The 55,934-nt window shown below is 72.4% G+C and carries 55 protein-coding genes and 1 pseudogene (1 of these 56 running past the window's edge); 29 read left to right on the top strand and 27 right to left on the bottom strand.

The genetic code is table 11. The features are described 5' to 3' along the window. Positions 1–146 carry the 5' end (the start) of a VOC family protein gene (locus AB0K82_RS32465; RefSeq protein ID WP_364404390.1) on the bottom strand. 259 nt of this gene lie to the left of the window's left edge, so only the first 146 of its 405 coding nucleotides appear in the window; its start codon is at positions 144–146; the stop codon falls past the left edge of the window. 62 nt (positions 147–208) lie between these two features. Here AB0K82_RS32465 and AB0K82_RS32460 point away from each other — a divergent pair, with 62 nt between their 5' ends. Continuing rightward, a complete protein-coding gene (locus AB0K82_RS32460; RefSeq protein WP_364404388.1) occupies positions 209–652 on the top strand; it encodes a MarR family winged helix-turn-helix transcriptional regulator in 444 nt (147 codons plus the stop codon). Here the strand turns inward: AB0K82_RS32460 and AB0K82_RS32455 are convergent. The 3 genes and pseudogenes from AB0K82_RS32455 to AB0K82_RS32445 all read right to left on the bottom strand — a co-directional run bounded on the left by AB0K82_RS32455 (position 649) and on the right by AB0K82_RS32445 (position 2,541). Continuing rightward, positions 649–1,137 carry a zinc-binding dehydrogenase gene (locus AB0K82_RS32455; RefSeq protein WP_364404419.1) on the bottom strand — a complete coding sequence of 163 codons (489 nt, stop codon included), beginning with the start codon at positions 1,135–1,137 and terminating at the stop codon, positions 649–651. The genes AB0K82_RS32460 and AB0K82_RS32455 overlap by 4 nt on opposite strands. A gap of 211 nt (positions 1,138–1,348) precedes the next feature. After that, positions 1,349–1,540 (bottom strand): annotated as a pseudogene (locus tag AB0K82_RS32450) (alcohol dehydrogenase catalytic domain-containing protein); the annotation flags it as partial. A gap of 200 nt (positions 1,541–1,740) precedes the next feature. Further along, positions 1,741–2,541, bottom strand: a complete 801-nt coding sequence (locus AB0K82_RS32445) for a methyltransferase domain-containing protein (RefSeq protein ID WP_364404386.1) — start codon at positions 2,539–2,541, stop codon at positions 1,741–1,743. Positions 2,542–2,632: 91 nt separating this feature from the next. Here AB0K82_RS32445 and AB0K82_RS32440 point away from each other — a divergent pair, with 91 nt between their 5' ends. Together AB0K82_RS32440 and AB0K82_RS32435 are read left to right on the top strand one after the other, a co-directional pair. Then, positions 2,633–2,950 (top strand): metalloregulator ArsR/SmtB family transcription factor, encoded by a 318-nt coding sequence (locus AB0K82_RS32440; protein WP_252781336.1) that lies wholly within the window; start codon positions 2,633–2,635, stop codon positions 2,948–2,950. Further along, entirely contained in the window at positions 2,947–3,876 is a 930-nt protein-coding gene (locus tag AB0K82_RS32435; RefSeq protein ID WP_364404384.1) for an SRPBCC family protein, read from the top strand. Before AB0K82_RS32440 ends, AB0K82_RS32435 begins: the two co-directional genes overlap by 4 nt. Here the strand turns inward: AB0K82_RS32435 and AB0K82_RS32430 are convergent. Beyond that, on the bottom strand, positions 3,849–4,496 hold the full coding sequence (locus AB0K82_RS32430; RefSeq protein ID WP_364404382.1) for a spermidine synthase: 648 nt from the start codon (positions 4,494–4,496) through the stop codon (positions 3,849–3,851). The genes AB0K82_RS32435 and AB0K82_RS32430 overlap by 28 nt on opposite strands. A gap of 107 nt (positions 4,497–4,603) precedes the next feature. Here AB0K82_RS32430 and AB0K82_RS32425 point away from each other — a divergent pair, with 107 nt between their 5' ends. Continuing rightward, complete coding sequence (locus tag AB0K82_RS32425) at positions 4,604–4,837, top strand: CsbD family protein (RefSeq protein ID WP_364404380.1); 234 nt, start codon at positions 4,604–4,606, stop codon at positions 4,835–4,837. A gap of 119 nt (positions 4,838–4,956) precedes the next feature. Here AB0K82_RS32425 and AB0K82_RS32420 read toward each other — a convergent pair whose 3' ends face one another. From AB0K82_RS32420 to AB0K82_RS32410, 3 genes are all read right to left on the bottom strand, one after another. Then, positions 4,957–5,454, bottom strand: a complete 498-nt coding sequence (locus tag AB0K82_RS32420; RefSeq protein ID WP_364404378.1) for a nucleoside deaminase — start codon at positions 5,452–5,454, stop codon at positions 4,957–4,959. A 138-nt stretch (positions 5,455–5,592) separates the two neighbouring features. Continuing rightward, positions 5,593–6,063, bottom strand: coding sequence for a cyanase (gene cynS / locus AB0K82_RS32415; protein WP_364404376.1), 471 nt, complete (start codon positions 6,061–6,063; stop codon positions 5,593–5,595). Between the two features lie 118 nt (positions 6,064–6,181). Further along, entirely contained in the window at positions 6,182–6,769 is a 588-nt protein-coding gene (locus AB0K82_RS32410) for a carbonic anhydrase (RefSeq protein ID WP_364404374.1), read from the bottom strand. A gap of 123 nt (positions 6,770–6,892) precedes the next feature. Here AB0K82_RS32410 and cynR point away from each other — a divergent pair, with 123 nt between their 5' ends. Continuing rightward, the gene (gene cynR, locus AB0K82_RS32405) at positions 6,893–7,801 is read left to right on the top strand and encodes a transcriptional regulator CynR (RefSeq protein WP_364404373.1); all 909 of its coding nucleotides are present in this window, start codon (positions 6,893–6,895) and stop codon (positions 7,799–7,801) included. A gap of 249 nt (positions 7,802–8,050) precedes the next feature. Here cynR and AB0K82_RS32400 read toward each other — a convergent pair whose 3' ends face one another. From AB0K82_RS32400 to AB0K82_RS32385, 4 genes are all read right to left on the bottom strand, one after another. Continuing rightward, positions 8,051–8,629, bottom strand: a complete 579-nt coding sequence (locus tag AB0K82_RS32400; RefSeq protein ID WP_364404371.1) for a TetR/AcrR family transcriptional regulator — start codon at positions 8,627–8,629, stop codon at positions 8,051–8,053. Positions 8,630–8,640: 11 nt separating this feature from the next. Then, positions 8,641–9,021, bottom strand: a complete 381-nt coding sequence (locus AB0K82_RS32395) for a hypothetical protein (RefSeq protein ID WP_364404370.1) — start codon at positions 9,019–9,021, stop codon at positions 8,641–8,643. Between the two features lie 58 nt (positions 9,022–9,079). Next, positions 9,080–11,158 carry a hypothetical protein gene (locus AB0K82_RS32390; RefSeq protein WP_364404368.1) on the bottom strand — a complete coding sequence of 693 codons (2,079 nt, stop codon included), beginning with the start codon at positions 11,156–11,158 and terminating at the stop codon, positions 9,080–9,082. 382 nt (positions 11,159–11,540) lie between these two features. Further along, positions 11,541–12,134, bottom strand: coding sequence for an Hsp20/alpha crystallin family protein (locus AB0K82_RS32385; protein WP_364404366.1), 594 nt, complete (start codon positions 12,132–12,134; stop codon positions 11,541–11,543). A 321-nt stretch (positions 12,135–12,455) separates the two neighbouring features. On the opposite strand from AB0K82_RS32385, the gene AB0K82_RS32380 reads away from it, so the two are divergent. The 12 genes from AB0K82_RS32380 (at position 12,456) to AB0K82_RS32325 (ending at position 22,527) form a co-directional block, all read left to right on the top strand. Beyond that, the gene (locus AB0K82_RS32380) at positions 12,456–13,145 is read left to right on the top strand and encodes a hypothetical protein (protein ID WP_364404364.1); all 690 of its coding nucleotides are present in this window, start codon (positions 12,456–12,458) and stop codon (positions 13,143–13,145) included. A gap of 6 nt (positions 13,146–13,151) precedes the next feature. Continuing rightward, positions 13,152–14,405 carry an SRPBCC family protein gene (locus AB0K82_RS32375; RefSeq protein WP_364404363.1) on the top strand — a complete coding sequence of 418 codons (1,254 nt, stop codon included), beginning with the start codon at positions 13,152–13,154 and terminating at the stop codon, positions 14,403–14,405. Positions 14,406–14,430: 25 nt separating this feature from the next. Further along, positions 14,431–14,829: a gas vesicle protein GvpJ gene (gene gvpJ / locus AB0K82_RS32370; protein WP_364404361.1), complete on the top strand. Its 399-nt coding sequence runs from the start codon at positions 14,431–14,433 to the stop codon at positions 14,827–14,829. 1 nt (position 14,830) lies between these two features. After that, positions 14,831–15,622 carry a GvpL/GvpF family gas vesicle protein gene (locus AB0K82_RS32365; protein WP_364404359.1) on the top strand — a complete coding sequence of 264 codons (792 nt, stop codon included), beginning with the start codon at positions 14,831–14,833 and terminating at the stop codon, positions 15,620–15,622. A gap of 3 nt (positions 15,623–15,625) precedes the next feature. Then, positions 15,626–15,868, top strand: a complete 243-nt coding sequence (locus tag AB0K82_RS32360; protein WP_364404357.1) for a gas vesicle protein GvpG — start codon at positions 15,626–15,628, stop codon at positions 15,866–15,868. A 34-nt stretch (positions 15,869–15,902) separates the two neighbouring features. Continuing rightward, positions 15,903–16,313, top strand: a complete 411-nt coding sequence (gene gvpO, locus AB0K82_RS32355) for a gas vesicle protein GvpO (RefSeq protein ID WP_364404356.1) — start codon at positions 15,903–15,905, stop codon at positions 16,311–16,313. Between the two features lie 132 nt (positions 16,314–16,445). Then, positions 16,446–16,868 carry a gas vesicle protein gene (locus AB0K82_RS32350; RefSeq protein ID WP_364404354.1) on the top strand — a complete coding sequence of 141 codons (423 nt, stop codon included), beginning with the start codon at positions 16,446–16,448 and terminating at the stop codon, positions 16,866–16,868. After that, the gene (locus tag AB0K82_RS32345; RefSeq protein WP_364404352.1) at positions 16,861–17,652 is read left to right on the top strand and encodes a GvpL/GvpF family gas vesicle protein; all 792 of its coding nucleotides are present in this window, start codon (positions 16,861–16,863) and stop codon (positions 17,650–17,652) included. Before AB0K82_RS32350 ends, AB0K82_RS32345 begins: the two co-directional genes overlap by 8 nt. Next, entirely contained in the window at positions 17,649–17,897 is a 249-nt protein-coding gene (locus tag AB0K82_RS32340) for a gas vesicle protein (RefSeq protein ID WP_364404350.1), read from the top strand. The genes AB0K82_RS32345 and AB0K82_RS32340 overlap by 4 nt, the downstream gene beginning before the upstream one ends. Next, entirely contained in the window at positions 17,894–18,247 is a 354-nt protein-coding gene (locus AB0K82_RS32335; RefSeq protein ID WP_364404348.1) for a gas vesicle protein K, read from the top strand. Before AB0K82_RS32340 ends, AB0K82_RS32335 begins: the two co-directional genes overlap by 4 nt. A 143-nt stretch (positions 18,248–18,390) precedes the next feature. Beyond that, positions 18,391–20,973 carry a tetratricopeptide repeat protein gene (locus AB0K82_RS32330; protein WP_364404346.1) on the top strand — a complete coding sequence of 861 codons (2,583 nt, stop codon included), beginning with the start codon at positions 18,391–18,393 and terminating at the stop codon, positions 20,971–20,973. Between the two features lie 633 nt (positions 20,974–21,606). Continuing rightward, complete coding sequence (locus AB0K82_RS32325; protein WP_364404344.1) at positions 21,607–22,527, top strand: undecaprenyl-diphosphate phosphatase; 921 nt, start codon at positions 21,607–21,609, stop codon at positions 22,525–22,527. Here the strand turns inward: AB0K82_RS32325 and AB0K82_RS32320 are convergent. Next, positions 22,476–23,516, bottom strand: a complete 1,041-nt coding sequence (locus AB0K82_RS32320; RefSeq protein WP_364404342.1) for a M56 family metallopeptidase — start codon at positions 23,514–23,516, stop codon at positions 22,476–22,478. The genes AB0K82_RS32325 and AB0K82_RS32320 overlap by 52 nt on opposite strands. Positions 23,517–23,624: 108 nt before the next feature. Between AB0K82_RS32320 and AB0K82_RS32315 the strand changes: the two genes are divergently transcribed. The 3 genes from AB0K82_RS32315 (at position 23,625) to AB0K82_RS32305 (ending at position 25,843) form a co-directional block, all read left to right on the top strand. Then, positions 23,625–23,996 carry a BlaI/MecI/CopY family transcriptional regulator gene (locus AB0K82_RS32315; protein WP_364404417.1) on the top strand — a complete coding sequence of 124 codons (372 nt, stop codon included), beginning with the start codon at positions 23,625–23,627 and terminating at the stop codon, positions 23,994–23,996. Positions 23,997–24,054: 58 nt separating this feature from the next. After that, entirely contained in the window at positions 24,055–24,942 is an 888-nt protein-coding gene (locus AB0K82_RS32310) for an alkaline phosphatase family protein (protein ID WP_364404340.1), read from the top strand. 115 nt (positions 24,943–25,057) lie between these two features. Beyond that, on the top strand, positions 25,058–25,843 hold the full coding sequence (locus AB0K82_RS32305) for a M14 family zinc carboxypeptidase (RefSeq protein WP_364404339.1): 786 nt from the start codon (positions 25,058–25,060) through the stop codon (positions 25,841–25,843). Between the two features lie 57 nt (positions 25,844–25,900). On the opposite strand, the gene AB0K82_RS32300 is transcribed toward AB0K82_RS32305, so the two are convergent. From AB0K82_RS32300 to AB0K82_RS32270, 7 genes are all read right to left on the bottom strand, one after another. After that, positions 25,901–27,070, bottom strand: coding sequence for a glycosyltransferase family 4 protein (locus AB0K82_RS32300; protein ID WP_364404337.1), 1,170 nt, complete (start codon positions 27,068–27,070; stop codon positions 25,901–25,903). A gap of 169 nt (positions 27,071–27,239) precedes the next feature. Further along, a complete protein-coding gene (locus AB0K82_RS32295) occupies positions 27,240–27,998 on the bottom strand; it encodes a hypothetical protein (RefSeq protein ID WP_364404335.1) in 759 nt (252 codons plus the stop codon). A gap of 106 nt (positions 27,999–28,104) precedes the next feature. Next, positions 28,105–28,764, bottom strand: a complete 660-nt coding sequence (locus AB0K82_RS32290) for a response regulator transcription factor (protein WP_364404333.1) — start codon at positions 28,762–28,764, stop codon at positions 28,105–28,107. Next, a complete protein-coding gene (locus AB0K82_RS32285) occupies positions 28,761–29,984 on the bottom strand; it encodes a histidine kinase (protein WP_364404331.1) in 1,224 nt (407 codons plus the stop codon). Before AB0K82_RS32285 ends, AB0K82_RS32290 begins: the two co-directional genes overlap by 4 nt. Before the next feature lie 6 nt (positions 29,985–29,990). Then, positions 29,991–30,809 (bottom strand): ABC transporter permease subunit, encoded by an 819-nt coding sequence (locus AB0K82_RS32280; RefSeq protein WP_364404329.1) that lies wholly within the window; start codon positions 30,807–30,809, stop codon positions 29,991–29,993. Continuing rightward, positions 30,806–31,735, bottom strand: coding sequence for an ABC transporter ATP-binding protein (locus AB0K82_RS32275; RefSeq protein WP_364404327.1), 930 nt, complete (start codon positions 31,733–31,735; stop codon positions 30,806–30,808). The genes AB0K82_RS32280 and AB0K82_RS32275 overlap by 4 nt, the downstream gene beginning before the upstream one ends. Before the next feature lie 328 nt (positions 31,736–32,063). Further along, positions 32,064–32,231, bottom strand: coding sequence for a hypothetical protein (locus AB0K82_RS32270; RefSeq protein ID WP_364404325.1), 168 nt, complete (start codon positions 32,229–32,231; stop codon positions 32,064–32,066). Between the two features lie 223 nt (positions 32,232–32,454). On the opposite strand from AB0K82_RS32270, the gene AB0K82_RS32265 reads away from it, so the two are divergent. The 4 genes from AB0K82_RS32265 to AB0K82_RS32250 all read left to right on the top strand — a co-directional run bounded on the left by AB0K82_RS32265 (position 32,455) and on the right by AB0K82_RS32250 (position 36,750). After that, positions 32,455–33,558, top strand: coding sequence for a YncE family protein (locus AB0K82_RS32265; RefSeq protein WP_364404323.1), 1,104 nt, complete (start codon positions 32,455–32,457; stop codon positions 33,556–33,558). 109 nt (positions 33,559–33,667) lie between these two features. Beyond that, a complete protein-coding gene (locus AB0K82_RS32260; protein WP_364404321.1) occupies positions 33,668–34,612 on the top strand; it encodes a DUF523 and DUF1722 domain-containing protein in 945 nt (314 codons plus the stop codon). A 100-nt stretch (positions 34,613–34,712) separates the two neighbouring features. Next, positions 34,713–36,197, top strand: coding sequence for an MFS transporter (locus AB0K82_RS32255; RefSeq protein WP_364404319.1), 1,485 nt, complete (start codon positions 34,713–34,715; stop codon positions 36,195–36,197). A gap of 64 nt (positions 36,198–36,261) precedes the next feature. After that, positions 36,262–36,750, top strand: coding sequence for a MarR family transcriptional regulator (locus AB0K82_RS32250; protein ID WP_364404317.1), 489 nt, complete (start codon positions 36,262–36,264; stop codon positions 36,748–36,750). Positions 36,751–36,757: 7 nt separating this feature from the next. Here the strand turns inward: AB0K82_RS32250 and AB0K82_RS32245 are convergent, their stop codons facing one another. Together AB0K82_RS32245 and AB0K82_RS32240 are read right to left on the bottom strand one after the other, a co-directional pair. Beyond that, complete coding sequence (locus AB0K82_RS32245; RefSeq protein ID WP_364404315.1) at positions 36,758–37,822, bottom strand: ABC transporter permease; 1,065 nt, start codon at positions 37,820–37,822, stop codon at positions 36,758–36,760. 146 nt (positions 37,823–37,968) lie between these two features. Beyond that, the gene (locus AB0K82_RS32240) at positions 37,969–39,636 is read right to left on the bottom strand and encodes a phosphodiester glycosidase family protein (protein ID WP_364404313.1); all 1,668 of its coding nucleotides are present in this window, start codon (positions 39,634–39,636) and stop codon (positions 37,969–37,971) included. Between the two features lie 330 nt (positions 39,637–39,966). Between AB0K82_RS32240 and AB0K82_RS32235 the strand changes: the two genes are divergently transcribed. Beyond that, positions 39,967–42,777, top strand: a complete 2,811-nt coding sequence (locus AB0K82_RS32235) for an FAD-binding and (Fe-S)-binding domain-containing protein (protein WP_364404311.1) — start codon at positions 39,967–39,969, stop codon at positions 42,775–42,777. A 238-nt stretch (positions 42,778–43,015) separates the two neighbouring features. Further along, positions 43,016–44,620, top strand: a complete 1,605-nt coding sequence (locus AB0K82_RS32230; protein ID WP_364404309.1) for an FAD-dependent oxidoreductase — start codon at positions 43,016–43,018, stop codon at positions 44,618–44,620. 45 nt (positions 44,621–44,665) lie between these two features. Here AB0K82_RS32230 and AB0K82_RS32225 read toward each other — a convergent pair whose 3' ends face one another. From AB0K82_RS32225 to AB0K82_RS32215, 3 genes are all read right to left on the bottom strand, one after another. Continuing rightward, on the bottom strand, positions 44,666–45,775 hold the full coding sequence (locus AB0K82_RS32225) for a sulfite oxidase (protein WP_364404308.1): 1,110 nt from the start codon (positions 45,773–45,775) through the stop codon (positions 44,666–44,668). Between the two features lie 132 nt (positions 45,776–45,907). Beyond that, positions 45,908–47,455, bottom strand: a complete 1,548-nt coding sequence (locus tag AB0K82_RS32220) for a hypothetical protein (RefSeq protein WP_364404306.1) — start codon at positions 47,453–47,455, stop codon at positions 45,908–45,910. Positions 47,456–47,729: 274 nt separating this feature from the next. Next, on the bottom strand, positions 47,730–47,900 hold the full coding sequence (locus AB0K82_RS32215) for a hypothetical protein (RefSeq protein ID WP_364404304.1): 171 nt from the start codon (positions 47,898–47,900) through the stop codon (positions 47,730–47,732). Between the two features lie 176 nt (positions 47,901–48,076). Between AB0K82_RS32215 and AB0K82_RS32210 the strand changes: the two genes are divergently transcribed. From AB0K82_RS32210 to AB0K82_RS32200, 3 genes are all read left to right on the top strand, one after another. After that, on the top strand, positions 48,077–50,473 hold the full coding sequence (locus tag AB0K82_RS32210) for an MFS transporter (protein WP_364404302.1): 2,397 nt from the start codon (positions 48,077–48,079) through the stop codon (positions 50,471–50,473). Then, positions 50,470–51,297, top strand: coding sequence for a YceI family protein (locus AB0K82_RS32205; protein ID WP_364404300.1), 828 nt, complete (start codon positions 50,470–50,472; stop codon positions 51,295–51,297). Before AB0K82_RS32210 ends, AB0K82_RS32205 begins: the two co-directional genes overlap by 4 nt. Positions 51,298–51,424: 127 nt before the next feature. Beyond that, positions 51,425–52,393, top strand: coding sequence for a cytochrome c oxidase assembly protein (locus AB0K82_RS32200; protein ID WP_364404299.1), 969 nt, complete (start codon positions 51,425–51,427; stop codon positions 52,391–52,393). A 121-nt stretch (positions 52,394–52,514) separates the two neighbouring features. On the opposite strand, the gene AB0K82_RS32195 is transcribed toward AB0K82_RS32200, so the two are convergent. Together AB0K82_RS32195 and AB0K82_RS32190 are read right to left on the bottom strand one after the other, a co-directional pair. Beyond that, a complete protein-coding gene (locus tag AB0K82_RS32195) occupies positions 52,515–54,086 on the bottom strand; it encodes an NAD(P)/FAD-dependent oxidoreductase (protein ID WP_364404297.1) in 1,572 nt (523 codons plus the stop codon). Positions 54,087–54,158: 72 nt separating this feature from the next. Further along, positions 54,159–55,934: amino acid permease (locus AB0K82_RS32190; RefSeq protein ID WP_364404295.1), on the bottom strand; the 1,776-nt coding region annotated here is incomplete at its 5' end.

The raw sequence follows: 55,934 nt of genomic DNA, 5'->3' as shown, positions 1-55,934 counted from the left end.
TCGTTCCCGACGTCCCAGCTCGCGTACGGCCCGGCCGCGTCGCCTCGGGCCAGCGTGGCGCCGGTCAGCTCGGGCAGCACCGCGTCATAGAACCCGAAGCACTCGGCGAACCGGCCGACCAGCAGGCGGGGATACAGCACGTCCACGACGACCTCCCGAATAGTAGGTGAAGACCCATCATTGGCGTGCACCCTACACTTGGCGGATCATGGAGGAGACACCGCCCAGCCTGCTGGCGCTGACCCCCTACCTGCTGTCGCGGGTGGGGAAGACGGCGCGCGGCCGGATCGCCGAACGCCTCACGGCCCGCGAGATGCGTCTCTGGCACATGACCGTCCTGGCCGCACTGGCCGACTTCGGTCCGCACGCGCAGCGCGACCTCGCCGCCCGCCTGAGAATCGATCCGAGCGACGTGGTGAAGGTCCTCGACGAGCTGGCCGCCGCGGGCCGGGTCGAGCGGGCGCGCGACCCGGCCGACCGGCGCCGCGTGACCGTGACGATCACCGCCGCCGGCCGCATGGCCCTCTCGGAGCTGACCACCGACGCGTCGGCCGTTCAAGAAGAGGTCCTGGCCCCCCTCGACGAAGGCGAGCGCGCCGTGCTGCACTCGCTACTGCGCCGGATCTTCACCCATCTGCACAAGGGAACCTAGGGGGCGATGACGGTGGCGCCCGCGGCGGGCGCGGTGTCCATCGCCGCCAGCGCGGCCGGCGCGTCGGCCAGGCCGATCGTCCGGGTGACGAGCAGGTCCGGCCGCAGCGCGCCGGACGCGACCATGGCCACCATCGGGCCGTAGGCGTGCGCGGCCATCCCGTGACTGCCGAGGACCTCCAGCTCCAGCGCGATGACCCGGTGCATCGGCACGACGGCGGGCCCGGCGGCCGGGGGCAGCAGGCCCACCTGGACGTGACGTCCGCGGCGGCGCAGGCTCTCGACCGACGCCGCGCAGGTCGCCGGGCTGCCGAGCGCGTCCAGGGACACGTGCGCGCCGCCGCCGGTGATCTCGCGGACGGTCTCGGCCACCCTGTCCGGGCCCTCCACGCAGGCGGCGGCGCCGAAGCGGCGGGCCAGTTCCAGGGCGCCGGGGGAGACGTCGACCGCGACCACCCGGGCCCCGCACGCCGCGGCGATCATCACCGCGGACAACCCGACAGCCGTGCACCGCCACCCACGCGCCCGGTCCCACGCGCCCCTGCGCCGTGACGGCCCGGAAGGCGGTCGCGAACCGGCAGCCCAGCGCGGCCGCCGTCGCGTACGGCAACTCCTCGGGCAGGGCCACGAGGTTGACGTCGGCGTTGTCGATCGCGACGTACTCCGCGAACGATCCCCAGTGGCTGAAGCCGGGCTGCGTCTGCCGCTCGCAGACCTGCTGGTCGCCGGCCGCGCACGCCGCGCACCGGCCGCACGCGCACACGAACGGCACCGTCACCCGGTCGCCGGCCCGCCATCCGGTGACGTCCGGGCCGGTCGCGGCGACGACTCCGGCCAGCTCGTGCCCGGGTACGTGCGGAAAGTGCGTGATGTCGGGGTCGTGGCCCATCCATCCGTGCCAGTCGCTGCGGCACAGCCCGGTGGCCTCGACCCGGATCACCGCCCCGGCGCGCGGCGGTTCCGGATCGGGCACCTCTCGTACCTCCGGAATCAGCCCGAACCCGTCGTACGCCACCGCCCGCACCGGCACGCCCCTTCCTCGACTCCCGGCTCACCGTATAGCGGCGCCCGACCGGGCGGGAACGCGTGTCAGCGCGTGCCGTGGGCCAGGAGCGCGTGGGCGGGTACGCGCACGCGCCCGCTCCGCACCGCGTGCGGCTTCAGAATCCCGTCATAGGCCTCTTTGACCCGCGCGATCGTCGCGGCGTCCTGCCGGGCGAGGACGACGCCGTTCGAGCCGACTCGCGCCATCGCCCCGGTTCGCCACCATTCCTCCGGTTCGAACTCGAAGTCCCAGGTCAGCTCCTGCACCGCGACGTCGCGGAACACCCGGCCCACCAGATCGCCGAACGCGTCCGGCCGGCCGTACTCCAGGAACGGGCTGAGCGGCACGTCGTCCGGCCACGGCACGCCCACCTGGTCCATCGCGTCGCGGACCAGCGCGAGCACGCCGCTGCCGGGCATCGTCCAGCACGTCAACGCGACCCGGCCGCCCTGCCGGAGCACGCGGCGCAGCTCCCGCAGGGCGGTCTCGGGCTCGCCGACGTGGTTGATGACGAAGTTGCCCGTGATCGCGTCGAACGCCGCGTCCTCGTGCGGTAGGACGGGCAGCACCGCGACCCGCACGTCCGCCTCGGGCGCGTTGCGCGCCGCGGTCCGTGCCATCTGCGGATCGGCGTCCACGGCCGCGACGATCGCGCCCCTGCGCAGCGCGCCGGCCGCGACGATCCCTGGGCCCGTGCCCAGGTCGAGCACGCGGCGGTCCGCGCGCACCCCGGCCGCGTCCAGCAGTGGCTCGACCGCATGGGCCGTCAGCCGGGCGAAGCCCTGCTCGTACGCGTCGGCTCGGCCGGCCCACAGCTCACGTTCGTACGCGTCGAATTCGGTCACGAGCGGCAGCGTACGGGTCCCGGCCGCCCCGGATGGGCCGACGCTGCTGTATTCCTTGACAGGAATATAGCTGTGCCGTTATGTTCCCTGGGTGAGCACGACCTTCGACGTACTGGCCGAACCCGCCCGCCGCCGCATCCTGGACCTGCTGCTCGAGCGTCCCCGTCTGGTCGGGGAGCTGACCGAGGCCCTCGGCCTCACCCAGCCCGGCACTTCCAAACATCTGAGGGTCCTGCGTGAGGCGGGTCTCGTCAGGGCCCGCCCCGAGGCGCAGCGCAGGTGGTACGAGCTGCGCCCCGAGCCGCTGGCCGAGGTGGACGCGTGGCTGGCGCCCTACCGGCGGCTGTGGTCCGACTCGCTCGACGCACTGGAACGCCACCTGGACACGATGGAGACCGACGACACATGAACCCGACCATGCAGACCGCGGACGGCCGCAGCGTCCTCCGGTTCGAACGCCGCCTCAGGCATCCGGTGGAGAAGGTCTGGCGCGCCCTGACCGCCCCGGCCCATCTCGCGCACTGGTTCCCCTCCGAGGTCGAGGAGATCGACCTGCGCCCCGGTGGGAAGATCCGCTTCAAGCAGGAGTTCCAGGAGCTCCCGCTGGGCTCCGGGGAGATCACCGAGCTCGATCCGCCGCACGTGCTGGCCTTCACCTGGTACGAGGATCCGCTCCGCTGGGAACTGCACCCCGACGGCGAGGGCTGCCTCCTCGTCTTCACCCACACGTTCACCGACCGGCCGATGGCCGGCAGCTTCGCCGCCGGCTGGGACGCCTGCCTGGCCTCGCTGGACTCGGCCCTGGCCGGCGCTCCCACACCGCCGGTTCCGGAGGACTACGCCGCGCGGCACGACGGGTACGCCGAGGCGTTCGGCCTGGACGAAGGCGACCTGATCGAGGACGCCGGGGGCTGGACCATCCGGTTCGAGCGGAACGTCCCGCACCCCATCGAGAAGGTCTGGCCGGCGCTCGCCGGTTCCGGGGCCGCCACCGGCGGCACCCCGCCGCCCGGGGCCACCGTCGATCCCGTCGCGCCGGGTGAGGTGACCGAGGTCGACGCGCCAGGGCTGCTGGAGTACGTCTGGCCGTCCGGCGACGACGCCCTCGGGCGCGTGCGATGGAAGCTGACCGGCGGCCACCCGGCGGGCACCCGCGTGGTGCTCACCCACACCGGACCGGCGGAGGAGCGCGGCCGGTGCGCCGCCGCCCTGGCCGCCTGGCACCTGCGGCTGCGGTCGCTGACCGACCGGCTGCGCGACGCGGAGCGCCCCGGCTCCGGTGAGGACGCCGGAGAGCTGGAACGCCGCTACGCCGCCCGGGTCGCGGCCAGGTAGACGACGTCGGGTTCGCCGCGCGCGACCTCGACCGGATGCGCCGACACGTCGGCGAACCGCTCCCGCAGCCGATCCGCGAACGCGGTGACGGCGGCGGCGCTCCACACCGCGAGGACGCCGCCGGGGCGCAGCCGGCCCGCCAGCAGGTCCAGCCCCTCGGGACCGTACAGCGCGGCGTTGCCCTGACTGACCGTCCACTCCGGGCCGTTGTCGATGTCCAGGCAGATCGCGTCGTACGGCTCGCCGGGCGCGCGCAGCCAGTCCAGGAGATCGGCGCGCTCGACGCGTACGCGCGGGTCGTCGAGAGCGCCCTCGGAGTACGGCCGGAGCGGGCCGGCGTGCCAGCCGATCACCGCCTGCTCCCGCTCGATGACGGTCACCTGCCGGGTGTACGGCGAGCGTACGGCCTCGGCGAGGGAGAAACCCACGCCCAGCCCGCCGATCAGCAGATCGGCCGGGCGGGCGAGGCGGTCGAGGGCCGCCCTGACCAGGAGGCGCTCCGACGCGCCGGCCCGGGTGTCCATCAGGAACACGCCGTTGCTGATGATCTCGAAGTGCTCGCCGTCGCCGCGTAGGACCAGCTCGCCGTGCGGGCCGATCCGCCGATCGTGGACCTCCATGAGCCGCCAGCCTACTCTTCAAGATCGCCGATCGGTGGCGTGAGTGACCGGTGACGGAGAGCCGTACGCCGAGGTCGAAGAACCGAATAGGTCGTCAACGAAGGGGAATGACCAGCCCGTACAGCTTCGTACGGAAGGGGGAGCCGATGGGTCTCCTGGACAAGCTGAAGAACAAGCTGGAGAAGGCGAAGGGTCGCGGCAAGGAGGCGGCGGGCCGAGGGGCCGGCGATCCGTACCTGGAGTCCGAAGGACGCAGGGACCGCATGAAGGGCGGCGCCAAGCAGGTCGGCGAGCAGGTCAAGGACGCCGCGAAGGAGGCCCGTCGCACCTTCAAGCGGTAAGGGGCCGGGAAGTAGGAAGGTTGCCGCCCGCCGTGCGGGCGGCAACCTTGTTGAACGAGTTGCGCGCCGGTCGAAAGGCGCCGTCGCGGGTGGAGCGTCGTTCGGGCCCGATCACCTGGTCACGCGGTGGGGGCGCCCGCGACGCGGCGCTCGCCGCCGTTGCGCTCCTGCCAGAACCGGTACACCTCGACGGCCTCCTCGCGTGCCTCGTAGCGCATCGGCATCCGGCGCTCCTGCCAGGGCTTGGCGATCTCGTCGTAGAAGGTGTTCAGCTCGAAGTACTTACGGTCGTCGACGTAGTGGGGCTCGTAGGCGTCGCGGGTGGTGAGGAAGACGACCTCGTCCGGGGAGCAGTAGTACAGCGCTCCCAGGCACATCGGGCAGGGGTGGGCGAGCACGTAGATGGTGGAGCCGGTCAGGTGCTCGGTGCCGAGCTTGGTGCAGGCGTCGCGGATGGCGAGGATTTCCGCGTGGGCGGTGGGGTCGCCGGTCTGGGCGACCTTGTTGGGGCTCTCGGCCAGGATCTCGCCGTCCTTGACGATGACGGTCGCGAACGGGCGGCCGCCCTCGGCGACGTTCTGGCGGGCGATGTCGATGGTGCGCTGGACGAAGTCCACGGAGGTCCTCCGGAGGTTGGCTGGGCAGGCCGCCGGCAGGCGGCCTGGCGGGGTTCGGGGAACGGGTGGGACGGGCCGGAAGGCGGTTTCCGGCCCCCCGTCGCCACCCGTCTGTGCCGCCGTTTCGGTGTCGGATCGTCAGAAGGGCTTGGTCGGCAGGTACTTGCCGTTCAGGGTGATGACGGCGCGCTCGCCGCCCTCGGGGTCGGCGACCTTCTTCACGTCGAGCTTGAAGTTGATCGCGGAGATGATGCCGTCGCCGAACTGCTCGTGGATCAGGGCCTTGAGGGTCGTGCCGTAGACCTGGAGCATCTCGTAGAAGCGGTAGATCGTCGGGTCGGTCGGGATCCGGTCCGGGATCGAACCGCGGGTCGGGATGGTCTGCAGCAGCATCGCCGCGTCCTCATCCAGGCCCAGCAGCTCGGTCACGGCCTTGGCGGACTTCTCCGGCAGCGGGTGCTGGCCGAGAACGGCGGCGGTGGTGAAGGCCACCGACAGACCGGCGGCGTCGGCGATCTGCTGCCAGGAGAGGTCCTTACGGGTCTTGGCCTCCACGGCGGCGGCGGCCAGGGCCTCGCGAGCGGTCGGGTCGAACTGTGCGTGCACCATGATCAGTACGTCCTTCTCTCAGGTGGGCCACTTCACGAGCAGGAGATGCGTGCGGAGTGGCGAGCGGATACGGGGTCCCCGGCAGGCTGTCGCGGGCGGGAGACCGAAGCCGGGAGGGTCAGGCCGCGAGCACGGGGCCGGCGGCGGTCAGGTTCTCGACGCGGCCGGTGGGGATGTCGTAGACCCAGCCGTGCAGGGCGACCTTCCCCTCCGCCAGGGTGCGGGCGACCGAGGGGTGGGTGACCAGGTTCGCCAGCTGGGCGAGCACGTTGTTCCGCACCAGGACGGGGACGTCACCGCCGGCGGTGGTGCGGGACCGGGAGGCGTCCGCGTGCCGCAGCCAGGCGGCGACCGCCGGGGCACCGCTGAGGTCGTGGCCCTCGGCGAGTACGGTCATCGCGCCGCACGCCGAGTGGCCGCAGACGACGATGTCCCGCACCCCCAGTGCGGCGACGGCGTACTCGATGCTCGCCGCCACCCCGTCGGCTTCGGGGCTGTAGGCGGGCACCAGGTTGCCGGCGGTGCGGATGACGAACAGATCACCCGGCTCGGCGCCGGTGATCAGCTCGGGGACGACGCGGGCGTCGGAGCAGCTGACGAACAGCGTGTGCGGCGTGTGATGTGTGGCCAGATGGGCGAAGAGCTCCGCCTTGGCCGGGAAGACGTCCCTCTGGAAACGGGCGACGCCCTCGGCGAGGTCCTGCACGGGTCACTCCCTTCGGGTGATCGGCCCCTACGGGCTGACGAAATCCACTATGCATGACCTGTGCTTATAGCGTCCAAGAGCTGTTGGCCATAGAAGCTATTGCCCATATCTATAGTTGTTCCCATGGCTGTTCTCGAACTACGCCACCTGCGCTATCTGCTCGCCGTGGCCGAACACGGAAACTTCACCCGCGCCGCCGAGGAGCTGCACATCTCGCAGCCCACACTCTCCCAGCAGATCAAGCAGCTGGAGCGGACCCTGGGCGTACAGCTGCTGGACCGCACCGGCCGCACGGTACGGCTCACCGACGCCGGTGCCGTCTACACCGACCACGCCCGGCGCGCACTGCGCGACCTGGCCGCCGCCGAACGCGCCGTCCACGACGTCCAGGACCTCTCCCGCGGCCACCTGCGCCTGGGCGTCACCCCCACCTTCACCGCCTATCTGATCGGCCCGCTCACCGCCGAGCTCCGCACCCGCCACCCCGGAGTCAGCCTCACCCTGGCGGAGATGACCCAGAACCGCATCGAAGCCGCCCTGCTCGCCGACGACCTCGACCTCGGCATCGCCTTCGCCGGCCCCCACCTGCCCGGCGTAACCGCCACCGCGCTGTTCACCGAGACCCTCAGCCTCGTCACCGGAAACCCCCGCGCCCAGACGATGCCCAGACCGCTACCGGTCCGCGCCCTCGAGGACGAGCAACTCGCCCTGCTCAGCGGCGACTTCGCCACCCGCAGCCACATCGACGCCTACTTCGCCCGTTACCGGGCCGCCCCTCGCATCGCGGTCGAGGCCAACTCCATCCAGGCCCTTACCGAGATCGTCCAGCGCATCCCGCTGGCCACCGTCCTGCCCGACGCCATCACCCACGACCATCCCCACCTCACCCCCGTCCCCCTCGACCCGCCTCTGCCCACCCGCACCGTGACCCTCCTGCACCGCGAGGGCGCCTACCGCAGCGCCGCCACCCGCGCCTTCACCGAGCTCACCCGCGACCTCGTCCGCACCCGCGGCTACACCCCGCCCGTGTGAACCGCGGGCACGGGGCAGTTGGTCATATCCGGCCGAAAATTCCCCCTTGTCACAGGTGCACGACCTCTTCGAGCTCGGGCAGACCCGCTTTCCCAGCAGGGCGTCTCGACCAGCCTGAAGACAAGCGAGCCATACTGGTAATTTAGGAAGCGGTGCGGGCACGGCCGCCGCGTACGCCGGTGCTGTGGTCGGACGAACTGCGGCACTGCGCCAAGCGGTAGGGAACCAGCCGACCGGAGGACTCCCGGCTCACGCGGATCGGGTGCTGAGGTCGAAGAGGACGACCAGCTCGTCCGCGCACCGGTCGGGGTCGAGGCCGGCCGAGAGCAGCGGCGCCACGCTGTCGATCGAGGCGCGCAGCGCCGTCGCCATGACCTGTGGATCGAAGGGGCGGAACGCCCCGGTGCGCTGCCCGTGGCCGAACAGGTCCGCCAGCCGACGCACGGAGTCGATGTGGTGCCGTTCCCAGTCGCCCAGACCGCCGCCCAGGAGGATCTGCTGCAGCGCCCGCACCTGCGGCGAATGGCCGGCGATGAACGCCACGTTCGCCCGGATGACGGCGGTGAGCAGCTCACGGGCGCCGGTCGCGGCGTCGAGGGCGGGCCGCATGTAGCTCTCGGCGTCGGCGACGACCTGGTCGGCGACGGCCGCGAACAACGCGTCCTTGCTGGAGAAGTGGTAGGTGATCAGCCGCTTGCTGCTGAGCCCGGCCACCTGGCAGATCGCCTCGAACGTGGTCGCCTGGTAGCCGCGCTCCGCCAGCAGGGCGATCGCCGTACGGATGATCTGCTCCTTGCGGGCCGCGGTCGCCGCCTGACGGGTGGTCATGGCCCTCAAACCTAGTGGTCGGCCCCGGCGTAGGCGCGGCGGACGGCCTTGCGGCTCACCAGAACCGCGACGACGGCCAGCAGGAGACCCACGACCGCCTGCTCGACCTTCATCCAGGCCGGGAAGCCGTCGTGCGGAAGCGCGACGATGACCACGATCGCCACCGGGGCGACGGTGGACATCAGCCGCATGCGCCGATAGGCGGCACGACTGCCGTGGTGGCTGCGCCTGGCCAGCGCGATGAGCAGGACGGCGATCACGACGACGATGGTGCCGCGGATCCACACGGCGGCGCTGCCGCCGATGATTGCCGCGACGCCGAGGGTGGTGATCGAGATGACCAGGACGGTGACGAAGAGGGCGCGGATCGACTCGTACAACTTCTTATCCATATGGATAATCTTATCCGCGCGGATAAGAAGTTGTCGATGGTTCCGTGTCCGCCGGACGTCAGAGCCTGACCCCCGCGGGCACCTGGTTCCGGAACTCCGGGTTCAGGCGGATCGCCGTGCGCAGATGCTCCCGGCCCAGGCCGCTCTCACCTCGCCCCACCAGCAACAGGCCGAGGTTGAGGTGAGCCGCCGCGTTGCGCGGCTCGACTCGCAGATCCCTCTCGTAGAAGGAGATCGCTTTCGCCGGTCTGGTCGCGGTCAGCAGCACGCCCAGGTTGTAGAGCGCACTGCCGAACCGTGGATCGATGGCCAGGGTCTTCAGGTACTCGAGCTCCGCCTCGGTGGATCTCCCGCTCCCCTGGAGGATCACGCCCTTGTTGTAGTGCGGGACCGCGTCGCGGGGGGCGATGCGGGCCGCCGCCGTGTAGTCGATCAGGGCGCCCTCCGTGTCGCCGCCCTCCTGGGCGGAGCGTCCCGCGCCGACCAGTCGATCCGCGGCGTCGCGGGGGAGGCGTCTCGGATCGAGTTCCGCCGTCTTCTGGAAGAGGCAGGCGCCGGGCGCCGTGTACACCAGCGTGTAGTGCGCCCACAGGTAAGAGGACACCTGCGGGGTCCAGGGCACGAAGCTGCTCCGCGGTGACACCAGGTACAGGTAGTCGGCCTGGCGCATGGCGGCCTCCCACTCCCGGACCAGCCGTGGCTCGAACGGGCCCGCATAGGGCGGCGGGTGCGCCGGGTCGGCCGCGAGCCATTGCCCGTAGACGTCCACCGTCGCTGGACAACGTCGGTTCGTGGTGAGGCGGTCGGCCTCGATCAGGGCGGTGGCGCCGTCGAACACCACACAGGCGCCTCTCCGGATGTAGGAGGCGAGATCTCGCCCGGAGTCGACATAGGAGGCCGTGTAGTTCCGTGCGTAACCGATCCGCGCCAGGGCGGCGGCATAGGCGACGACCAGGAGAGTCGTCATCGCGGTTCGTCGCAGGAGTTTCACGTTGCGTTCCGTTCCGAAGCGGCTGATCGTCACCGCGCGCGCGAATCTGCCGACGACCACGCCGAGGAGCAGCGCGAGAAAGACACCGGGAAAGTAGCCGTAGCCGTTGAAGAACTGCCGCGGAACGCACAGCCCGGCCACCGTCGCGAGCGCGGCGGCGAGGACGAACCAGTCCAGTGCGACGCGGTCGCCGGCCAGGGCGTAACTGACGACGACCGCCGTCATCAGCGCCGCCAGCACGCCGGTGGCCACGACGGATGCCGCGGTCAACCCGGGTACGCCGCCAAGGCCGGTCATCCACGCGAACCGGTCCGTGACCGCCATGGACGCCCATCCCGAGGTGCCCCGGCTGAGCTGTACGAAGAACACGTCATGGAGGAATCGTCCCGGGGCCAGGGCGAAGAACGGGGCGACGGGCACCGCCGCCCCCGCCGTCATGCCGCCTACCAGCCACCGGAGCGGCCCGCGTCGCCCGTCCCTCAGGTGGAAGACCAGGTAGACGGCCAGGACGGCCGCGATCGGCAGCACCGCCCAGATCTTCACCGCACAGGCGAAGCCGAGCGCCAGGCCACCGGCGAACGTCCGGCGGCGACTCGACGTCAGGGTGCCGGTCCCGCCGAACAGGGCGAGTGCGCCGAGGAGGCAGAACACGAGGTGATAGGCCTCGAGTTCGACGGTGTTGGCGGCATCGAAGGCCAGCGGAGAACACGCCAGCGCCACGCCCGTCGTCATCATCGCGACCCGCCCGCGATGCCGTACGAGCAGCGTGCCGAGCACGGCGACTCCCACCGCCATCATGGCCGTCAGCACGCGGGCGATCGCCATGGCCACCGGCTCGCCGACCAGGTCGGCCAAGGCCGCGGCGGGCGCCAACATCAGCGGCAGACCCGGCGGATGCAGCAAGGTGAAGTCTCGATAGGGAAGTTCTCCGCCGGCCAGCCGCAACGCCGCGCCGAAATAGACGCCGTCGTTGTAGGAGTTGAGCTGGTGCACTCCGACCAGGGCGTGCGGCCGGGAGAACTCCCAGACGAGCAACGCGGACGCGAGGAGCCCCACACCACCGACCACCGCCCGGCGCCCCCACGACGGCGGTACGCGGATGGCGGGCATCCCCGTTCCGGACCGCGACAGACCTTCGATCTTCATGCCCACCAGGGTCCGGCACCCCTCGCCACGTGCCCGGCTCGACAGCCGGGCACATGGCAACCGGGAGCCGCTCCGCACCGAATCTTGACCTTGCCGGTCCCGCCGACGCGAACCCTCGGGTCTTCGACGGCTAACGGCCGGGACGCTGCACGGGCCGAGAATAGGCAGGTCTCGGGCCGGTCGCGGCCGCGTCGTCGCGGCGGGCACGGCCACCCCGATGCGGGTGCGCTTGAGCCGCCGGCGGGCCGGGTTCGCGGCGCACGTTTGCCGGGGCCGGCGGATCCGCTCGGACGGCGACGGTTCCTGCGGCAGAACTCACCGCGAGACCGCCGCGGCCATGGCCCGCGGCCTGCCGTTCCTTCGACACTACGCCCGGCGCTCCTCAGCGCTCGGGCCGGATCCCCTCACTCGGTATGCCCGCGGAGGGCGGCGTTCCTCCCCCCGGCATCCCGGTCGCCTGTCCTTCGGCGGGCATGCCGGTGGTCTCCGTGCCGCCGGCCGGCATTTCCGCGGGGCGTCCGCCCGTGATCGGGATGTGGTGCCCGTGGGCTCGCCGCGCCTTCGGGATGCGCAGGGTCAGCACCCCCTCTTCCAGGTTCGCCTCGACGTTGTCGGCGTCGACGTCGGATGGGAGCGAGGCGTGGTAGTGGAACCGCCCGACCCGTACGCGCAGCGCGTTCGATCCCTCGGTCTCCTCCCTGACCTCTCCGTTCACGCAGAGTTCGCGGTCACGGATGCCGACGTCGATCTCGTCCGGCATGATGCCCGGCAACTCGAGCCGGGCGACGTAGCCCTCGTCGGTCTCGTCGATCTCCGCCACCGGTACCCACGGACGCTCGGCCTCGGCCTCCACCGGCGCGTGGATGAGCCCGGTCATCCGGTTGAGCAGTTCCTGAACGTCCGCGAAGGGATCCCGGTGCAGCAGCCCGGCCGGCTCCATCCCGTGCAGCCGGCCGCCCCTGGCTCGCCGTCTCATCGGCATAGTCATGACAATCCCCGTATTTGTCAGCATGGGCGCCTTCGTCGGCGTCCACGGTCCGGTTCCGTTGGCGCGGTGACCCCCCGATCACCGCAAACCGCCTTACTTTGCGCCGTACCCGTCGTTATCCGGGCCACACGCAGGCGGGTTTTGCGGACGACACGGAGGGTAAGGCGATCGGTACAGACCTACGTATTGATCGTTTTTACGCTGGATGTCGGCGATATCGGCAGTAGGGGCGGCCGAGGTCGACGATCGGTCAGGGCGGATGGGGGCACGGCACCCGCTCCGACTGCGGGCGCTAAGGGGGACACGATCATGAAGGACGGACTGCGGATCGCCCTCGCCGTCGGCGCGGGTTACCTGATGGGCCGCAGGCGCAAGATGAGGCTCGCGTTGACGCTCGCCGCGGCCGGAGCCTCGGGACGCATCGCTAAGAACCCGGCGAGCCTGGTCAAGCAGGGCACCAAACTCCTGAACACCTCTCCCGAGGTGAAGAACCTGACCGACACCGTTCGCGGCCGCCTCGTCGAGGTCGGCAAGGCGGCGGCCGTCACCGCCGCCAGCAGCCAGATCGACGCGCTCAGCGACCGTCTTCAGCGGCGGACCGAGTCTCTTCTCCGGCCGCCTACGCCCGGTGCCGCCCGGAAGCCGGAGGAGCCCGCGGAGGAGCGGGGCGGCTACGAGGAAGAGGAGGACGAGCGCTACGAAGAGGAGCGCGAGGAACGGCCGAGGCGCCGGCCCGCCGCGCTGCGCAGACCGTCCGCGATCCGTCGCCGGCCGCGGGCCCGGGACCTCCCAGAAGGGGAAGAGGAGGACGTGGAGCGGCCCGGCGCCGCCGAGGAGTACACCGAGGACGAGATCTCCGACCGGCCGCGCGGCGTGCGGCGCCGGGCACCCCGACGAGCGGAGCCGGAGGACGAGTACGACGAGGAGACCGACGACCGGCCGCTACGGGAGGCCCCGCTGAGCGGGCGACGGCCGCCCGTCCGGCGGACGCGGAGGTGAGCGCCGATGACGGAGACGCGCTCGGTGACCGACCCGCTGAAGCAGACCACCGAGCAGCTCGCCGGTGGCGACCTGCTGAAGGACCTGCACGCCGACCGATTGATCAACGAGCTGCAGAGCCTGGTCACCGCCATGGGAACGCGGGCCGCGACGCGCCTGCTCGCGCGGATCGAGGGCACCGCGGACCGGCTCGGCGACTACTCCGAGCACGGCGAGGGCGGGCTGCTGTCCGCCCTGACGGGAGGCGCCGGCGGGGGCCTGCTGTCCGGCCTGGCCAAGCGCGGTGGCGGGAGTCTGCTGTCCGGCGTGGCCAAGGGCGGCAAGGGCGGCCTGCTGTCCGGCCTCGCCAAGGGCGCGGGAGGTGGGGTGCTGTCCGCCCTGTCCGGCGGTGGGAAGGAGGGGTCGCTGAGAGAGCGGCTCGCTCCGGGCCTCGCCGCCGTCAAGGCGTACGCCAAGACGAAGCTGGAGCAGAAGCTGGGCGGGGGCGGCAAAGGCGGCAAGGGCAAGAAGCTCAAGGTCACCAACATCGTCGAGACCCTCGACGTCGGCGCGCCGCTCCAGCTCGTCTACAACCAGTGGACGCAGTTCGAGGACTTCCCGTCGTTCACCAAGAAGGTCGAGGACGTCCAGCAGGAGTCCGACGAGAAGGTCCGGTGGAAGGCGCAGGTCTTCTGGTCGCATCGTTCCTGGGAGTCGACCATCATCGAGCAGGTCCCCGACACGCGGATCGTCTGGCGGTCCCGGGGGCCGAAGGGTTATGTGGACGGCGCCGTGGCCTTCAGCGAGATCGGGCCCGACATGACGCGCATCGCGCTGGTGCTGGAGTACCACCCGCAAGGGCTGTTCGAGCACACCGGGAACCTCTGGCGCGCTCAGGGCCGCCGCGCGCGCCTGGAGTTCAAGCACTTCCGGCGGCACGTCATGACCCAGGCGATCCTGCGCCCCGACGAGATCGAGGGATGGCGTGGCGAGATCCGCGACGGTGAGGTCGTCAAGGACCACGAGACCGCCGTGCGCGAGCAGGAGAAGGCCGAGGGCCGGGAGAAGAGGGCCGGTCCCGAGGAGGAGCCGGAGCGCGAGCGCGCGGGCGAGTACCCGGAGGAGTACGAGGGCGAGGAGGAGCCCGAGTACGAAGAGGGAGAACCCGGCGAGGAAGAGGAGCAGGGGCGCGGTGAGCGCGTGACCTCCGGGAGACGGAGCGGCGACACCGGGCGAGGGGATCGGTCCGAGCGCTCGGCACGCCGCGAGCGCCGCAGGTGACACTGACGCGACCACGGGGGGAACCATGACCACGGCAGTACAGCCGGCGGGCGGAGGGGGGCTCGGACGCCCATCGGGCGGCGGCCTGGCCGACGTCATCGACACGATCCTGGACAAGGGTCTGGTCATCGACGCCTACGTCCGGGTGTCGCTGGTCGGCATCGAGGTGCTGGCCATCGACGCGCGGATCGTCGTCGCCAGCGTCGAGACGTACCTGCAGTTCGCCGAGGCGGCCAACCGCCTGGACCTGACGCAGACCGAGGAGCAGGGCCTGCCGGGGCTGATGAAGGGATTGCAGGAGGGCGGCGCGAAGTACAAGACCCGCGGCGCCATCGAGGGTGTCGGCGAGAAGCTCCGCGAGTTCGTGGGCATGGACGACGCCGAGCGGGCCCCACGTCGGCGCCGCCGGCCGGGGGAGGAGTGAGATGACGGCGCCCGGACAGGCCCGCGAGGCCCAGCAGACCCGGAACGTCGGCTGCTACGTCTACGGCATCCTGCCGGGAGACGTGGAGCTGACCCCCGACGCCCGCGGATTGCGGGACGGCGACGTCGACCTCGTGCGGCACGGGGACATCGCGGCACTCGTCAGCGACATCGACCTGGGCGGGCCGATCGGCCGGCCTGAGGACCTCACCGCGCACGAGCGGCTCCTGGACGACGCCGCCGTGGAGGTCCCCGTCCTCCCGCTGCGGTTCGGCGCGGTCCTCGCGAGCCGGGAGGCGGTCGAGCAGGAGCTGCTGGCCGCGAACCACGATCAGTTCCTCGCGGCGCTGGACGAGATCGAGGGGCGGGTCGAGTACGTCGTGAAGGGCCGTTACGAGGAGCGCGCCGTGCTCCGGGAGATCATCGCGGAGAACCCGGACGCGGCGAGCCTGCTGGAGCAGATCCGCGACCGTCCCGAGGAGCTCACCCGGGACGCCCGGATCCGGCTCGGGCAGTTCATCGAGCAGGCGATCTCCGCCAAGCGCGACGCCGACACCCAGTGGGCGGCCCAGGCGCTGGCGGAGTACTCGCAGGCGAGCGTCCCACGGCGGCCGACGCACCCGGAGGACGCCGTCCAGGTGGCCTTCCTCGTCGAGACCGACCGGCGGTCGGAGTTCGAGAAGGCGGTGGCGAAGATCGCCGAAGAGTGGCAGGGGCGGGTCGGCCTCCGCCTCCTCGGCCCGATGGCGCCGTACGACTTCATCGTCACGCCCGCGCCCGGACCGGGAGGCTGAGCCATGGGCCTGGTCTCCTCGATCCTCACGTTGCCGTTCCTCCCGGTGCAGGGCGTGATCAAGCTGGGCGAGCTCATCGAACAGCAGGTCGAGCAGCAGCTCACCAGCCCGACGGCGATCCGCGCGCAGCTGGAGGAGATCGAGCGGCGGCGGCAGGCCGGTCTCATCTCGGAGGAGGAAGAGGCCGAGGCCCAGCAGGAGATCCTCGGCCGACTGATCGGCGGTCCGGCCACCGGCGCCCCATAGCGGGTTCCGGCCGCCCCGCCGGAAGGGAGAAACCGTGTCCGTCAGCCGCAGAGGCCGGCCGGAACGTGCGCGCGGGCGGCTCGATGACGACGTGGACGAGGACTACGACGGCGAGTACGAGGCCGACGACTACGAGGAGGACGAGCCGGGGCCGGGGCGCCGGGGTGCGGCGCCGGCCGGGTCCGGGCGACTGTCGGCGGCGGAGGCGGCGCACGCCGCACGCAGGGAGATCACCGCGCTCACGGGCAAGACCACGGAGGGCGTGGTGTCGATACGCCCGGCGGAGAACGGCTGGGTCGCCGGCGTCGAACTGCTCGAGGCCCGGCGCGTCCCCTCCTCTTCGGACACGCTGGCGCTGTACGAGGTCGAGGTCGACGAGGAGGGCGGCCTCGTCGCGTACCGCCGGATCCAGCGCTACCCGCGCGGCCGCAGCGAGGCATCATGACCGAGCGTAGCGAGGGCATCGGTGAGCAGAGCATCTTGGTCATGGGGCCGACGAAGGAGGGCTCATGACCGAGCGTAGCGAGGGCATCGGTGAGCAGAGCACCTTGGTCATGGGGCCGACGAAGGAGGGCTCATGACCGGCGGGTACGTCACCCCGTACGGTGGCGGGTCGACCGGTCGGCGTGAGGGGGCCAACCTCGGCGACATCCTGGAGCGCGTCCTCGACAAGGGCATCGTGATCGCCGGCGACATCCAGGTGAACCTCCTCGACATCGAGCTGCTCACCATCAAGCTGCGGCTGCTGATCGTGTCGGTGGAGACCGCGCGTGAGCTGGGGATCGACTGGTGGGAGCACGACCCGTGGCTGACCGGCGACCGGCGCGGCCTGGAAGAGGAGAACCGCCGGCTGCGGGAGCGGGTCGCCGACCTGGAGGAGGGCCGGCGCGGCCGGCGGGCCGTGGAGGCGCCGTACGAGGAGCCGCGTTCGGAGTCGGAGCGCCGCCGCGCCGAGGAGCCGGAACGCCGTCGGATCGACCCGGAGCGCCGCCGTGACTGACACGGGAACGTACCTGTACGCCATCGCCCGGGACACCGGGGCGCCGTTGCCGCCGGGCCTGACCGGGCTGCTGGGCGCGCCGGTCCGGACGGTCACGGAGGCCGGGCTCGCCGCGTACGTGGGGACGGTGCCGCTCGCGCAGTTCGGCGAGGCCGCCCTGAAACGGAACCTGGAGGACCTGGCGTGGCTGGAGGCGACGGCGCGGGCCCATCACCAGGTCGTCGAGGCGGCGGCGGAGACCGGTCCGGTCGCCCCCGTACGGCTCGTGACCGTCTACCGGGGCGACGAGCAGATTCAGGCTCTCCTGCGCGACCGCGCCGAGGAGCTCGCCGACGTCCTCGCCCGCGTCGCCGGGCGCCGCGAGTGGGGCGTGAAGGTCTTCGCCACTCCGCAGGGCGGCGCACCGGACGACACGGGGACCGGCGACGCGTCGGAGAGCCCGTCGGGCCGCCCGGGGACGGCGTATTTGAAGCGGCGCCGGACGAACCTGCGCACGCGCGAGGAGGCATGGCGCCGTGCGGCCTCGCGCGCCGAGCGGATCGACTCCGTCCTCGCCGGGATCGCGGTGGCGCGCCGGCACCACCGGGCGCAGGACCCGCAGCTTTCGGGCCGGGACGACTGGATGGTGCTGAACGGCGCGTACCTCGTCGACGACGAGCGGGGCGAGGAGTTCGCCGCCGCGGTCGCCGCGCTCCGCGACCCGGAGCTGGACGTTCAGCTCACCGGGCCGTGGGCGCCGTACTCCTTCACGATCAGTGAACCCGGAGCGGGAGGGGCCGCGTGACGGTCGACCGTTCCGTCGAGCGCCCGCCGGCCGTACGAGGCGGCGTCCCGGCACAGCGCGTGGCGCTGGTCGACCTGCTCGACCGCCTGCTCGCCGGCGGCGTCGTCATCAGCGGCGACCTGACCCTGTGCATCGCCGACGTCGACCTGGTCCGGATCTCGCTGCGGGTGCTGATCGGCTCGGTCGGCGGCGACGACGTCATCGCACCGCGACGATCCGACCATCCGGGGACGGCGGCACCGTGACCGAGCCCTTCGACGCCCGTCCGCACGACCCGGACGCCGTTCTCCCCGAAGGCGCCCCGGTGCGCCGCGGCGGCCGGCGCATCGAGGCCGACTCCGAGACCGTCCAGCGCGACCTGGCGCAGCTGGTCCTCACCGTGGTCGAACTCGTACGGCAGCTGGTCGAGCGCCAGTGCATCCGGCGGGTCGACCAGGGCGACCTGTCCGACGAACAGGTCGAGGAGATCGGCGTGACGCTGATGCGCCTGGAAGAGGCGATGGAGGAGCTGTGCGAGCGGTTCGGTCTGTCGATGTCGGACCTGAACCTCGACCTCGGCCCGCTCGGCACCCTCCTGCCGACCGACCAGGATTGATCGCGCGATCTCGGCTCATTAGCGGTTGTCCGAAATGCGCCCCGCCGCGCACGGCCTTCGAAGATCAGGTAGATAGGAAGCCGGATTCCTGGCGAACACCGGCCCACGCCGACATGGGCCGAATCGACGGCAGGGGAGACCTCTTGGCGGCGCAGGACGCTGCGAACGGCGCCTTTCCGGATCCGCGCGAAGCCGTGACGGCACAGGAGTTCACCGCGTCGCTCCGGCGGCTGCGCGCCTGGTCCGGGCTGACCTACCGGCAGTTGGAGAAGCGCAGCGGAGTGCAGGGGGTGCCTCTCCCGTACAGCACGATCGCCACGGCGCTGCAGCGCGACACCCTGCCGCGCGAGGAGTTCGTCGAGGTGTTCGTCCGGGCGTGCGGCGTCGACCCGGTGCCGTGGCTGGTGGCGCGCAAACGGCTCGCGGCCGGCGGGACCGAGGCCGCCGGCCCCGCCTGGCCCGCCGAGGACCCGGCCGGAGCGGCCCCGGTGCCGCGACCGGCGCAGCTTCCCCCCGACGCCGGCGACTTCTCCGGCCGGGCCGCCCCCGTACGGGAGCTGACCCGGCTGCTCGTCGACGGGGAGGCCAGGACGATCGTGATCTCGGCGATCGCCGGCATGGCGGGCGTCGGCAAGACGACACTGGCCGTGCACGTGGCGCACGGGGTCGAGGACGTGTTCCCCGACGGCCGGCTCCACGTCGACCTCCGCGCCTATGACGCGCCGCTCGCGCCCGCCGACGTGCTGGCCCGCTTCCTCCGGGCGCTGGGCGTGGACGGCCAGAAGATCCCCGACACGCTGGACGAGCGCGCCGCGATGTACCGCAGCCTGCTGGCGCCTCGGCGCGTCCTCGTCGTGCTGGACAACGCCGCCGACGAGGCCCAGGTGCGCCCGTTGCTCCCCGGTACGCCGACGTGCGCCGTGCTGCTGACCAGCCGGCGGCGCCTGGCCGGTCTGGAGGGCGTGCACCACCTGGACCTGGAGGTGTTCGAATCCGGGCCGTCCGTCGAGCTCCTCGGGCGCATCGCCGGCGCCGACCGGGTGGCGGCCGAGCCCGAGGCGGCTCTGGAGATCGCGGCGCTGTGCGGCGGGCTTCCCCTGGCGGTCCGGATCTGCGGGGCGAGGCTGCGGACCCGGCCGCACTGGCGGCTGACGGATCTGACGCGCCGGCTGCGCGACGAGAGATCCCGCCTCGACGAACTCGCCGTCGGCGACCTCGCCGTGCGGGCCGGACTGTCCCTGAGCTACGCGGGACTGGACGCGGACGCGAAACGGCTCTTCCGTCTCCTCGGCCTGCTCGACGCGCCGGACTTCGCCTCCTGGGTCGCGGACGCCCTCCTCGGCGTCGCGCCCGGGCGCGCGGAGCGTCATCTCGACGAGCTCCTCGACGCCCGGCTGCTCGACGTGCGGAGCGCCGACGGGCCCGGCGTCCGCTACCGGTTCCACGACCTCGTCCGGGTCTACGCCCGCGAACTCGCCGAAACACAGGACGACCCGTCCGACCGGCGGGCCGCGCTCGCGCGCGCGTTCGGCGGCTGGCTGGCGCTCGCGCAACAGGCGCACATCGGGCTGTTCGGCGGCGACTACGCCGTTCTCCACGGGTCCGCCCCGCGCTGGCCGGCCCCCGCCGAGCTGTGCGCGGATCCGGTGGCCTGGTACGAGAGCGAGCGGCCGAGCCTGCTCGCCACCGTCGACCAGGCGGCGCGGCTCGGGCTGGACGAGCTGTGCTGGGACCTGGCGTGCAGCCTGTGGTCCGTCTTCGAGACGGTCGCCCACCACGACGAGTGGCGGGTCACGGCGGAGACGGCGCTCACCGTGACCCGCCGCGCCGGAAACCAGCGGGGAGAGGCCTTCGCGTTGACGGGGCTCGCCCACCTCGCCGTCGCCCGCCAGCGCTACGCGCAGGCCATGGAGTACCTGGACTCGGCGATCCGGATCTTCGAGAGCGTGCGCGAGGAGCACGGTCGCGCGCTGTGCCTGACCATGGCGGCGTACGTCCACCACATGAGCGGTCGCCATGACCAGGCGCTGCCCCGCTACCAGGAGGCTCTCACTGGGCTCCGGCGCGCTGAGGACCACGGCGCCGAGGTCATCTGCCTGCGCTGCATCGCCCAGATCCACCTGGAACTGGCCCGCCCCGATCTCGCCCTGCCGTACCTCGACGCCGCGCGGTCGCTCGTCGGCGGGGCCGACGGAGAGCGCTACCACCCGCAGCTCCTCGACCAGATCGGCCGGTTCCACCTCGGGCTGGGCGAGTTGGACGAGGCCGAGCGGGTGTTCGCCCGGCTGGCGGGCGTCACCGACGAGATCCGGGACCCGCAGGGCGGTGCCGCCGCGCGGTGCGGCCTCGGCGAGGTGCTGTTGCACCGCGGGGAGTTCGAGCAGGCCCGGACACTGCTGCACGAGGCCCTGACGCTCGCCCGCGAGGCGGGCGAGCGCCTGCTCGGCGCCCGCGTCCTGATCGTCCTGGGCCGGTGCCACGCCGGGGAGCACGACCACGGGCGGGCGGTCGTCCTGCTCCGCGAGGCCGCCGACAGGTGCGCGGAGATCCGTACGCCGCTTTGGGAGGCGCGGGCGCTGGACGCCCTGGGCGCCGTGCTGCTCGCCGACGGTGACGTCCGAGCCGCCGAGAGCGCGTGGACCCGGGCCCGGACGCTGTTGGCCACCGCGGGCTCACCGGAGGCCGCCGACGTCGCCGCCCGCCTCGAGAGCCTCGGCACCACATAGCCACCCGTTCGAGAAGGCCGCCGACGTGCCCTGCGGACCGCCCGGCCGGCCACCTCACCGAGCCCGGCTGCCAGGTCCCGGACGGTTTGGGCGCGCGGAAGCCTGCACCAGGCGCTGACCCACCTGGACGAGGCGCTGGCGATCTACCGCCGACTCGGGCACCGCGTCGGCGAGAGCGTCAGCCGCGGCAGTCTGCCGCGTCCACCACGACCTCGGGCGGGTCGAGACCCGACCAGGCGGCGCGGTACGCCCGCCAGGCGTTCACCGTCTTCCGCGACACCGGCGATCAGCGGCTCGAGGCCGAGTGCCTGAACGCGATGGCCGACCATCTGCCCCCGGCCGCGCACGAAGAGGCGAGCGCGTACCACGAGAAGGCCCTGACGACGGCGCGCCGCGTCCAGTACCGAGGGGGCCCCTGGACGCGGCGACGGGACGGGCCGCCGTCGAACCCCTGTGGCGGCGGGCTCTCGAGCCGTTCGAGACGCTCGGGTCGGTCGAGGCCGAGCAGGGGCGCGTGCTCCTGACGAACCGGCCCGGCTGACTCGGGCGGGCTCCCGAAGCCTCGTCTTCGCTACGATTGCGATAGTAATAACTATCGCGGTAGTAGTTCATCTCCAAGTCGTAGGGGTACGGGTGTCGCATCTGACGTATACCGAGGCCGCCGTGGTCGGGCTGTTCCAGGGCGTGGCCGAATTGTTCCCGGTCTCCAGTCTGGGGCACAGCGTCCTGATCCCGGCCCTGGTCGGTGGCCGGTGGGCACGGGATCTGAACGTCTCGACGCCCGAGTCGCCCTATCTCGCCTTCATCGTCGGCCTGCACGTGGCCACCGCGCTGGCGCTGCTGGTCTTCTTCCGGCGAGACTGGATCCGGATCATCGGCGGCTTCCTCTCCTCGCTGCGCGATCGCCGCATCGAGACCCCGGACCAGCGCCTGGCCTGGCTGATCATCGTGGCGACCATCCCGGTGGGCATCGTCGGGCTGTTCGCGGAGCACACGTTCCGGACCGTCCTCGGCAGGCCGGTTCCCGTCGCCGTCTTCCTCACCCTCAACGGCGTGGTCCTGTACGCGGGGGAGCGGCTGCGCCGCCGGGAGTCACGCACCGCCGACCGGGCCGTCGCGGCCTCGGTCGGGACCACGGCGACCGACCTGGCCGTGGCGTCGGACCGGCGCCTGGCCCGGCTCGGGTTCGGCCGGGCCGCGACCATCGGCGCGGCGGAGATCCTCGCGCTGCTGCCCGGCATCAGCCGGTCGGGCGTCACGATGGTCGCCGGCCTGCTGCGCGGGCTGTCCCACGAGGACGCCGCGCGCTTCTCGTTCCTGCTGGCCACCCCGGTCATCCTCGCGGCCGGGCTGCTGAAGATCCCCGACCTGACCGGCCCGCTCGGCAAGGGCATCCACGGCCAGGTCCTGGTCGGCAGCGTGCTGTCGGGCCTCGGGGCGTACGTGTCGGTGCGCTTCCTCACGCGGTACTTCGAGACCCGGACGCTGACGCCGTTCGCCGTCTACTGCGTCCTGGCCGGGCTCGGCAGCCTGATCTGGCTCGGGGTCCGCTGACGGACGTCGGCCGCCCGGCCGGCGCGGGCGGCCGCGAGGACGGTTCCAGCGGTCTCGGGCCTGTGGTGGCGGTGGACCTCCACGGCCTCCATGCTGCCCCGGAGATCGGTGGCGGCGTCCAGCGCGCCCCCGCCCGACAGCGCCACGCAGGCGACCAGGGCCGCCGCCATGCCGGGCAGCAGCCGAGAGCGTCGCGCCGCCGGAGCGGTCAGCAGCGCCGCGACGCGACGGGGGACGGGACCGGCGGTCGCGGAGAACGTCCCCGCCGGGGCGACGCCCGAGCCCGCCCGGCCGCCGGCCAGCGCCGCCCGCGCGATGGCGCGGGCCGCGAGACGCCGGTCCCCGACCGCGTCCGCCGCCGACTCGTCGGCCCAGCGTTCGAGGTGGTACCGCAGCGGCGCGCGCAGCGCGATCAGCGCCGGATGCATGACGGCCGCCACGTCCATCACCAGGGTGAACCAGTGGTGGCGGCCGGACAGGTGCGCGCGCTCGTGGGCGAGCAGCACCTCGCGTTCCCGGGAGTCGAGGGCACGGAGCATGCCGGTCGTCACCACGACGGTGCCGGGGCGTCCGGGTACGGCGTAGGCGTCCGGGAGGTCGTCCGGCAGCACGGCGAGACCGCCGCGCCGGGTTGGCGCGGTCTTCGCGGCAAGCAGCAGGGTGGTGATCCGACGGTGGAGCGTCCAGCCCGCGAGGCCGACCGCGACGGCCAGGGCGATGCCGGCCGCCCAGGCCAGCGGCAGCGGGGTCGGCGACATCCGCCGCAGCAGGAGCGGCGACAGGTGCTCGGCGGACGCCACGGAGCCGAGCCGGAGCACACCCGCGCCGGTCAGCAGGCCGAGTGCCAGCATGGTGCAGCCGGACAGCAGGGCGCCGGTGGCGGCCAAGAGCCAGGAGGCCGGTCGGGGTGCCAGGCGGTCCGCGAGAAGGCGGACGAGCGGCACCGCGAGCAGGGGGACCAGCAGCGGCATCCAGACGTCGATGACCATGCCGTTCATTATGGGCCCGGGAGACGGTGGCGGGTCGAGGGCTGCGCCCGGTCGCCGGTCGATCTACTATCGAGGTAATACCTGAGGTGTCTGGAGCGGGACGTGACCATGGAGCATGAGCCGGGGCGGCGACCCGCCGGCATGCTGGAGGACGCCGTGCTGGCCGCGCTGTGGCACGGCGGCCGGCCGATGAGCCCGGCGGACGTGCAGGCCGTGCTGCCCGACACGCCGGCCTACACGACGGTGATGACGACCCTGGCGCGGCTGCACCGTAAGGGCCTGGCGACGCGCACCCGCGAGGGACGCGGGTTCGTCTACTCGCCCAACGTCGACGAGGCCGCCCACACGGCCACCGCGATGCACGACCTCCTGAGCCGCCGTCGCGACCGGGCCGCGGTGCTGGCCCGATTCGTCTCCGAACTGAGTCCCGAGGACGAGGTCCTGCTGCAGCAACTGCTGCGCCAGGAAGACACCGAGTGATTTTCGGCCGGATGCTACTATTTGAGTAGTAGTTGAGCTCTCGCATGGGAGGCCTGTCGTGACGGACCGACGTGTCCACCGCGCACTGCTTCTCATGGCGACGCTCCTCACCGCGTGGTCGACGGCCGGCTGCGGGAACGACGGGGTGACCCACGCCGTCGGCCCGCACCCGACGGTCGGCGCGGTGCCGCGGCCCGCGCACGTGGTCGTCGTGGTGCTGGAGAACAAGTCCGACCGGCAGGTGATCGGCACCCCCGACGCGCCGTACATCAGCTCGCTGGCCCGGTCCGGTGCGCTGTTCACGAACTCCTACGCGGTCCGGCACCCGAGCGAGCCGAACTACCTGGCGCTGTTCTCCGGGTCGACCCAGGGGCTGACCGACGACTCCTGCCCGCACACCTACTCGGCTCCGAACCTCGCCTCGGAGCTGTCCGCGGCGAGGCTGACCTTCGCGGGCTTCGCCGAGGCCCTGCCAGTCTTCGACCGGACCGCCTGCGTCAGCGGCCGCTACGCCCGCAAGCACGTCCCCTGGGCGGACTTCCCGGACCTGCCGGACGCGGTCGGACGGTCCTTCGCCGACTTCCCGTCCGACTACTCCGCGCTGCCCACGGTGTCGTTCGTCATCCCGGACATGTGCGACGACATGCACAACTGCCCGGTCAAGACCGGCGACTCCTGGCTCAGGGGCAACCTCGACGGCTATGTCCGGTGGGCGAGCACCCACGACAGCGTGCTCATCGTCACCTTCGACGAGAACGACGGCTCGCCCGGCAACAAGATCGCCACGATCTTCGCCGGAGCGCGGGTCAAGCCCGGGAGGTACCCGGAGAAGATCGACCACTACAGCGTGCTCCGGACGATCGAGGACGCCTACGGCCTCTCCCACGCCGGGATGAGCGCCTCGCGCAGCCCCATCACCGACGTCTGGGCGACCGGCCCGAGCTGACCCCGGAGCCGGAGGTCTCCCGGTAGGTTTCCAGGTAGGGGCGAAGTCCGCGGTCGAGCGGCGCGTTCCTCCCGTTCGCTCCGGCGGCCGGCGTGCGCCAGGGGGTGAGGCGACCGTGACCAGGGGAGGACCGGCCCGGCCCCGGTGGGGCCGCGGCGGCACGGCGCGGCTGATCGCGTTCACCCTGGTGCTGATCCCGCCGTGCGCCTGCGCGAGCCCCGGCGACACCGCGACGACGCCTCGCCCCGCCTCCCCGCCCGCGACGGTCCACCGCACCCTCTCCCTGGGCAGGTCCGTACGCGGCCGCCCGCTCGTCGCGGTCGAGTCGGGCGACCCGGCGGCCCCGCGCAAGGTGCTCGTGGTCGGCTGCGTGCACGGCGACGAACCGGCGGGGATCGCGGTCGCCCGCGCCCTCATCGAGGGTCCCGCCCCGGCCCACACCGACCTGTGGGTGATCCCGGTTCTCAACCCGGACGGGGTCGCCGCCCGTACGCGCGGCAACGCCCACGGGGTCGACCTCAACCGGAACTTCCCCGCTCGATGGCGGTCTCTGGGGCCGGCGGGTTCGGAGTTCTTCGCGGGCACCGGGGCGTTGTCGGAGCCGGAGTCCCAGGCCGCCGCCGCGTTGATCCGCAGGGTCAGGCCCACCGTGGGGATCTGGTTCCACCAGCACATGGCCGTCGTCGACACCTCGGAGGGGCCGACGGCCGTCGCGCGGCGCTTCGCCCGCCAGGTGGGGCTGCCCGCCCGGCCGCTGACCGACTACCCCGGCAGCGCCACCGGATGGGAGAACACCGTGGTGCCCGACAGCGCCTTCGTGGTCGAGCTGCCGGCCGGCGAGCCGCCCGCCCCGGCGGTGCGCCGGTACGTCGCCGCCGTCCGGACGATCACCGGCCCATGACCGCGGACCCGCGACCTTCCTGGTACGACCGTCCCGGCCGCGGTCCCACCGCGCGACCTATCGACGCACGCGGCCTTTCGCGGGGGCGGCGCGAAGGTCGGTGAGCAGGGTCTCCCATTGCCGGGCGGTGGTGGCGATGTCGTAGCGGGCGGCGGCCTCGTGGGCGGCCGCGCCCATGGCGCGGCGCTCGCCGGGGTCGTCGATGAGCCGGCCGAGCGCGTCGGCCAGGGCGTCGCCGTCGCCCGGGGGTACGAGGAGCCCGTTCCGGCCGTGGGTGATGATCTCACGTGGGCCCTGGGGGCAGTCGAAGCTGACGACCGGGACGCCGCAGGCGAAGGCTTCGATGATGGTCATGCCGAAGCCTTCGAAGGAGGAGGACAGCGCGACGATGGAGGCTTGGGCGAACGCGGCGTAGACGTCCTTGGTGCGACCCATGAACGCGACCTTGTCGCCCAGGTCGTGGTACGCGGCGACGGTGCGCAGCCTGTCGAGTTCGGGGCCGGTCCCGTACAGGCGCAGGATCCAGTCGGGATGGGTGGCGGCGACTTTGGCGAAGGCGGCGATGAGTCGTTCGTAGTGTTTGACCTTGGCCATCCGGCCGGCCGCGGCGATCACGGGAGCGTCCAGGCCGGAGAGCGGCTTGGCGCCCGTGGGCAGGGCGTTGGGGATGACCTCCAGACGGGTGGGCGCGTCGGCGAGGAAGCCGGTGTAGGCGCGCCGGTCGGCCTCGGTGAGGGTCACCAGGGCGTCCAGGCGCGGGTACCAGCGGCGCATGTGCTCCCTCAGGCCCGGGCGGTGCGCGTCCAGGTGAAGGTGTTCCTGACCGACCACGACGACGTCGCTGGGGGCGAACCGGGCGGCCAGCAGATTGAACGCCGGGCGGGTCGTGACCAGCACATCGGTCTCCAGCCCGCGCAACGCCTGCCACATCCGGTAGTCACCGCGCAACGTGACCTCCGGCCAGATCCTCTCGCTGCGGGGCACCAGCCGGCTGTTGTGCCGGCCCAGCCGGGCATCGAGGCGACCGGGACGTACTCCCTCGCGAAGGTCCATCAGCGTGCGGACGCCGATCCGCTCATCGATGGCGAAGAACGGATCGGCCCGCTGCCGGTGCAAGGTGATGATCTCGACCTCGTGTCGCATGGCGAGGTGGCCGGCCAGAGTGAGGGTGGCGCGAATCGTGCCACCCATGCCGTAGGCGGACTTGAGAAGAAACGTGATCTTCATGCGCGGCATCTCCAAGGGAGCGGACATCAGCTCGGCGGCTCCGGGCCTCGGAGCCGCCGAACTGACGGGGGTTCACGCCGAGCCGACTCAGCCAGCGACCGGTCGAACAACTACTATTCAAATAGTATTACCGCGATAGTACTACTTGATGCCCGGCTGTTCCGGTCGATCACCGGCCGGACGCGTGTGCTCCCCGCCGGCCGGCGGTGGTGTCCCTGCGAGTCACGCTCAGGTAGCCGACGAACCCGAAGATGATCAACGCCAGGACGAGGCTGACCGGACCGGTGCCCAGGGCGAGGCCGCCTCGGTCGCGCGATACGCCCAGCCAGTCGGCGAACGACGCGCCGAGCGGCCGGGTGAGGACGTAGGCGACCCAGAAGGCGGCGATCGCGTTCATCCCGAGCAGGCCGTAGGCCAGGGCCGGAACGGCGATCAGGACGGCGAACATCACGCCCGAGGCGAGGTAGCCGAGATGGAGCGTGACCGCGGTCATGTCGCCCGTGGCGGTGCCGAGCGCGAACGTGGTCATGACCGTGGCCCAGTAGAACAGCTCACGCCGCGTCGTCACGATGCTGTGGATCGACAGCGTCCGCTCGCTCGCGTACCAGATCGCGAAGACCGCGGCGAGGGCGACGACGAAGAACGCGGTGGAGATGACGTACGGAACGCCGAGGGCGACGTGCAGCACATCGGCGGCCATCGTGCCGAACACGCTCACCAGGACGATGGCCGTCCAGTAGATCCAGGCGACATAGCGCCGGACGTAGAACTGCAGCGCCAGTGAGGCCGCCAGGACGATGCCCGCCACGGCCACCGCGACGATCGGATCGAGGCGATGGGCCAGGTAGTCGGAGGTCGTCTCGCCCATCCCGGTGGTCAGGACCTTGACGATCCAGAAGTAGGCCGTCACCTCCGGGACCTTGCTCATCGTCCGCCGGCTGACGGCGCGGGGGCTGTTTCGCAGTTGACTCGTCGCCATGTGGCTCGTCGACCTCGTCCTCTCGTGTTCTCGTGTTCTCATCTGGTGGGGGTGGTCAGGTGGGCCGCAGCAGTCCGGTCTGATAGGCGAGTACGACGGCCTGGACGCGGTCGCGGAGGCCCAGCTTGGGGAGGATGCGGCTGACGTGCGTCTTCACCGTCGCCTCGGACAGCCCGAGCGACACCGCGATCTCGGCGTTGGACAGGCCACTGGCCATCTCGATCAGCACCTCGCGCTCCCGGTCGGTGAGCCGGGCGAGCCGCGGATCGTCGGCCGGGCCCGGCCGCGCGGGGTTCTGGCGGGTGAACGTCTCGATGAGCAGCCGGGTGAGGCGGGGCGCGACGACGCCGTCGCCCGCGGCGACCGTACGGATGCCCGCGATCAGTTCGGCGGGCTGGACGTTCTTGAGCAGGAAACCGGCGGCGCCCGCGTGAAGGGCGGCGAAGGCGTACTCGTCCAGGTCGAACGTCGTGAGGATGAGGACCCGCGAGGCCGCGTGGTCACGGGCGATCCGCTCGGTGGCCTCCAGACCGTCCATGCCCGGCATCCGTACGTCCATCAGCACGACGTCGGGGGCACCCGAGGCCACCTCGGCGAGGGCCTCGGCGCCGTCGCCGGCCTCACCGACGACGGTGATGTCGGGTTGCGTCTCCAGGACCAGCCGGAACCCCATGCGCAGTAGCGGCTGGTCGTCGACGAGCAGGACCTTGATCACCGGGTGACCTCCAGCTGGGACGGCTCGAAGCGGGCGTGCACCCGCCAGCCGACATCGGGCAGCGGGCCGGCCGTGAGCCGGCCGCCGTAGACGGCGACGCGTTCGCGCATCCCGGCGATGCCGTGTCCGGCGCGCCGCCGGCCGGCCGGAACGGCGGCGACCGGCCGCCCGTCATCGGTGACCTCGACGTCCACCCGCTCCGGGGCGTACTCGATCCGGACCCGTGCCGTGGTCCCGGGAGGGGTGTGCTTCCGGACGTTCGTGAGCGCCTCCTGGACGAGGCGGTAGATGGCGAGTTCGGCCCCGGAGGCCATGGCGGGCGGCCGCCCGGCCACCACGAACTCCACCGCGAGCCCCGCGGCGCGTACCTCGGTGAGCAACGCGTCGAGCTGACCCAGCCCGGGCTGCGGACGTCTGAGCCGAGCGGCGGGCTCGTCCTGGCGGAGCACCTCGAGGACGCGCTGCATCTCCGCGATGGCCTGGCGTCCGATCTCCGACGCCTTGGACACGGCGTCGGCGGCCCGCTCCGGCGCCGTCGGCAGGGTGTAGGCGGCGCCGTCGGTCAGGGCGACCATGACCGAGAGGCTGTGGGTGACGATGTCGTGGACGTCGCGGGCGATCCGGGCGCGTTCTTCGGCGGCGACGATCTGGGCCCGCTGGTCGCGTTCCCTCTCGAGGCGGGCGGCGCGGTCCTCCAGCGATGCCAGGTAGGCGCGGCGCGTGCGCATGTTCAGCCCGATCACGGCGGCGGCGGTGGTCATCCCGGACAGCAGGACGAACGCCTTCCACAGGTGGACCCGCGGAACCCACTGGTCGGTGGCCATGGCGACGCCGAGTTCCACGACGCCGGCGGCCACGAGCAGCCGGCGCAGCGTCGAATGGGCCGCCACCGAGTACAGCGCGATCAGTACGGCGAGGTCTCCGACCGACAGGAGCACCCCGCCGAGCCACTGAACGAACGCGAGCGCCGCGACCACGGCGAAGGCGGTGAACGGCGCGCGCCGCCGCCAGGCGAGCGGGATGAGGAGCGCGACCTGCAGAACCCAGCCGAGCAGCACGTGCTGTGGCGGGTCCTTGATCAGATGGGGTGCCCCGATCAGGAACAGCGCGAGGGCGAACGCGCCGTCGACCACGGTGGGGTGCCCACCGGTGAGCGCACGGACGCGCGGGCCCCAGCGCGCGACGAGCGCGCCGGGGCCGACCTGGGGCGAGTCGGTCATCGAGGGTCAGGCGTCCCTGCGCTTGAGCAGGTACGCGGCGACCGCCATCGCGATGACGGTGTACAGGACGAAGACGCCGAAGCCCGTCCACGGGCCGAGCGATCCGGGGTCGGGCGCGTTGGTGAGCAGGTCGCCGCCGGCGTTGCTCGGCAGGTACGGCGTGATGTGCCTGCCCCAGGACGTGAGGTTGAGGACCTCGCCCAGGACCGGTAGGACCAGCAGGATGCCGAACAGCGCGGCGATCGCTCCGGCGGTGCTGCGGATGATGGCGCCGAGCGCGGTGCCGAGGAGACCGACGACCGTGAGGTAGAGCCCGACCCCGGTGACGATCCGCAGCGCCTGCGGCGAGGACAGCGTGGCCTGGACGTGCTGGGAGGACAGGATCGCCTGGCCGCCCAGGAAGGTCACGAAGGACACGATCTCCATCAGGACCAGCACGACCACGCTGAACACCGCCGCCTTGGCCCACAGCACGGGGAGCCTGCCGGGGACGGCGGACAGCGTGGCGCGGATCATCCCGGTGGAGTACTCGCCGGTGATCACCATGACGCCGAGCACGCCGACCGCGAGCTGAGCGATCACGTACGGGCGCAGCGGCACGGTCACCGCCATGGTCGCGGCGTCGTGGAGGGGACGGGCGTGGTCGCCGACGCGGCTGGCGAAGCCCCAGCTGAAGAGCAGACCGAGCCCGATGGTCGCGGCGATCGCGGCGAACAGCGACCAGAACGTGGAGCGCAGGGTCCTGAGCTTGATCCATTCGGAGTTCAGCACCCGGACCTGGGTGACCCTGCCAGGGTGCACGGTGGCGGTGGTGGCGGTCGTCATGCCGCGGACCTTTCTGCGGTGCGGGCGGGCGCCCGGTACTCGACGGAGTCGCCGGTCAGCTCCATGAACGCCTCTTCCAACGAGGCCTGCTGCGGAGCCAGCTCGAACAGCGTGACGCCGTTGTCCGACGCGATCCGGCCGATCTGGTCGCTGGTCAGCCCACTGACGAGCAGGGTGCCCTCCTCGGTGTTCGCCACCGTGACGTCCGGGCCGGCGAGGAGGTCCCGCAGCCGGGCGGCCTGGGGGGAGCGGACCTTGACGCGGCCCGTGGAGGCACGCTCGATGAAGTCGGCGACGGAGGTGTCGGCGATGAGCCGGCCACGGCCGATGACGATGAGGTGTTCGGCGGTCAGGGCCATCTCGCTCATGAGGTGCGAGGAGACGAAGACGGCCCGTCCTTCGGCGGCCAGGTCCTTGAGCAGGTTGCGGATCCACAGGATTCCCTCGGGGTCCAGCCCGTTGACCGGCTCGTCGAGGATCAGCGTCTTCGGATCTCCCAGCAGCGCCGACGCGATGCCGAGGCGCTGGCCCATGCCGAGGGAGAAGCCCCCGGCGCGTTTGCGGGCGACCTCCCGCAGGCCGACCAGGTCGATGACCTCGTCGACCCGGCGGCGCGGGATGCCGGTGGTCGCGGCCAGCGCGAGCAGGTGGTTGTAGGCGGTCCGGCCGGTGTGGATGGCCTTCGCCTCCAGCAGCGCGCCGACCTCGTGCAGCGGTGCCGCGTGCTCGGCGTACGAACGGCCGTTCACGGTCACCGAGCCGGAGGTCGGCCGGTCCAGGCCGAGGATCATGCGCATCGTCGTGGACTTGCCCGCGCCGTTGGGCCCCAGGAACCCGGTGACCACCCCCGGTCGGACGGTGAACGACAGGTCGTTCACCGCGGTCTTCTCGCCGTAGCGCTTGGTCAGGCCCTTGGCCTCGATCATCATCGGTTCCTTCGGAAGAGTCGGCGGGGTTTCGGGGAGAAACGGTAGGTCCCGCACCCGGCCGGATCGTCGCCCCTGCGGAGGATTCCGGCAGGTCGCGAAGGTCCACCGTCCGATGTACGGCTACATCCCGGGATGGACGGCCCCGCGCCTCACCTGGGCCGACCGGCGGCGTGGTCGATCGACGGGTCGTGGAAGGCGTCGGCGACACGCTGCCGATTCCGCCCGACCACGTGTCCGGCGATACCGGGCGCGGCCGCCATCAGGAGGAGGACGGCGACGTATCCGAAGTCGGCGATTGCTTCTGGTCCTGGACGTGCGCCGTCGGTCAGCCGCCGTTCGTGCCTCGGCCGCCGGCGCGGGGAGCGTCCGATGGCAGGCCACGGCCGGTCGTGGGCCCGTGGTCCCGCTCCCGCCGGGCGACGAACACCGGGGCGAGCTGCAGGTACCAGAGGAGCGCCAGGCCGACGCTGCCGAGAAGCAGGGAGACGAGCATGCTGAGCCTCTCCGGAAGAAGACTACTACAACGATAGTAGAAGATGGGGGCGATGGGAACCGGCCGGGCGGGCCCGCCTGACGCGGTGCGGGAGCCCCGGAGAGCGTTTTTGCCGCACCGGTGGGACACGGGGGACAGGGCAGGGAAGCGCTTTGCGTTCGCGTTCATAGGCTCCCGCCATGCCCGGTGATCAGGTGGTTGAGTCGCCCAGATGATGAGACGTGTGCTCGTGACGGCCGTCGCGGCGCTGGCGGCCGGGTGCGCGTCGGACGCGGTCCGGCAGCGTCCTCCGCAGGCGCCACCACGACCGGTGGCCGCGCCCCGGGTGACCCGGCCCGACGTCTACGCCCACGATCGGCCCGGCATGCTCAGTCCCGTCGTGCGCGGGTTCCCCCCGCGCGTGTACGTGCCCGACAGCCGGAGCGATGACGTCATCGTCTTCGACCAGCGGACCTTCAAGAGGGTCGGACGGTTCCGGGTCGGGCGGACCCCGCAGCACGTGGTGCCGTCCTGGGACCTGAAGACGCTGTGGGTCAACGACAACGACTCGGGCGACCTGGTGCCGATCGATCCGCGCACCGGCCGGCCCGGTCGGCCGGTACCGGTGCAGGACCCGTACAACCTGTACTTCACCCCGGACGGCAGGTTCGCGATCGTCATGGCGGAGCGGCTGCAGCGGATCGACTTCCTGGACGCCCGTACGATGCGGCCGGTGCACCGGGTGAACGTGCCGTGCCGGGGCCCGAACCACGCGGACTTCTCCGCCGCCGGTGACTTCTTCCTCACCGCGTGCGAGTTCTCCGGCGACCTCCTCAAGGTCGACACCCGCCGGCAGAAGGTGATCGGCACGCTGCGACTCGGTCGCGGCTCGATGCCCCAGGACGTCAAGCTCGCCCCGGACGGCAGCGTCTTCTATGTCGCCGACATGATGGCCGACGGCGTCTGGGTGATCGACGCCGCGACCTTCCGGAAGATCGGGTTCGTCCGTACCGGCCGGGGCGCGCACGGGCTCTACCCCGACCGTGCCTCGAAGTACCTGTACGTCTCCAACCGGGGCGAAGGGTCGATCTCGCTGCTGTCCTTCGCCGACCGGCGCGTCGCCCGTACGTGGCGGCTGCCCGGAGGCGGTTCACCGGACATGGGCGGCGTCTCGGCCGACGGGAGGATCCTGTGGCTGTCCGGCCGCTACGACGGCGTGGTCTACGCCATCTCGACCACCGACGGTCGGCTGCTCCGCCGGCTCCCGGTCGGCAGAGGTCCGCACGGGCTCTGCGTCTACCCCCAGCCCGGCCGCTACTCCCTCGGTCACACCGGCGTCCTGCGGTGATCGGTCGCGCCGGCCGGTCGAAACGCTCCGGCCACCGCCGCCACGGGCGGCGGTCCCAGATCCCGGTGGGTGCCGGGTGGTCGTGCGGGGCCGGAATACAGTGGGGCGTATGACGGCTCCGGAGAGCGACGCGGTCGGCCGGCCGCGGATCGGGGTGTCGAGCTGTCTGCTCGGCGACCCGGTCCGGTTCAACGGCGGGCACAGCCGCTGCCGCTTCCTCACCGACGAGCTCGGCCCTTACGTCGACTGGGTGCCGGTCTGCCCGGAGATGGAGATCGGTCTCGGGACGCCGCGGGAGACGCTGCGGCTGACGGCCGACGATCGGCTGGTCAGCCGGAGCCTGGCCGCCGACCACACCGCCGCGATGGCCGCCCTGCCGTTGGCCTCGGGCCTCGACGGTCAGGTGTTCAAGGCCAAGTCGCCGAGTTGCGGCGTCCGGGGCATCCCGCGCTACGCCGCGGACGGGCGGCCCGCCGACCGGCGTGGCCGGGGCGTGTACGCCGCGCGGCTGATCGACGCGGACCCGCTGCTGCCGGTGGAGGACGAGGGCCGGTTGAACGACGCCGGGCTCCGTGAGGCGTTCGTCGAGCGGGTGTTCGCCCGCGCCCGGTTGCGCTCGCTGTTCGAGGGCGACTGGCGCCCGCGTGACCTGGTGGCCTTCCACACCCGTCACAAGGTGCAGATCCTCGCGCACGACCCCGCCGGGTACCGGCTGATCGGGCGGGTCGTCGCGCGGGCCGGCGACCGGCCGCGCGCGGAGATCGAGGCCGCCTACCGCGAGCTGTTCGACGCCGCGCTGGCGCGCAAGGCCACGCGGGGTCGCAACGCGAACGCGCTCCAGCACGTGTTCGGCCAGATCAGCGAGGTGCTCGACGCCACGCGGCGGGAGGACATCGTCGCGAGCATCGAGGAGTACCGCCTCGGCGGCGCGCCGCTCAGCGTGCCCATCGCCCTGCTGAGCCATCACGCCCGCGGGGAGGGCCTCGCCTGGGCCGCGGACCAGACCTACCTGGCACCCTTCCCGGCCGCCCTTCGCCTGCGCCATCACCTCTGATCGCCGCCTGGGGCGGCGGAGGCGCCGGGAGGACGTGCCCCCGGCGCCTCCGCCGCTTCCCGTGCTCGCCGTCGAGTTAGTTAGCGTGCATAATGGTTATATGCCTATAACTGATGACGTCACCGCTCGTAGCGGTACACATCACCAGGATCCGGGCGGGCGTCGGCGCTGGCTCATCCTGGGGATCTGCTGCATGAGCCTGTTCATCGTCGGGCTGGACAACACGATCGTGAACATCGCACTGCCGTCCATGCAGCACGATCTGCACGCCTCCGTCTCCGGCCTGCAGTGGGTGATCGACGCCTACACGGTCGTGCTGGCCGCGCTGCTCATGCTCTCCGGCTCCACGGCCGACCGCGTCGGCCGGCGCCGCACCTTCCAGACGGGTCTCGCGCTCTTCACCCTCGGCTCGCTGCTGTGCTCGCTGTCCCCGAGCCTCGGCTGGCTCGTCACCGCCCGCGTCGTGCAGGCCGTCGGCGGCTCGATGATGAACCCGGTGGCCATGTCCATCATCACCAACACGTTCACCGACCCCCGGGAGCGCGCGCGGGCCATCGGGGTCTGGGGCGGCGTGGTCGGTCTCAGCATGGCCATGGGCCCGGTGGTGGGCGGCGCGCTGGTCGCCTCGGCCGGCTGGCAGGCGATCTTCTGGATCAACATCCCCGTGGGCCTGCTCGCGATCGTCCTGTGCGCGCTGTTCGTGCCGGAGTCGCGCGCGCCGCGCGCCCGCCCGCTGGACCCGATCGGTCAGTTCCTGATCTGCGCGCTGCTCGCCGGCCTCACCTACGGCATCATCGAGGCGCCGTCCGCCGGCTGGGCCTCCGCGCAGACCCTGTGCTGCCTCCTCGGCGCCGCCCTCGCCCTGGCCTGCCTCCTGCCGTACGAGCTGCGGCGTGCCGAACCGCTGATCAACCCGCGGTTCTTCCGGAGTGCCCCGTTCGCGGGAGCGACGGTCATCGCGATCTGCGGCTTCGCCGCGCTGGGCGGCTTCCTGTTCCTCAACACGCTCTACCTGCAGGACGCGCTCGGCCACACCGCGCTCCACGCCGGACTGCTCACCCTGCCGATGGCCGGGCTGACGGCGGTCTGCGCGCCGCTGTCCGGGCGGATCGTGGGCAGCGCTGGCCCGCGGCTGCCCCTGATCGTCGCCGGCACGGCCATCACGCTGAGCGCCCTGATGCTGACCGGCCTCACCGCGCACACCCCGCTCTGGCGGCTCATGGTCGCGTACGTGCTGTTCGGCCTCGGCTTCGGCATGCTCAACGCCCCGATCACCAACACCGCCGTCTCCGGGATGCCGCGCACGCAGGCGGGTGTCGCCGCCGCTGTCGCGTCCACCAGCCGGCAGATCGGCCAGTCGCTCGGCGTCGCCGTCATCGGCTCCCTCGCCATGTCCGCCGTGCACGGGCCGCTGCGCACGGGGTTCCCGACCGCCAGCCACGTCGGCTGGTGGGTCGCCGTCGGATGCGGCGCCGCGATCCTTCTCCTCGGTATCCTCACCACCGGTCGCTGGGCCAGGCGGACCGCCGAGCGCACGGCCGAGCGACTCATCCACGGCTCGACCGGAACGGCGGAGACCGCATGAGCGAGCGCAGCGAGCGAATCGGGAGCACAGCGCCTCCGGTCACTCCTCCGACGAAGGAGGCCGCATGAGCGAGCGAATCGAAGACACAGCGCCGGACGACACCAGGCCCGGTGCCCTAGACGCCGCTCCCGGCGTCGACCCGGACGCGGTCGCCCGGGTCTGGGCGGCGATGTGCTCGCTCGTCCTGAAGCAGGAGGACCGGCGCAAGGAGGTCGCCGAGACCCTCGGCATGAGCTTCTTTCGGGCGAAGGCGCTGCGCCGGCTGCTGCCCGGCCCGCTGACCATGCGTGAGCTGACCAGCAGGCTGGCCACCGAGAAGCCGTACACCACGCTGGTCGTCGACGATCTGGAGCGGCGCGGCTTCGTCGAGCGCAGTGTCCATCCGGACGACCGCCGCTGCAAGATCGTCACCCTCACCCCGGCCGGGGTGGCAGCGGCCGAGCAGGCCGAACGCATCCTGGCCCGGCCGCCACGCTCGCTGCTCGCCCTCGCCCCCGAGGACCTGGCGGCCCTCGACCGGATCATGGCCGCGCTCCGGTCCCCGCAGGGCTGAGAGGGCGTCATCCCGCCGCGTGCGCGGGCCTCTTCTCGCGGCCTCCGGGGTGACGGTGCCGCCAGGTCCAGAAGACGGCGCAGGACACGAGCGACCAGCCCCCGAGGACGAGGAACGGGAACGCGTGCTGGTGGTGGGGGAAGTAGATCGCCGTGTGCTGGGCGTTGACCGACGCGCCGGGCGGAAGCCAGCGGCCGATGGTGCCGAGAGGGGAGGGGAGGAGGGCCCAGGAGACCGCGCCTCCCGAGGACGGGTTGCCGAGCAGGACCATCAGGCTCCACGTGGGCAGCATCGCCCAGCGCCCGAACAAGGTCCTGAACATCGTGAAGACCATGCCGCAGGTGAACATCGTGAACGACAGGATCAGCCAGGACTGGACGAAGGGCAGGCGCAGGGCCTCCAGGAGCCAGGTCACGATCGCCACGATGACGAACCCGCCGAGCAGCGAGTACGCCGCCGTGAAGCCGATCCGCTCGAGCGGCGTCAGCGCCTCCGCGTGCACGCTGAGCTGGACGGCGCCGACGAACCCGAGGATCACGGCGGCGATCGAGATGTAGAACACGGCCAGCCCGCGCGGATCGCCGCGCTGCAGCGGCTTGATGTCCCGTACGGTGACGGAGACGCCCGTGGCCCGGCCCACTTCCGGTGTCGTCTGCGCCAGCAGCTGGGCCACCGAGGCCCCCGAGGCGTCGGCCACGTCCACGGTGACCTCCCGGCCGGAGTCGCGGAACTCGAAGATCGCGAAGACCCGCTGGGCGTCCACCGCGTCGACGGCCGCCGCCCGGCTCTCGTACGGGTAGATCTTGACCGAGGCGTTCAGCGCCTTCTCCAGCCCGGTGATGAACGCCTTGGCGCCCGCCGGCCGGTAGTTCCCCACGATCGCCGCCGGGACCGAGTGCGGCGTGGGGTTGGCCATGGAGTAGGTGTAGGAGCCCGCGAACAGCCCGGCGGCGGCCGAGATGATGAACATCAGCACGATCGCGGGCAGGAATGGTGACCGTTTGAAAGCCGCCCAGCGTTCCGCGCGGGTGGGCGGCCTGCCGTGCGCGCCGTGGACCGGCGTCTCGGACATGCCACCACGTTAATCAGCCGAGGTCGGCGAGGTGCCATGGGGGCGCGCCGCAGGGGAGACGGGCCGGGGGAGCGCCGCCGCCGGGTCGGTGACGGCAGGAGCCGTTCGAACTCCGCGCGGAGACGGATCCCCCGGCGCGCCTACGGCTAGCGGCGGGACGGCAGGACGACGACGGCGTCGCCGACGGGACGCTGGCCGGTGGCGTCCGAGGGCGAGTTGATCATCTGGCCGCCGACGACCATCGTCGACGAGCCGCCGCCGTCGAGGTTCATCGCCTGGACCGCGCCGAGGCTCTTCATCACCTGTCCGGTCTCGGCGATGGACAGGCCCTGGCTGAGGGACGCCTGCCGGCCGTCCGCCTCGGCGAGCAGGAGCCGTCCGCGCCGATCCGTGCCGATCATGGTGCGCGGATTACGGCGCAGTACCCAGCCGTAGTAGAACGACGGGTCGTCCGGGTGAACCAGCCCGTCGGCCTGCGGGGCGATGGCGACCCTGCCGTCGGTGACCAGCTGCGGGCCGCCGTTGACGACCGAGTCGTTCGGCCCGAAGCGCACCGTCCGGCCGCCGGGGCCGGTTACCTGCGTGCGGAGGCGCAGCCGGTGTCCGACGACCGCGTGCTCGCCGAGCCAGGACGCCTCGGTGCCGATCGCCTCGATCACCTGACCGCCGGCGGGCACCGTCGTGGTGGTGCGCGGGCCGGCCGACACGACCGTGCCGCGTGCGTCCAGGACGGCCTCGGTACCGGGCCCGGTCGGCAGCGGCCCGCCGAACTCCGGCGTGAACACCGCCATCTCGTTCGGATCCGTGCAGGTGACGTCGTGCCGGGGGAGCGAGGTCGGGCTGTCCTCCGCGTCGCCGCCGCAGTCGCGGATCACTCCGGGCGTGCGGTTGAGTCCCTCGACCCGGTGCGTGCGGCCGTGCTCGTCGACGAGGTCGATGCCGGTCCACAGCTTCTTGAGCTCGACCCGGCGGCCGCCGTCCCGCAGGATCGCCGCCACCCGGCCGTTGGTCGCGTCGTGCAGCAGCCTGCCGTGTTCCACGACGATGCCGGCCGTGTCGCCGGGCACCCCGTCGTTCTCGGAGATGACGAAGAACCCGCCGTTCACGGCGGCGAGGGCTCCGGTGTCCTGGGCGATCTGGGTGGTCGTCCGGCGGCCCGCGAGCGTGGCGTCGTGCGACTCGGCCACGCTGCCGCGGAACCGGTGGAAGTCGATGGTCAGAGCGCGGACGACCCAGGGCCCGGTGGTCGAGTCGCCGTCGAAGCCGGTGTAGACCACCGACGGCTTGAAGCGCGCCGCCTTCAGTTGCTTGGCGGCGGCGTTCGCGGCGTCCTGGGTGGCGTACCGGCCGACCCGCACCCGGTAGCCGATCACGCCGGCCTTGACGTCGGCGAACGCGGGCGTGGACACCGGCTGCGCCTGGCCGGTCCAGCCGGCCGCCGTGAGCTGGGCGACGACCGCGTCCGCCGCCGTGCGCGTTCCCAGCACCGCCGTGACGGCGTCCGGGTCGGGTGACGGCGGAACGTCGGAGGAGGTGGGGATGCCGACCTCGATGGTCCAGTAGTCGTCGGGCGACACCCGGCCGCGCGTGATGGTCGTGAGGGTGACGCCCGGGGCCACGTCCTGGGTGGTGCGGGTCTCCGCCAGACCGGCGGGACCGAGCGGCAGCGAATCCGCATTCGTCGCGGGACGGCCGGTCTCCGTGAGTCCGGGGGCCGTGCCGGGCGTGGCCGCACGCGCCGCCGTTCCGGTCGCCGACAACAGGGTGAGGGCCGCGGCGCCCGCGAGCCATCCCCGTCGAACTCCGTGCTTCACGACGCCTCCTCGTTACCGGTGGTCCCGGCTGGACGATCACCTGATGTCGATCAATGGCGTCGGCATCCTACGGAACGCTGGATCGCTCCAAAAGACCTTGAAAGTGACCGAATGTCGAATTCCAGATGAGGGGATCCGAGGCGCGGCGGGACCGCGGGAGAGCCGGAGGCGGACAAGACCGCCCACCTGTGGAGCGTCTCCGGCCTACGGTGAGGAGAGGCGTCCGTGTACGGCGGCGCTAGCATGGCCGTGGCGGACGTATGCGACAGGTTGGCCGAAAAGGTCGATCGGCGCACGCCGGTAGGCGACATCCCATCGGACGAAGAGAGCATGAGCGTCACCCGCACCACACAATCGCCGAGGCTGCCCGCGCCGGACCACGCCGTCCTGGCGGCGGTCGAGGCCGCGGTCCCGGGGATCACCCGCTCGCGTGCGAGTGACCGGCTCGGCATGGCGCACGATGCGTCGCACTACCTGCTGACCCCGCAGGCGGTTCTCGTGCCCCGCAGCGCGGAGCAGGTCGGCGCGCTGATGCGCGCCGGTCTGCCGCTGACGTTCCGCTCCGGCGGCACCAGCCTGAGCGGGCAGGCGGTCACGGACCACCTGCTCGTGGACACCCGGCGGCACTTCCGCGGCATCGAGGTGCTCGACGGCGGCTCTCGCGTCCGGGTACAGCCGGGCGCCGTGCTGCGGCAGGTCAACGCCAGGCTCGCCCCCCACGGCCGCCGGCTGGGGCCCGACCCGGCCAGCGAGTCGGCCTGCACGATCGGCGGGGTCGTCGCCAACAACTCCAGCGGCATGACCTGCGGCACCCACGCCAACACCTACGAGACCCTCGAGTCGATGGTCCTCGTGCTGGCCGGCGGGACCGTCCTCGACACCGGCGCGCCCGACGCCGACGCCCGCCTGCGCGCCCTCGAACCCGACCTGGCGGCGGGCCTGGAACGCCTGCGGGACCGGATCCGCGGCAACCCGGAGTCGGTGCGCCGGATCACGGCCCAGTTCGCGCTGAAGAACACCATGGGCTACGGGCTGAACAGCTTCCTCGACCACGACTCGCCCGCGCAGATCCTCGCGCACCTCGTCATCGGCAGCGAGGGCACCCTCGCCTTCGTCGCCGAGGCGGTCCTGCGCACAGTGCCGGCGCACCGCCTGGCCGCGACCGGGCTGCTCGTCTTCCCCGCGCTGCGGACGGCGATGGCCGCGGTGCCCGAGATCGTCGCGGCGCACCCGGCCGCCATCGAGCTGCTGGACGCCGAGTCCCTGCTCGTCGCCCAGGAGGATCCCAAGGCCGAGGACGTCCTGCGCACGCTGACCGTGGAGGACCACGCCGCGCTGCTGGTGGAGTGGCAGGAGTCAGACCCCGAGCTCCTCGCCGACCGCGAACGCGCGGCCGAGCGGCTGTTCGCCGCGTTCGACCTGGCCGCTCCGGCGCGGCTCAGCGGGGACGCCCAGGGCCGGGCGGCGCTCTGGCACATCCGCAAGGGCCTGTACGCCTCCGTCGCCGGCGCCCGCCCCAGCGGCACGACGGCGCTGCTGGAGGACGTCGCCGTCCCCGTGCCCGCGCTCGCCGACCTCTGCGACGATCTCGCGGAGCTGTTCGCCAAGTACCGCTACGAACGCAGCGTCGTCTTCGGGCACGCCAAGGACGGCAACCTGCACTTCATGCTCAACGAGCACTTCGGTACGGACCTGCGGCGCTACACGGACTTCACCGAGGACATGGTCGACGCCGTCCTCGGCCGTGGCGGCACGCTCAAGGCCGAACACGGCACCGGCCGGGTCATGGCCCCCTTCGTGCGGCGCCAGTACGGCGACGAGCTCTACGCGGTGATGCGGGAGGTCAAGCGGCTCTGCGACCCCGGCGACACGCTGAACCCCGGGGTCGTGCTGACCGACGACCCGCAGGCCCACCTGCGGGACCTCAAGTCCGTCGTCACCGTCGAACCCGAGGTCGACCGGTGCGTCGAGTGCGGTTACTGCGAACCCGTCTGCCCCAGCCGCGACCTCACCACGACGCCCCGCCAGCGCATCGTGCTGCGCCGCGAGCTGGCCGCCGCCCGGGCCGCGGGTGACGAAGACCTGGCCCGGCGGCTGGAGCGGGAGTACGAGTACGACGCCGTCGAGACCTGCGCCGTGGACGGCATGTGCGCCACCGCCTGCCCCGTACTGATCAACACCGGCGACCTCACCAAGCGCCTGCGTGCCGAGAGCCACGGCCGCGTCGCCCAGGCCGGCTGGAAGACCGCCGCCGACCACTGGGGGACGGTGACGCGGGCGATGGAGAAGGCGCTCGACGTCGCGGCCGCGGCACCACCCGGGGCCGTCGAGGCGGCCGCCCGGGCGGCCCGCCGGATCGGCGACCCGGACACCGTCCCGGAGTGGAGCCGCGACCTGCCGAGCGGGGGCTCACCCCGTCGGCCCGCGCCCGCGCCGGACGCGGACGCCGTCTACGTGCCCTCCTGCCTGAACACCCTGTTCGCCCCCGCCGAAGGCGGCCCGGGCGTCATGGCCGCGGTGCGGCGCCTCAGCGAACGGGCGGGACTGCGGCTGCGCGTGCCCGAGAACATCGCGAATCTCTGCTGTGGCACTCCGTGGTCGTCCAAGGGCTTCACCAAGGGGTACGAGGTCATGCGCCGCAAGGTGCGCGAGTCCCTGCTCGCCGCCACGGACGGCGGCCGGATCCCGGTGATCAGCGACGCCGCGTCCTGCACGGAGGGGTTCCGCCGGCTCGCCGCCGCGGCCGGGCCGGCCGTCGAAGTGCTGGACGCGGTGAGCTTCGTGGCGCGGCGCGTCCTGCCCCGGCTGCCCGCGGCCCGGCGCCTGCCCTCACTGGCTCTGCACCCGACCTGCTCCTCGACCCGGCTCGGCCTCGCGGGGGACATCACCCGCATCGCCGAGGCGGTCGCCGAAGAGGTCGTCGTGCCCGAGGGCTGGCAGTGCTGCGCCTTCGCCGGCGACCGCGGCCTGCTCCACCCGGAGCTGACCGCCTCGGCGACCCGCGCGGAGGCGGAGTCGGTGGCCCGCGGCGACTTCGCCGCCCACGCCTCGGTCAACCGGACCTGCGAGATCGGCCTGACCCGCGCGACCGGCGAGACCTACCACCACCTGCTCGAACTCCTCGACCAGGGCACCGCCTGACCGGGCCGTCCCGGTCGCTGACACGGCTCGGCGCGCTCGGGAGCGACGACCGTTTCGATCACCTCGGGTCGGCGCCGATGCACCCGCGGTGACGGGCCGGGGAATACCCAGGGTGACTCCCGCCGTTGTAAACGTCATCTCTGGATGACATTTCCTTGCCCCGCCGTACCGGACGTCCCCTCCTTCCCTTGGCGTCATCGATCACAGCGGGCGGCCCTTCACAGGAGTTCTTCCCCTCATGGAGATTCACACCGATGCCCTCGTCGTGGGCGGAGGTCTGGGCGGCGTCGCCGCCGCGCTCGCACTCGCCAAGGCCGGCTCCTCGGTCGTCCTGACCGAGGAGTACGACTGGCTCGGCGGCCAGCTGACCAGCCAGGCCGTCCCTCCGGACGAGCACAGCTGGGTCGAGCGCTTCGGCGTCACCGCCACCTATCGCGCGCTGCGTGACGGGATCCGCGACTACTACCGCGACCACTACCCCCTGACCGGATCGGCCCACACGTGGGACGAGCTCAACCCCGGCGCCGGCTGGGTCAGCCGGCTCTGCCACGAGCCCCGCGTCGCCGTGGCCGTCATCGAGGCCATGCTCGCCCCCTACCGCGGCTCCGGCCGGCTGCGCGTGCTGCAGCCGTACCGGCCGATCGGGGCGGACACCGAGGGCGACCTCGTCACCGCGGTGACCTTCGCGCACCGCGACACCGGCGCGCGGGCGACCGTGTCCGCCGAGTACGTCCTGGACGCCACCGAGACCGGTGAGCTGCTGCCGCTGACCGGCACGGAGTACGTCACGGGCTTCGAATCGCAGGCGGACACCGGCGAGCCCAGCGCCCCGGCGGAGGCCCAGCCGCAGAACATGCAGGCCATCTCGGTCTGCTTCGCCATGGACCACGTGCCCGGCGACCACACGATCGAGCGGCCGAAGACCTACGACTACTGGCGCGCGTACCAACCGGACTTCTGGGGAGACCGCCTGCTGTCGTGGCGGGCTCCGATCCCGCGCACGCTGGAGCCGGTCGAGCGGACCTTCACGCCGAACCCCGAGGGCGACCCGATGGCCGTCCTGGGCGACCAGCAGCGCTTCGGAGGCGACCTGGACCTGTGGTCCTTCCGCCGGATCGCGGCGCGGGGCCTGTTCGAGGACGGCGCCTACGCCAGCGACATCACGCTGGTGAACTGGCCGATGATCGACTACTTCGACGGTTCGATCATCGACGTGCCGGACGCCGACCGGCACGTGGAGGCCGCGCGGGAGCTGTCGCGGTCGGCGCTGTACTGGATGCAGACCGAGGCGCCGCGGCCGGACGGCGGCACCGGATACCCGGGGCTGCGGCTGCGCGGCGACGTCACCGGCGGCGCCGACGGCCTCGCCCAGGCCCCCTACATCAGGGAGTCGCGCCGGATCCGCGCGCTGTACACCGTGCCCGAGCAGGACCTGTCCCTGGCCGTGCGCGGCGACAAGGGCGCGGTCCGGTACGAGGACTCGGTCGGCGTCGGCATGTACCGGATCGACCTGCACCCCTCGACCGGCGGCGACAACTACATCGACGTGGGCTGCTCGCCGTTCGAGATTCCGCTGGGCGCCCTGATCCCCCGGCGGATGCGCAACCTCGTGGCCGCGGCCAAGAACATCGGCACCACGCACATCAGCAACGGCGCGTACCGTCTGCACCCCGTCGAGTGGAACATCGGCGAGGCGGCGGGCACCCTCGCGGCGTTCTGCATGGAGCGGTCCGCGACGCCGTACGCCGTCCGCGAGAAGGCGGACCTGCTGTCCGACTACCAGGCACGGCTGGTCAGGTCCGGGGTGGAGCTGCGCTGGCCGGACGGGGTGCACGGCTACTGAGCCGCCACGATCCAGGGGGTGTCCGGCAATGGGGCCGGACGCCCCCTATCGCGCGTCCGGACCGGGCCCGGTCGTCGTCAGGCGGACGCGGTCCCAGGAGTTGTTGGCGTAGCCCTTCGGATTCCAGACCGCGGCGGGGGTCTCCGGCTGCGTCGCGCCGGTGGAGTCCCAGGCCCGCGCGGTGACGACCGTCTCACCGGCCGGCAGCTCGACGGTGAGGCGCCAGTGCTGCCACGCCCAGGGGCTCGGCGGCGCGTCGAGCTCGGCCTGGGCCCAGGTGCGGCCCTCGTCGAGGGAGACGTCCAGCCGGGCCACGGTCCGGTCCTCGCCGGCGTACGCGTAACCGGTGATCTCCGTCGGCCCCGGCGGCAGCGGCGTGCCGCCGTCGGGTGCCAGGATAGCGCAGTTGACGGCGACCGGGCCGAGTGAGATGCCCGTGCCCGGAGCGGTCCGGTCGGGGTCCGCGTCCGGCGGCAGGACGCGGTAGGCGACGGCCTGGAAGTAGTTGCCCGACGGTTCGGCCTGCGCGGTGACGCGCTCCAGCCACTTGACGCTGCGCGCGCCGATCCACCCGGGGACGATCACCCGCAGCGGGGCGCCGTGCGCTTCGGGCAGGGGCCGGCCGTTCATCCCCCACGCCAGGAGGACCTCGCCGGAGATCGCCTTGGCCAGCGGGACGGAGCCGCCGAAGGGCTGTGGCGGATCGGCGAGCCGCGAGACGTCGGGCGCGGCGAAGGCGACGTGCCGAGTGCCGGACCGCACGCCGGCGGCGGCGAGCACGTCGGCCAGGCGTACGCCGGTCCAGCGGGCGGTGGAGGTGGCACCGGGCCCCCACGGGTCCTCGCCGGGGATGTCCCGGACCGCGAGCAGGCCCGCCCGGCGGTTGCCCGCGCACTGCACGGTGGCGACGAGCTCGCGCTCCTCGAACCGCTCGCGCAGCTCGTTGAGCGACAGCGTCAGGGGCCGGTCCACCAGGCCGTCCACGCGCAGCAGCCAGGTCTCGGCGTCGACGCGGGGGACCGGGCCGTGGTTGCGGCTGTAGAAGCTCTCCGTCCCGGTGAGCGGGTGCCGGGCGAGCGCGTGCCGCGGCGGCTCGGCGTTGAACGGCTCGCACCGGTGCACCAGGATGTCGTCCCGCTTTCCCCAGGGGCCCATGCACGAGCGCTACCCGTGCGGACGGCCTCCACCCCCGCGCCTTCCTTGGCCGGCACCAAGTTCGTGCCCGGAGTTCTTTGCCGAGGCAGAGGCCCGAGTCAGACGGCTACGGATCGGGTACGCGGGCGTGGCTCAGCCGGGGGACATCGACGGGTCGGGCGACCCGGCGAAGGCGCACTCGGGATGGACGTCGCGGTCGATGATGTTCCCGACGGTGGCGTGGACACGCACCGAGCCGGGCCGGAGCGCCGTCACCTGGAACCAGCCGTCGGCCGTGGTGGTGAGACAGGCCGCGCCGCCGTCGGCGACGCCCCACATGTCGTTGGCGTGGATGCGGACCGTCTCGGTGCCGGCCGTCGGGAAGTCCAGGATGAACGACGAGACCGCCAGCGTGCGCAGTGTGGCCGGGCCCGAGGCCAGCGGAACCCCGTCGGCCACCTCCCAGACCTTCCAGTGCGCGTCGTGCCAGACCTCATGGAGGTACGAGGGCGGGTTGGCCAGCAGCGCGGCCTCGGAGAGGCCGCCTCGGTCGAGCGGGACGTCGGGCAGCGCGACCAGGCCGACGGCGTTGGCGTTCAGCCAGGCGCGGTAGCCGTCCGCGGTCAGCGGCCTGTAGAGGGCGGGGGAGTAGCGGAGGTCGAGCTGCCGTTCCCAGCCGCGTGCGAGCGGGAACCGCTGGGCGAGGAACACGGTCTCCCAGTGTTCGCGCGTGAAGGGGACCTCGAGCCGGCCCGCCGCCGGGTTGCGGGTCGCCAGGAACGACTGCAGACCGGCGTAGTAGGAGGCGCTGGACGACGGGTCTCCGGCCGAGTTGGCCAGGGCGGTCGCCACGGGCACCAACTGCCAGCTGAGCAGCGGCACGATCAACAGCGCCAGCACCAGCCGCCGGCCGTAGCGGAGCAGCAGGTAGCCCGCCGCCGGCAGCGCGAGCGTGCTGCCCAGCCGGGCGATGTTCGCGCCGACCGGGTTGGGCACGAAGAAGAGCGCCGCGCTGAGGGTGCCGTAGATCACCGCGAAGCGGCGGATCAGAGTGCTGCTCCGGGGTGCGATGGCCAGGGTCAGGATGCTGAACAGCAGCACGCCGAGGAGGTTCACCAGGGGGAAGGGGAACCGGCCGCTGCCGCCGCCGGTGACGAACGAGACGACCATGCCCAGGGCCGCGGAGCCGAGCGGAGCGACCCGCCGCCAGCCGGCCTGAGGCGCCCAGCTCAGGCCGGCGAGGAGCAGGAACAGTCCCGCGAGCGGACTGGACAGCGAGCAGCAGGCGGCCATCAGCAGCACCAGCGACGGGAGACCTTCCAGCGCGGCGAGCAGCGCGGCGAGCCCGAAGGCCAGCCCGAGGGCGAAGGGCAACTGCCCGATGATCAGCTCGCCGACGATGCCGATGGCGAGCGCCAGGCGGAAGAAGATCTGCGCGCTGTCGCGGGGGCCGGGCAGCAGCCGGCAGGCCGCCCAGGTGATGACGGTGCAGGCGAGCAGGCCGGTCATCCGCGCGCCCAGGACCGCGGCGATCGGCGGGAACAGGACGCTGTAGCCGGGCAGGCTGTGTCCGTCGTACCACTGGTTGTTGAACGCCACCAGGCCCGCGTTACGCGCCACCCAGGTGCGGAAGTACTGCGCCGGCAGGTCAGGGCCCCGGAGGTTGAGGGCGATGACGAGAAGGCCGAGTGAAAGGGTCACCATCCACGGGTGGCGCACCGGCACGGCGAGGCATCGGCGGACCCACCCTCCGCGGTGGCCCGGCGCGGGTGCCGTGTCCACGCGGCCGACGGGCCGGCCGATCGTGTCCGAGCCCCCGCTCGGACGTGGACGCATGGATGTCGTCACTGCTCTCCTTCCCCACCGGGCTCAGCGCACGCCCGCCAACTCTCCCATCCTCCACCACCGACGTCGCAGGTCCTGGCGTCGCCCCTTATCCGGCGCGCCCGATACTGCCGCATCGTGCCCGCCCGGATCAGCGGATCGCGTCGATCCTCGGCGAGGTCCGCCCCGTGCCGCCGGGGTGGTCCCGCAGGTGCGCCACCGCACGAAGCGGCTGCTCGGGGCTCGGGATGAGCTCCGATCGGCGGCACCGCACCACGGCCGGGGGGCTTCGGATGGTCACGTTGTTGCCACGGTCCGTCATGCGGCCTTTATCCATGCTAAGCAGTGATGTACCCTCAGTGTCGGAACAGATACACAATGTGAGATCATCTCGGGGCGACAAGGGGGTGGCGACTTCACGACGCCTCCCGCCGCCCGGTTCCTTGATCTTCGATCGCCGGCAGGCCCGCCCGACACCGCACTAGGAGACCTCTCCTCATGTCGACGACCGCCTCGGTTCTGGTTCCCCGTCGCTGGATCGCACTGATCTTCATCGCTCTCGCCCAGTTGATGGTCGTCCTGGACGCGACCATCGTGAACATCGCGCTCCCGTCGGCACAGCGGGCGCTGGACATCTCGGATGCGAACCGGCAATGGATCATCACCGCCTACACGCTCGCGTTCGGTGGGCTGCTGCTGTTCGGCGGCCGGGTCGGCGACCTGATCGGCCGCAGGCGCGCCTTCCTCATCGGCCTGATCGGGTTCGCGGGCGCGTCGGCCGTCGGCGGCGCCGCGGTCGACGAGGCGATGCTGCTCGGCGCCCGCGCGCTGCAGGGCGCGTTCGGCGCGCTGCTCGCCCCCTCGGCCTTATCGCTGCTGGCCGTGACGTTCACGGTCGCGAAGGAGCGCGCCAAGGCGTTCGGCATCTACGGCGCGATCGCGGGCGGCGGCGCCGCGATCGGCCTGATCCTCGGCGGCCTGCTCACCGAGTACCTGAACTGGCGCTGGGCGCTGTACGTCAACGTGCCGATCGCCGTCATCGGGCTCATCGGCGCGCTGGCGTTCGTCCGCGATCCCGCGCCGCATGACGGCGCGCGCCTCGACCTCCCCGGCGTCGTGCTCGTCACCGGCGGGCTGGCCGCGCTCGTGTACGGCTTCACCCGCGCCGAGTCGGCGGGGTGGGGCGACCACGGCGTCATCGGCCTGCTGGTCGCAGCGGGCATGCTGCTCGTGGCGTTCGTCGTGGTCGAGGCGCTGACGAGGGCCCCGCTGCTGCCCCTGCGCGTCGTCCTCGACCGCAACCGCGGCGGCGCCTACCTCGCGGTCGGCCTGTCGGTGATCGGCATGTTCGGCCTGTTCCTGTTCATGACCTACTACCTGCAGACCGTCCGGCACTACTCGCCGGTCCGGACCGGCCTGGCGTTCCTGCCGCTCACCGCCGGAATGATCACCGGCTCGACGCAGATCTCCGCGCGGCTGATGAACCATGTGCCGGCGCGCCTGCTGATGGTCCCCGGCCTGCTCGTCGCGGAGTGCGGTATCGCGCTGCTCCTGCGCCTGCGGGTCGACAGCGCCTACGTCGACATGGTGCTGCCCTCCCAGCTGCTGCTCGGTCTCGGCCTCGGCACGACGATGATGCCCGCCATGAACCTGGCCACGCTCGGCGTGAACCCGCGGGACGCCGGCATCGCCTCCGCCATGGTCAACACCTCGCAGCAGGTCGGCGGCTCGCTCGGCACCGCCCTGCTGAACACCATCGGCACCACCGCGGCGACGAGCTACATCGCGGCCCACGCCGCCGGCCGCCCGTCGCCCGCACTCGCCGCGGCCGGGCTCGTACACGGTTTCCAGGTCGCCCTCTGGTGGGTGATGGGTGCCGTCGGCCTGGCCGCGATCATCGTCGCGGCGCTCGTCAACGGCCGGGGCGCGCCGCGCGTCGCGGAGCCCGTCCGATCCGTTGCCGACCTCCCGCGTGAGGCGAGGAGCGCCGAGGCCGAACCGCCCCGGGAGCTGGCCGCCGTCGGGACGTACGCCGAGGCGTCGCGGGACGACGGCGCGCGGGGCGAGTCGCGCCTGGTGTACGCCCGGACCGGGTCGGCCGGAGCATGCGACGGGCCCGACGGCGCGCGGGTCGGCGGCCGGGTGAACGGTGCCGAGGGCGGCCCGATGTCCGGTGCCGCGCTCACCCTCATCGACCTCGGCGGACGTCAGGTCGACCGGGCCGTGACCGGGCCCGACGGCACGTACGCGCTGTGCGCGCCGGGCGGCGGCCCGTACATGCTGATCACGGCGGCCGACGGGCATCAGCCGCGGGCGGCCACCGTCGTCCTCGGTGACGACCCCCTGAGCCATGACGTGACGCTGTCCGGCACCGCGAGCCTCGCGGGTGTCGTACGCGCCGCGGCGACGGGCCGGCCGGTCGCCGCGGCGGTCGTCGTCGTGACGGACGCCCACGGCGAGGTGATCGGATCCGCGCAGACCGGCGACGACGGCGCGTTCGTCTTCGACGACCTGGTCGCGGGTACGTGCGTCGTGGCGGTCAGCGCGGGCGGCCACCGGCCGGCGGCGCTGACCGTGGAGGTCGGCGCGGGCGGCACCACGCGCTGTGAGGTGGAGCTGCCCGCCGGCGCGCGCGTGCGCGGCACCGTACGCGCCGGCAGCGACGATCTCCTGCTGGCCGACGCGCGGGTCACCCTGGTGGACGCCGCCGGCAACGTCGTCGCCACGGCCACCACCGGCCCCGACGGCGCGTACGCCTTCGAGGACCTCGACCCCGGCCCGTACACCGTGATCGCCACGGGTTACCCGCCGACCGCCGTGGCGGTGGTGGCGGGGGAGAACGGCTCCGAAGCGTTCGGCCTGACCTTGCGCCATCCCCCCGAGGAGGAGGCATGACGGACGACCGGGGCCTGCGCGCACGGGTCCGGACCACGGACGGCTGGGCGGTGCCGCACGCGGTCGTGACGGTCGCCGACATGACCGGGCACCAGGTCTGCCGCGCCGAGGCGGACCCCGAGGGCGTCGTCCGCACCGAGGCGCTGCCGGCCGGCCGCTACACCGCGATCGTCACGGCGATCGGGTACACGCCGTCGGCCTCGACCGCACGCGTGGGCGCGGCGGGCACCGCAGAGCTCGGCACGGTCGTGCTGGACCGCCAGACCGGCATCGACCTGCCGCCACCGGGCCCGTGGTCCATCGACCCGGCGCACTCCAGCATCCTGATCAGCGTCCGGCACCTGGGCCTGTCGAGCATCCACGGGCGGTTCGGGGAGTTCGGCGGCCGCGTCGACGTCGGCCGGCCCGTCGAACGCTCCCGGGTTGACGCCGAGATCAAGGCCGCCTCCATCGACACCGCCAACTCCTCTCGCGATGAGCACCTGCGAGGCGGCGACTTCCTCGACGTCGAGCGGTTCCCGGTGATCACCTACGCGGGCACGCACGTCGTCCCGGCCGGCGGCGACCGATGGACCGTGCACGGAGAGCTGACGTTGAAGGGCGTACGCCGCCCGGCGGAGCTGGACCTGACCTACCTCGGCACCGGCCCGGACCTGTGGGGCGGCGTCCGCGCCGCGTTCCGCGCCACCACCGAACTGCGCCGTGAGGACTTCGCGATGACCTACAACCAGATCATGGCGGCCGGGATCGGCGCGATCGGCACGACGCTCCGCGTCGTCCTGGACATCCAGGCGGTGCACGGCACCTCGCCGCCCCCGGTCTGAGGACGCCCGCCCCCGCCGTCATACGCTTGTCCGGTGACGGAGTGTCATGTGCCGAGATCGGCGGCACGCCCGGCGTCCCGGCGGGGCGACACCGTGACCGGCCGCTTCGCGACCATGGAGTAAGGAGATGGCAGTCGAGCCGCTGACCTGGACCAGGGTGTTCACCGCCTGGACGTTCGCGCCGCTGAGCATGGTCATCATCCTCGGCGCCGGGGCGGTGTACCTCGCGAGCGTGCACCAGGTACGCCGCGACGGCGAATGGCCCGTCGGCCGGACGGCGTGGTTCCTGAGCGGCCTGGTCCTGTGGGCCGTCTGCGTCTGTTCCTTCATCGGCGTCTACGAGCGGGTCCTGTTCACCGCTCGCGCGGCGCAGGTCACGTTGCTGCTCACGGTCGTCCCGCTCCTGCTGGCGCTGGGCGCGCCCGTGACGCTGCTGGCCGAGGCGCTGCCGCCGCGGCGGCGGGAACGGCTGCGTGCGGCGTTGCGCGGCCGTCTCTCCCGGGCCCTGATGTTCCCGCTCGTCTCCACCGTGATGTTGATCGCTCCGCCCTGGCTGCTCTACTTCACGCCGTGGTACGAGCTGACCCTTCGCAGCGGCGTGTTCAACGCGCTGCTGCCCGTCGAGCTCGTCATCTTCGGATCGCTGTACTTCTGGCCGCGTCTGCAGCTCGACCCCGTGGCCCGCGAGTACCCGCATCTGGTCGGCTTCGGCATCACGTTCAGCGAGGTGATCTTCGATGGCGCGCTCGGCCTCCTCCTGATCTTCGGGCACCGGCTGATCGCGGCGTCGTACTACGCGGGCCTGCACCGTACGTGGGGCCCGTCGCTGCGGCAGGACCAGGTCTGGGGCGGCGGAACGCTGTGGGTGCTGGGCGACATCGCCGGGCTGCCCTTCCTCGCGGCGCTCGGCGTGCGGATGTTCCGTCAGGATCGGCGGGCGCAGATCGAGGTCGACCGTCGGCTCGACGAGGAGGCCGCCGCCCGGCGGGCCGCTCGTCCGGCGGACGCGCCGGACCCGGGCCCGGAGATGATGCGGCCCTGGTGGGAGACCGATCCGATCCTGTCCAAGCGGTACGGCCGCGGAGATCAAGGCTGACCGCCGCCGGCGTGGCGCGGGCGAGTGGCAGGGGTACGTCGCCGGCGAGGACCCCGCCCCGCGTCACCCCGTCAGCGGATTCTCCGCCCGCCGCAGACGGCTCCACGCGCCGGCGGACAGGTCAACGTCTCCTGCGGCGGTCCGCGAGCACCTGCGCGACGACGTTGCGACCGGGCACGCCGGTGACGCCGCCGCCCCCGTGCGTGGCCGACCCGGCCTGGTAGAGCCCCCTGATCGGCGTGCGCAGGTCGGCGTAGCCCGCCGCGGGCCGCGCGTGGAACATCTGGCCCGGCGTCAGCTCGCCGTGGAAGATGTTGCCGCCGATCAGGTGGTACTCGTGCTCCATGTCGTACGGCCCGATCACCTGCCGGCGCAGGATCGAGGAGGTGAAGCCCGGCGCGACGGCCTCCATCCGGGCGATCACCCGGTCGGCGTACGCGTCCAGCTCCGCCGCCGGCTGCTCGGCGTGCCAGGTGTGCGGCACCCACTGGGTGAACATCGACACGACGTGGTGGCCCTCGGGCGCCAGAGAGTCGTCGAACACGCTGGGAATGCAGATGTCCGCGAACGGCAGCGCGGCGGCCCGGCCGGCCACGGCGTCCTGGTAGGCCCCCTCGATGTCGTCGAGCGACTCGGCGAGCACGATCGTGCCGCCGTGCGCCTCCGGGTCGAGGCCGGAGACGCCGCGGAACTCCGGCAGCCGGTCCACCGCCAGGTTGATCTTGACGGTGCCGCTTCGGGTCTTCCAGCGCTCGATGTCCGCGACGAAGTCGGCCGGCAGATCGCGGCGGTCCACGAGCCGCAGGAACGAGATCTTCGGATGCGCCGTCGTGATGACGGTGCCGGCCGTCAGCTCCTCGCCGGACTCCAGCGTGACGCCGGTGGCCCGGCCGGCGCGGACATCGACGCGGGCCACCGGCGCGGACGTGCGGATCTCGGCGCCGAACCCGCGGGCGGCCGCGGCCAGCGCCCGGGTCACGCCGCCCATGCCGCCGCGTGGGAACCCCCACGTCGTCTCACCGACGTGGTGGTGCAGCATGACGTACGCCGTGCCGGCGGATCGGGGGCCCGCCCAGGTGCCGATGACGCCGGACACCGACAGCACGCCCCGCATCGCGTCGGAGTCGAAGTGGTCCTCGACCAGGTCGGCGATGCTGTCGGTCAGGATCCGGGTCACGTCGACCGCCGAGCGCACGTCGACGCGGCGCAGGGCGCGCAGCAGCGCGGCCTGCCGCAGGAGGTCGGCGGGCCGGCGGGAGCCGAGCTTCGGCGGGATCTGGTCCAGCAGCGGCGCGAGGATCCGGCCGAGCTCGCCCATCCATGAGTCCCAGCGTTCGTAGGCCGCGGCGTCCTTGGAGGAGAAGCGCTCGATCTCCGCCCGGCGCCGCGCCGGATCGTCGGGCAGCCGCAGGTGCCCGCCGTCGGCGCGCGGCGCGAAGTACGGACCCTGCGGGTACACGTGGTAGCCGTGCCGGTCGAGCCGCAGGTCGCGGACCAGGGCGGGCGGCAGCAGGCTGACGACGTACGACAGGGAGGTGACCGTGTAGTCCGGGCCGAAGGGATGCTCGCTCACGGCGGCCCCGCCCACGACCTCGCGCGCCTCACAGACGCAGACCCGCAGGCCCGCCTTCGCCAGGTAGGCGGCGGCCACGAGTCCGTTGTGCCCACCGCCGACCACGACGACGTCGTACACGGCGACTCCTCACTGATCCTCGAGCCAGTATCGGTCGGCCCTCGCGACCGGACAAGGGCTCGTCGTCCGGGCTCATCGGCCGGCCGGGTCGTCCCCGCTGGAGGACGGGCCGGGCTCCGCCGCGGACCGGCGCGCCCGGCGCGTGGGCGTTCCGAGCACGTAGAACAGCACGCCGAGGCCGACGCACAGGGCGAGCGGCACCAGCTGGCTCACCAGGTAGCCGAGCCGGTCGTGGGCGAAGCCCGCGGGCAGGGAGCCGGCGGGGTCGCCCGACGTGCCGAACCAGCCGACTCCCAGCCCCGGCCACACGAGCTGCACGAGGGTGAAGACGACGAACAGCGTCGGCAGCGCCGCCACCAGGCCCGCGGCGGGCGCGCGGTACGGCCGTTCGACGTCGGGCAGCCGGCGGCGCAGGACGTACAGGCTCGGGAAGGCGAGCAGGTAGGAGATGAAGGTGGTGGAGATGGCCAGCCCGAGCACCGCGGAGAAGTACTTCTGCGCGTTGCCCTTGGTCAGCAGGAACGCCGCCGCCATGACGACCGTCGACACGACGGACGACAGGATGTTCACCCGGACCGGGGTGCCGAAGCGGGCGGAGAACCTCCCGAGGAACGCCGGTCCGGCGCCGTCCGCGCATGCCACGGCCTGGGCCCGGTCGCCGCCCATCGACCAGGTGATGCCGCTGGTCAGCACCCCGATGATGAGCCCGAGTGCGGCGATCTTGCCCATGACCGAGCCCGCGCCGGTCAGCGTCACCGAGCCGTCGGCCGCCACGTGTCCGCCGTACACCGTGAACACGGCCTTGCACGCGTCGACGAACCCGCCCAGGCTGCCGATGGCCGTGGGGGGAAGCACCAGGAGGGTGCCGAGGATCGGCGCGCCGTACAGGACCACCGCGAGCACGCCGGAGCGGGCGATGGCGACGGGCACGTCCCGGTGCGGGTCGGTCATCTCCTCGGCCGCCGTGCTGGGCAGTTCGAAGCCGACGTAGTTGAAGACGAGGACCGGCACCAGCCCGACGAACCCGATGTAGGTGGGCCCCAGATCGGCTCCGCGCAGGTGGACGCCGTGCTCGGCGCCGTAGACGACCACCGAGACGAGGAAGGCGCCGATCAGGACGACGCGGGCGACGGCCCCGATCGTGGGCAGCCACTTGCCGACGCGGAACGCGAGCAGCACCGCCAGCGCGCCGATCCAGACGAAGACCGCGCCGCCGGCGTACTTCCAGCCGCCCGGCAGGGCGAAGAAGAACTTCTCCCAGGTGGTGACGGCGACGATGGTGAGCGTGCCGCCGAGCCAGACCGGGTTGGACAGCCAGTAGAGCACCTGGTTGACGCCGGCGGCGAACCGGCCGAAGGCCAGCTTCGTCCAGACGTACGGCCCGCCCTCGAACGGGAACGAGGATCCGAGCTCGGCGGCGAGCAGCCCGTACGGCAGGAAGAAGAACACCGCCAGGAACAGCAGCCAGACCAGGCCCTGCGGGCCCTTGGCGGCGACCGTGCCCAGGGTGTCGAGGCCGACCAGCGCGCAGATGAGGAACGCCGCGATGTCGAGCCGGAAGAACGCCTTGCGCAGGTGGGTCTTCTCGTGTTCCCAGCGGCCGGTGAAGTCGCCCCGGTCGTCGGCGGCCATGGGCACTGCCTCTCTGCCGGGCCGGCGGCCGGGAGGCCGATCCGCCGGTCGGTCTCCCGTCTGTCTACTCCAGGCGACCGGATTCGGAAAGGGTGGCGTGCCGGTGGTGGCGTGCCGGTGGCCGATCGTCCGGAACTCGGTCCTGCCGTCGGCGGCGCGGCGGCCGAACTCGAGCCAGGTGTAGCCGAGCCGCTCGGGGTGGGGATGCCTGCCGCC

Source organism: Actinoallomurus sp. NPDC052274, assembly GCF_040679475.1.
GTDB classification, from domain to species: Bacteria; Actinomycetota; Actinomycetes; order Streptosporangiales; family Streptosporangiaceae; genus Actinoallomurus; species Actinoallomurus liliacearum.
The sequence above is the reverse complement of the archived record's forward strand: the minus strand, read 5'-3'. Positions and strand labels throughout refer to the sequence as shown.

Coding starts and splice junctions, on each gene's coding strand:
- AB0K82_RS32460 (WP_364404388.1), top strand. CDS start 209: ATGGAGGAGACACCGCCCAGCCTGCTGGCGCTGACCCCCTACCTGCTG.
- AB0K82_RS32435 (WP_364404384.1), top strand. CDS start 2,947: ATGAACCCGACCATGCAGACCGCGGACGGCCGCAGCGTCCTCCGGTTC.
- AB0K82_RS32430 (WP_364404382.1), bottom strand. CDS start 4,496: ATGGAGGTCCACGATCGGCGGATCGGCCCGCACGGCGAGCTGGTCCTA.
- AB0K82_RS32425 (WP_364404380.1), top strand. CDS start 4,604: ATGACCAGCCCGTACAGCTTCGTACGGAAGGGGGAGCCGATGGGTCTC.
- cynS (WP_364404376.1), bottom strand. CDS start 6,063: ATGGTGCACGCACAGTTCGACCCGACCGCTCGCGAGGCCCTGGCCGCC.
- cynR (WP_364404373.1), top strand. CDS start 6,893: ATGGCTGTTCTCGAACTACGCCACCTGCGCTATCTGCTCGCCGTGGCC.
- AB0K82_RS32400 (WP_364404371.1), bottom strand. CDS start 8,629: ATGACCACCCGTCAGGCGGCGACCGCGGCCCGCAAGGAGCAGATCATC.
- AB0K82_RS32395 (WP_364404370.1), bottom strand. CDS start 9,021: ATGGATAAGAAGTTGTACGAGTCGATCCGCGCCCTCTTCGTCACCGTC.
- AB0K82_RS32390 (WP_364404368.1), bottom strand. CDS start 11,158: ATGAAGATCGAAGGTCTGTCGCGGTCCGGAACGGGGATGCCCGCCATC.
- AB0K82_RS32385 (WP_364404366.1), bottom strand. CDS start 12,134: ATGAGACGGCGAGCCAGGGGCGGCCGGCTGCACGGGATGGAGCCGGCC.
- AB0K82_RS32380 (WP_364404364.1), top strand. CDS start 12,456: ATGAAGGACGGACTGCGGATCGCCCTCGCCGTCGGCGCGGGTTACCTG.
- AB0K82_RS32375 (WP_364404363.1), top strand. CDS start 13,152: ATGACGGAGACGCGCTCGGTGACCGACCCGCTGAAGCAGACCACCGAG.
- gvpJ (WP_364404361.1), top strand. CDS start 14,431: ATGACCACGGCAGTACAGCCGGCGGGCGGAGGGGGGCTCGGACGCCCA.
- AB0K82_RS32365 (WP_364404359.1), top strand. CDS start 14,831: ATGACGGCGCCCGGACAGGCCCGCGAGGCCCAGCAGACCCGGAACGTC.
- AB0K82_RS32360 (WP_364404357.1), top strand. CDS start 15,626: ATGGGCCTGGTCTCCTCGATCCTCACGTTGCCGTTCCTCCCGGTGCAG.
- AB0K82_RS32350 (WP_364404354.1), top strand. CDS start 16,446: ATGACCGGCGGGTACGTCACCCCGTACGGTGGCGGGTCGACCGGTCGG.
- AB0K82_RS32320 (WP_364404342.1), bottom strand. CDS start 23,516: ATGGTCATCGACGTCTGGATGCCGCTGCTGGTCCCCCTGCTCGCGGTG.
- AB0K82_RS32315 (WP_364404417.1), top strand. CDS start 23,625: ATGGAGCATGAGCCGGGGCGGCGACCCGCCGGCATGCTGGAGGACGCC.
- AB0K82_RS32300 (WP_364404337.1), bottom strand. CDS start 27,070: ATGAAGATCACGTTTCTTCTCAAGTCCGCCTACGGCATGGGTGGCACG.
- AB0K82_RS32295 (WP_364404335.1), bottom strand. CDS start 27,998: ATGAGCAAGGTCCCGGAGGTGACGGCCTACTTCTGGATCGTCAAGGTC.
- AB0K82_RS32285 (WP_364404331.1), bottom strand. CDS start 29,984: ATGACCGACTCGCCCCAGGTCGGCCCCGGCGCGCTCGTCGCGCGCTGG.
- AB0K82_RS32280 (WP_364404329.1), bottom strand. CDS start 30,809: ATGACGACCGCCACCACCGCCACCGTGCACCCTGGCAGGGTCACCCAG.
- AB0K82_RS32275 (WP_364404327.1), bottom strand. CDS start 31,735: ATGATCGAGGCCAAGGGCCTGACCAAGCGCTACGGCGAGAAGACCGCG.
- AB0K82_RS32270 (WP_364404325.1), bottom strand. CDS start 32,231: ATGCTCGTCTCCCTGCTTCTCGGCAGCGTCGGCCTGGCGCTCCTCTGG.
- AB0K82_RS32260 (WP_364404321.1), top strand. CDS start 33,668: ATGACGGCTCCGGAGAGCGACGCGGTCGGCCGGCCGCGGATCGGGGTG.
- AB0K82_RS32255 (WP_364404319.1), top strand. CDS start 34,713: ATGCCTATAACTGATGACGTCACCGCTCGTAGCGGTACACATCACCAG.
- AB0K82_RS32250 (WP_364404317.1), top strand. CDS start 36,262: ATGAGCGAGCGAATCGAAGACACAGCGCCGGACGACACCAGGCCCGGT.
- AB0K82_RS32245 (WP_364404315.1), bottom strand. CDS start 37,822: ATGTCCGAGACGCCGGTCCACGGCGCGCACGGCAGGCCGCCCACCCGC.
- AB0K82_RS32235 (WP_364404311.1), top strand. CDS start 39,967: ATGAGCGTCACCCGCACCACACAATCGCCGAGGCTGCCCGCGCCGGAC.
- AB0K82_RS32230 (WP_364404309.1), top strand. CDS start 43,016: ATGGAGATTCACACCGATGCCCTCGTCGTGGGCGGAGGTCTGGGCGGC.
- AB0K82_RS32225 (WP_364404308.1), bottom strand. CDS start 45,775: ATGGGCCCCTGGGGAAAGCGGGACGACATCCTGGTGCACCGGTGCGAG.
- AB0K82_RS32215 (WP_364404304.1), bottom strand. CDS start 47,900: ATGACGGACCGTGGCAACAACGTGACCATCCGAAGCCCCCCGGCCGTG.
- AB0K82_RS32210 (WP_364404302.1), top strand. CDS start 48,077: ATGTCGACGACCGCCTCGGTTCTGGTTCCCCGTCGCTGGATCGCACTG.
- AB0K82_RS32205 (WP_364404300.1), top strand. CDS start 50,470: ATGACGGACGACCGGGGCCTGCGCGCACGGGTCCGGACCACGGACGGC.
- AB0K82_RS32200 (WP_364404299.1), top strand. CDS start 51,425: ATGGCAGTCGAGCCGCTGACCTGGACCAGGGTGTTCACCGCCTGGACG.